The 57,671-nt window shown below is 41.8% G+C and carries 54 protein-coding genes, 2 pseudogenes and 1 CRISPR repeat array (2 of these 57 cut by a window edge); of the genes and pseudogenes, 29 read left to right on the plus strand and 27 right to left on the minus strand.

Going from position 1 to position 57,671, the window contains the following annotated elements; genetic code table 11:
• A protein-coding gene (locus V7K62_RS07290; protein ID WP_334863140.1) for a DUF1517 domain-containing protein crosses the window boundary here: on the minus strand, nt 1–206 show its beginning. 388 nt of this gene lie to the left of the window's left edge; the window shows 206 of its 594 coding nt (coding positions 1–206); its start codon is at nt 204–206; its stop codon lies beyond the left edge, outside the window.
• Nucleotides 207–260: 54 nt separating this feature from the next.
• A complete protein-coding gene (locus V7K62_RS07295) occupies nt 261–1,826 on the minus strand; it encodes a pentapeptide repeat-containing protein (protein ID WP_334863266.1) in 1,566 nt (521 codons plus the stop codon).
• Nucleotides 1,827–1,896: 70 nt separating this feature from the next.
• On the opposite strand from V7K62_RS07295, the gene V7K62_RS07300 reads away from it, so the two are divergent.
• Together V7K62_RS07300 and V7K62_RS07305 are read left to right on the plus strand one after the other, a co-directional pair.
• Complete coding sequence (locus tag V7K62_RS07300) at nt 1,897–2,736, plus strand: prephenate/arogenate dehydrogenase (protein ID WP_334863268.1); 840 nt, start codon at nt 1,897–1,899, stop codon at nt 2,734–2,736.
• Between the two features lie 205 nt (nt 2,737–2,941).
• Entirely contained in the window at nt 2,942–3,241 is a 300-nt protein-coding gene (locus V7K62_RS07305; protein WP_334863142.1) for a hypothetical protein, read from the plus strand.
• 2 nt (nt 3,242–3,243) lie between these two features.
• On the opposite strand, the gene V7K62_RS07310 is transcribed toward V7K62_RS07305, so the two are convergent.
• Nucleotides 3,244–3,453 carry a hypothetical protein gene (locus V7K62_RS07310; protein ID WP_334863144.1) on the minus strand — a complete coding sequence of 70 codons (210 nt, stop codon included), beginning with the start codon at nt 3,451–3,453 and terminating at the stop codon, nt 3,244–3,246.
• 154 nt (nt 3,454–3,607) lie between these two features.
• Nucleotides 3,608–5,652: a CRISPR direct-repeat array (repeat unit 37 nt; unit sequence ATTGCAATACATCAAAATCCCTATTAGGGATTGAAAC).
• A gap of 284 nt (nt 5,653–5,936) precedes the next feature.
• On the opposite strand from V7K62_RS07310, the gene V7K62_RS07315 reads away from it, so the two are divergent.
• From V7K62_RS07315 to V7K62_RS07325, 3 genes are all read left to right on the plus strand, one after another.
• Entirely contained in the window at nt 5,937–6,683 is a 747-nt protein-coding gene (locus V7K62_RS07315) for an SDR family oxidoreductase (RefSeq protein ID WP_334863146.1), read from the plus strand.
• A 6-nt stretch (nt 6,684–6,689) separates the two neighbouring features.
• Nucleotides 6,690–7,607 carry an SMP-30/gluconolactonase/LRE family protein gene (locus V7K62_RS07320; RefSeq protein ID WP_334863147.1) on the plus strand — a complete coding sequence of 306 codons (918 nt, stop codon included), beginning with the start codon at nt 6,690–6,692 and terminating at the stop codon, nt 7,605–7,607.
• Between the two features lie 195 nt (nt 7,608–7,802).
• Complete coding sequence (locus V7K62_RS07325; protein WP_334863149.1) at nt 7,803–8,363, plus strand: antibiotic biosynthesis monooxygenase; 561 nt, start codon at nt 7,803–7,805, stop codon at nt 8,361–8,363.
• Between the two features lie 458 nt (nt 8,364–8,821).
• On the opposite strand, the gene V7K62_RS07330 is transcribed toward V7K62_RS07325, so the two are convergent.
• From V7K62_RS07330 to V7K62_RS07380, 11 genes and pseudogenes are all read right to left on the minus strand, one after another.
• The gene (locus V7K62_RS07330; RefSeq protein ID WP_334863270.1) at nt 8,822–9,157 is read right to left on the minus strand and encodes a XisI protein; all 336 of its coding nucleotides are present in this window, start codon (nt 9,155–9,157) and stop codon (nt 8,822–8,824) included.
• Between the two features lie 33 nt (nt 9,158–9,190).
• A pseudogene (locus V7K62_RS07335) lies at nt 9,191–9,583 on the minus strand (XisH family protein); the annotation flags it as partial.
• Between the two features lie 334 nt (nt 9,584–9,917).
• A pseudogene (locus tag V7K62_RS07340) lies at nt 9,918–10,637 on the minus strand (Uma2 family endonuclease).
• A gap of 129 nt (nt 10,638–10,766) precedes the next feature.
• Nucleotides 10,767–12,380, minus strand: coding sequence for an NAD(P)H-quinone oxidoreductase subunit 4 (locus V7K62_RS07345; RefSeq protein WP_334863152.1), 1,614 nt, complete (start codon nt 12,378–12,380; stop codon nt 10,767–10,769).
• Nucleotides 12,381–12,947: 567 nt separating this feature from the next.
• On the minus strand, nt 12,948–15,740 hold the full coding sequence (locus V7K62_RS07350) for a tetratricopeptide repeat protein (RefSeq protein WP_334863155.1): 2,793 nt from the start codon (nt 15,738–15,740) through the stop codon (nt 12,948–12,950).
• A 44-nt stretch (nt 15,741–15,784) separates the two neighbouring features.
• On the minus strand, nt 15,785–17,125 hold the full coding sequence (locus V7K62_RS07355) for an ATP-binding protein (protein ID WP_334863157.1): 1,341 nt from the start codon (nt 17,123–17,125) through the stop codon (nt 15,785–15,787).
• A gap of 156 nt (nt 17,126–17,281) precedes the next feature.
• Complete coding sequence (locus tag V7K62_RS07360) at nt 17,282–17,791, minus strand: hypothetical protein (protein WP_334863160.1); 510 nt, start codon at nt 17,789–17,791, stop codon at nt 17,282–17,284.
• 42 nt (nt 17,792–17,833) lie between these two features.
• Nucleotides 17,834–18,748, minus strand: coding sequence for a homoserine kinase (gene thrB / locus V7K62_RS07365; protein ID WP_334863163.1), 915 nt, complete (start codon nt 18,746–18,748; stop codon nt 17,834–17,836).
• 176 nt (nt 18,749–18,924) lie between these two features.
• Nucleotides 18,925–20,553, minus strand: coding sequence for an outer membrane protein assembly factor BamB family protein (locus V7K62_RS07370; RefSeq protein WP_334863165.1), 1,629 nt, complete (start codon nt 20,551–20,553; stop codon nt 18,925–18,927).
• Nucleotides 20,554–21,603: 1,050 nt separating this feature from the next.
• Nucleotides 21,604–23,292 carry an NAD(P)H-quinone oxidoreductase subunit 4 gene (locus V7K62_RS07375; protein WP_334863167.1) on the minus strand — a complete coding sequence of 563 codons (1,689 nt, stop codon included), beginning with the start codon at nt 23,290–23,292 and terminating at the stop codon, nt 21,604–21,606.
• A gap of 108 nt (nt 23,293–23,400) precedes the next feature.
• Nucleotides 23,401–24,120, minus strand: coding sequence for a response regulator transcription factor (locus V7K62_RS07380; protein WP_334700199.1), 720 nt, complete (start codon nt 24,118–24,120; stop codon nt 23,401–23,403).
• Nucleotides 24,121–24,709: 589 nt separating this feature from the next.
• Here V7K62_RS07380 and V7K62_RS07385 point away from each other — a divergent pair.
• From V7K62_RS07385 to V7K62_RS07420, 8 genes are all read left to right on the plus strand, one after another.
• Entirely contained in the window at nt 24,710–25,804 is a 1,095-nt protein-coding gene (locus V7K62_RS07385) for a hybrid sensor histidine kinase/response regulator (protein WP_334863169.1), read from the plus strand.
• 391 nt (nt 25,805–26,195) lie between these two features.
• Complete coding sequence (locus V7K62_RS07390; protein ID WP_334863171.1) at nt 26,196–26,426, plus strand: hypothetical protein; 231 nt, start codon at nt 26,196–26,198, stop codon at nt 26,424–26,426.
• 476 nt (nt 26,427–26,902) lie between these two features.
• Nucleotides 26,903–28,633 (plus strand): tetratricopeptide repeat protein, encoded by a 1,731-nt coding sequence (locus V7K62_RS07395; protein WP_334863173.1) that lies wholly within the window; start codon nt 26,903–26,905, stop codon nt 28,631–28,633.
• Nucleotides 28,634–29,249: 616 nt separating this feature from the next.
• Nucleotides 29,250–29,576 (plus strand): RNA recognition motif domain-containing protein, encoded by a 327-nt coding sequence (locus V7K62_RS07400; protein WP_190732485.1) that lies wholly within the window; start codon nt 29,250–29,252, stop codon nt 29,574–29,576.
• 276 nt (nt 29,577–29,852) lie between these two features.
• Nucleotides 29,853–30,041 carry a 30S ribosomal protein S21 gene (gene rpsU, locus V7K62_RS07405; RefSeq protein ID WP_012407716.1) on the plus strand — a complete coding sequence of 63 codons (189 nt, stop codon included), beginning with the start codon at nt 29,853–29,855 and terminating at the stop codon, nt 30,039–30,041.
• Nucleotides 30,042–30,744: 703 nt separating this feature from the next.
• Complete coding sequence (locus tag V7K62_RS07410) at nt 30,745–32,496, plus strand: serine/threonine protein kinase (RefSeq protein ID WP_334863176.1); 1,752 nt, start codon at nt 30,745–30,747, stop codon at nt 32,494–32,496.
• Nucleotides 32,497–32,850: 354 nt separating this feature from the next.
• Nucleotides 32,851–33,414, plus strand: a complete 564-nt coding sequence (locus V7K62_RS07415) for a pentapeptide repeat-containing protein (RefSeq protein WP_334863178.1) — start codon at nt 32,851–32,853, stop codon at nt 33,412–33,414.
• Nucleotides 33,415–33,487: 73 nt separating this feature from the next.
• Nucleotides 33,488–33,700, plus strand: a complete 213-nt coding sequence (locus V7K62_RS07420; protein ID WP_334863179.1) for a hypothetical protein — start codon at nt 33,488–33,490, stop codon at nt 33,698–33,700.
• Here V7K62_RS07420 and V7K62_RS07425 read toward each other — a convergent pair.
• The gene (locus V7K62_RS07425; protein ID WP_334863181.1) at nt 33,657–34,760 is read right to left on the minus strand and encodes an aromatic ring-hydroxylating oxygenase subunit alpha; all 1,104 of its coding nucleotides are present in this window, start codon (nt 34,758–34,760) and stop codon (nt 33,657–33,659) included. The two genes, V7K62_RS07420 and V7K62_RS07425, sit on opposite strands and share 44 nt — an antisense overlap.
• Nucleotides 34,761–34,788: 28 nt before the next feature.
• Nucleotides 34,789–35,511: a DUF3865 domain-containing protein gene (locus V7K62_RS07430; RefSeq protein ID WP_334863184.1), complete on the minus strand. Its 723-nt coding sequence runs from the start codon at nt 35,509–35,511 to the stop codon at nt 34,789–34,791.
• 665 nt (nt 35,512–36,176) lie between these two features.
• Between V7K62_RS07430 and V7K62_RS07435 the strand changes: the two genes are divergently transcribed.
• From V7K62_RS07435 to V7K62_RS07445, 3 genes are all read left to right on the plus strand, one after another.
• Nucleotides 36,177–38,375 carry a sensor histidine kinase gene (locus V7K62_RS07435; protein WP_334863186.1) on the plus strand — a complete coding sequence of 733 codons (2,199 nt, stop codon included), beginning with the start codon at nt 36,177–36,179 and terminating at the stop codon, nt 38,373–38,375.
• A gap of 248 nt (nt 38,376–38,623) precedes the next feature.
• Nucleotides 38,624–39,811, plus strand: a complete 1,188-nt coding sequence (locus V7K62_RS07440) for an RNA-guided endonuclease InsQ/TnpB family protein (protein WP_334863188.1) — start codon at nt 38,624–38,626, stop codon at nt 39,809–39,811.
• Nucleotides 39,812–40,032: 221 nt separating this feature from the next.
• Entirely contained in the window at nt 40,033–41,217 is a 1,185-nt protein-coding gene (locus V7K62_RS07445; RefSeq protein WP_334863191.1) for a M20 family metallopeptidase, read from the plus strand.
• Nucleotides 41,218–41,298: 81 nt separating this feature from the next.
• Here V7K62_RS07445 and V7K62_RS07450 read toward each other — a convergent pair whose 3' ends face one another.
• The 3 genes from V7K62_RS07450 to V7K62_RS07460 form a co-directional block, all read right to left on the minus strand.
• Entirely contained in the window at nt 41,299–42,351 is a 1,053-nt protein-coding gene (locus tag V7K62_RS07450; protein ID WP_334863194.1) for a hemerythrin domain-containing protein, read from the minus strand.
• Between the two features lie 486 nt (nt 42,352–42,837).
• Nucleotides 42,838–43,215 carry a hypothetical protein gene (locus V7K62_RS07455; RefSeq protein WP_334863197.1) on the minus strand — a complete coding sequence of 126 codons (378 nt, stop codon included), beginning with the start codon at nt 43,213–43,215 and terminating at the stop codon, nt 42,838–42,840.
• Nucleotides 43,187–43,774: a Panacea domain-containing protein gene (locus V7K62_RS07460; RefSeq protein ID WP_334863200.1), complete on the minus strand. Its 588-nt coding sequence runs from the start codon at nt 43,772–43,774 to the stop codon at nt 43,187–43,189. The genes V7K62_RS07455 and V7K62_RS07460 overlap by 29 nt, the downstream gene beginning before the upstream one ends.
• 420 nt (nt 43,775–44,194) lie before the next feature.
• Here V7K62_RS07460 and typA point away from each other — a divergent pair, with 420 nt between their 5' ends.
• From typA to V7K62_RS07485, 5 genes are all read left to right on the plus strand, one after another.
• Complete coding sequence (gene typA, locus V7K62_RS07465; protein ID WP_334863202.1) at nt 44,195–45,985, plus strand: translational GTPase TypA; 1,791 nt, start codon at nt 44,195–44,197, stop codon at nt 45,983–45,985.
• A gap of 129 nt (nt 45,986–46,114) precedes the next feature.
• A complete protein-coding gene (locus V7K62_RS07470) occupies nt 46,115–46,888 on the plus strand; it encodes a DUF6585 family protein (RefSeq protein ID WP_334863204.1) in 774 nt (257 codons plus the stop codon).
• 99 nt (nt 46,889–46,987) lie between these two features.
• Nucleotides 46,988–47,284, plus strand: a complete 297-nt coding sequence (locus V7K62_RS07475) for a DUF4258 domain-containing protein (RefSeq protein ID WP_334863206.1) — start codon at nt 46,988–46,990, stop codon at nt 47,282–47,284.
• 4 nt (nt 47,285–47,288) lie between these two features.
• Entirely contained in the window at nt 47,289–47,531 is a 243-nt protein-coding gene (locus V7K62_RS07480; RefSeq protein WP_334863209.1) for a YgiT-type zinc finger protein, read from the plus strand.
• Between the two features lie 60 nt (nt 47,532–47,591).
• Entirely contained in the window at nt 47,592–47,801 is a 210-nt protein-coding gene (locus tag V7K62_RS07485) for a hypothetical protein (RefSeq protein ID WP_334863212.1), read from the plus strand.
• A 69-nt stretch (nt 47,802–47,870) separates the two neighbouring features.
• Here the strand turns inward: V7K62_RS07485 and V7K62_RS07490 are convergent, their stop codons facing one another.
• From V7K62_RS07490 to V7K62_RS07510, 5 genes are read right to left on the minus strand one after another with little or no spacing between them, the layout of a single operon-like run.
• Complete coding sequence (locus V7K62_RS07490; RefSeq protein ID WP_334863215.1) at nt 47,871–48,050, minus strand: hypothetical protein; 180 nt, start codon at nt 48,048–48,050, stop codon at nt 47,871–47,873.
• The gene (locus V7K62_RS07495) at nt 48,037–48,408 is read right to left on the minus strand and encodes a DUF5615 family PIN-like protein (RefSeq protein WP_334863216.1); all 372 of its coding nucleotides are present in this window, start codon (nt 48,406–48,408) and stop codon (nt 48,037–48,039) included. Before V7K62_RS07495 ends, V7K62_RS07490 begins: the two co-directional genes overlap by 14 nt.
• On the minus strand, nt 48,405–48,698 hold the full coding sequence (locus V7K62_RS07500) for a DUF433 domain-containing protein (RefSeq protein ID WP_334863218.1): 294 nt from the start codon (nt 48,696–48,698) through the stop codon (nt 48,405–48,407). Before V7K62_RS07500 ends, V7K62_RS07495 begins: the two co-directional genes overlap by 4 nt.
• Nucleotides 48,699–48,749: 51 nt before the next feature.
• Nucleotides 48,750–48,911 (minus strand): hypothetical protein, encoded by a 162-nt coding sequence (locus V7K62_RS07505; protein ID WP_334863221.1) that lies wholly within the window; start codon nt 48,909–48,911, stop codon nt 48,750–48,752.
• Nucleotides 48,912–48,962: 51 nt separating this feature from the next.
• Nucleotides 48,963–49,406: a DUF29 domain-containing protein gene (locus V7K62_RS07510; protein ID WP_334863223.1), complete on the minus strand. Its 444-nt coding sequence runs from the start codon at nt 49,404–49,406 to the stop codon at nt 48,963–48,965.
• On the opposite strand from V7K62_RS07510, the gene V7K62_RS07515 reads away from it, so the two are divergent.
• The 7 genes from V7K62_RS07515 (at nt 49,400) to V7K62_RS07545 (ending at nt 54,736) form a co-directional block, all read left to right on the plus strand.
• Nucleotides 49,400–49,684 carry a type II toxin-antitoxin system RelE/ParE family toxin gene (locus V7K62_RS07515; RefSeq protein WP_334863226.1) on the plus strand — a complete coding sequence of 95 codons (285 nt, stop codon included), beginning with the start codon at nt 49,400–49,402 and terminating at the stop codon, nt 49,682–49,684. The genes V7K62_RS07510 and V7K62_RS07515 overlap by 7 nt on opposite strands.
• Before the next feature lie 64 nt (nt 49,685–49,748).
• Nucleotides 49,749–50,909: a DUF58 domain-containing protein gene (locus V7K62_RS07520; protein ID WP_334863228.1), complete on the plus strand. Its 1,161-nt coding sequence runs from the start codon at nt 49,749–49,751 to the stop codon at nt 50,907–50,909.
• A gap of 206 nt (nt 50,910–51,115) precedes the next feature.
• On the plus strand, nt 51,116–51,481 hold the full coding sequence (locus V7K62_RS07525) for a ferredoxin thioredoxin reductase catalytic beta subunit (protein WP_334863272.1): 366 nt from the start codon (nt 51,116–51,118) through the stop codon (nt 51,479–51,481).
• Nucleotides 51,478–51,870: a DUF309 domain-containing protein gene (locus V7K62_RS07530; protein ID WP_334863230.1), complete on the plus strand. Its 393-nt coding sequence runs from the start codon at nt 51,478–51,480 to the stop codon at nt 51,868–51,870. Before V7K62_RS07525 ends, V7K62_RS07530 begins: the two co-directional genes overlap by 4 nt.
• A gap of 266 nt (nt 51,871–52,136) precedes the next feature.
• Nucleotides 52,137–52,634: an LptA/OstA family protein gene (locus V7K62_RS07535; RefSeq protein ID WP_334863232.1), complete on the plus strand. Its 498-nt coding sequence runs from the start codon at nt 52,137–52,139 to the stop codon at nt 52,632–52,634.
• Between the two features lie 30 nt (nt 52,635–52,664).
• Nucleotides 52,665–53,393 (plus strand): LPS export ABC transporter ATP-binding protein, encoded by a 729-nt coding sequence (gene lptB / locus V7K62_RS07540; RefSeq protein WP_334863233.1) that lies wholly within the window; start codon nt 52,665–52,667, stop codon nt 53,391–53,393.
• A gap of 227 nt (nt 53,394–53,620) precedes the next feature.
• Nucleotides 53,621–54,736 carry an LptF/LptG family permease gene (locus V7K62_RS07545; protein ID WP_334863235.1) on the plus strand — a complete coding sequence of 372 codons (1,116 nt, stop codon included), beginning with the start codon at nt 53,621–53,623 and terminating at the stop codon, nt 54,734–54,736.
• Between the two features lie 154 nt (nt 54,737–54,890).
• Here V7K62_RS07545 and V7K62_RS07550 read toward each other — a convergent pair whose 3' ends face one another.
• Nucleotides 54,891–55,511, minus strand: a complete 621-nt coding sequence (locus V7K62_RS07550) for a CP12 domain-containing protein (RefSeq protein WP_334863274.1) — start codon at nt 55,509–55,511, stop codon at nt 54,891–54,893.
• A gap of 448 nt (nt 55,512–55,959) precedes the next feature.
• On the opposite strand from V7K62_RS07550, the gene V7K62_RS07555 reads away from it, so the two are divergent.
• Nucleotides 55,960–56,097, plus strand: a complete 138-nt coding sequence (locus tag V7K62_RS07555) for a hypothetical protein (RefSeq protein WP_334863237.1) — start codon at nt 55,960–55,962, stop codon at nt 56,095–56,097.
• A gap of 188 nt (nt 56,098–56,285) precedes the next feature.
• On the opposite strand, the gene V7K62_RS07560 is transcribed toward V7K62_RS07555, so the two are convergent.
• The gene (locus V7K62_RS07560) at nt 56,286–56,882 is read right to left on the minus strand and encodes a CPBP family intramembrane glutamic endopeptidase (RefSeq protein WP_334863239.1); all 597 of its coding nucleotides are present in this window, start codon (nt 56,880–56,882) and stop codon (nt 56,286–56,288) included.
• 108 nt (nt 56,883–56,990) lie between these two features.
• Nucleotides 56,991–57,671: the 3' portion of a DUF3326 domain-containing protein gene (locus tag V7K62_RS07565; RefSeq protein ID WP_334863241.1), read on the minus strand. The gene runs 387 nt beyond the window's last position; the window shows 681 of its 1,068 coding nt (coding positions 388–1,068); the start codon falls outside the window, past its right edge — the gene reads right to left on this strand; the stop codon is at nt 56,991–56,993.

Consider the following 57,671-nt stretch of genomic DNA (forward strand, 5'->3'; position numbering starts at 1 on the left):
TATTCATCGTATTGCAGCAGGGTTTGGCTAATTTCTACCAATCCTTCTCCCAAAACTTCTAAGTCGCCCTCGGCATCGATCGCATCCCGTCCAGCACGATTTAATACTCCCAAAATTGGCGCTACTTCACCTCCCCCTAAGTGCAGAAATAGGCGAAAGACGACATAACGAGTTCGACCGATCATTTTATTAAATATATTGCTCATTTTCCCTCCAAAATTTTGTCATTTGTTATTAGTTCAATGCCCAATGCCCCATAACTAATGACTAATATAGTGAAATCCTTTGACAAAATCTATAACCATATCTAATGAAGGCAATAAATTTTTTGTTGACTCACTGGATATATCATCATAAGCTGAAGCATTGAAAGCAGAGCGATTAATAAATCTTTTTCCAAAGTTGGGATGGTCATAGACAATCAAAGTGTGGGCGCTGGAATTGGTTAAAACTATTTGGGTTGGGGCTTTACAAAAATTTAACTTTGCGGCTACTCCGATATTTTTTTTCATCTGTTTAATTGTTTTAGCCTGACTCATAGCTTGTTCTAAAAGAATATTTAATTGTTTCACTATATGGGGCGATTTTAAATCTTGGTTTGCAACAACTTCACTGTTAATCATTTCCACCATACTGAAAATATTCTTTTGGGTAGATGCTGCATCTAGAAAGGGAAGAATCACAATGTAAGCAGTGGGAAATAATACTTCGTCGCTATCTACATGAAAGGTGAAAATAGTTCGACGACGGCCACTTTCGATGCTTGGGGGTTGTTTCAGTCCCTGGTATTCCTGAGCAATTTGGTAGTAAGCCCCTGCGATCGCAAAATTGGCTTCGTGTTCTAGGGCTGCATCAACAATAATCCGAATTGTTGGCGGTGTTTCGTTAAAAAAATCTCGTGACTCTTCAGAATGGAAGTTTTGGATAATGGAGCGATCGCCATTTGGACTAAGATCAACCCATTCACAAATCATCCCTTCGGTTTTTAAACCAAACCTGGAGGTGGCATAAAGCTTTGCTCCTGTTAAAGTTGCTCCTGTTAAGTCAGCACCGATCCATTCCGCTCTAATTAATTTTGCCTGAGTTAAATTAGCGTGGATTAAACTTGTATTCGTTAAATTGGCATTGCTTAAATCTGCGCCAATTAAATCAGCCCCGCTCAATTTTGCGCCACTAAAATCAGCCCATCGGAGATTCGCGCCGCTCAAATCAGCCCACCGGAGATTCGCGCCGCTCAAATCAGCCCCGCTCAAGTTAGCATGGCTGAGATTGGCTTGTCTGAGTTCAGTATCTCGCAAATTTGCGCCGCTCAGATCAGAACGACTGAGGTCACTGGCGTTTAAGTTAGCCATCTCCAAGTTGGCCCCGTTCAAGGAAGCACCTTTCAAGACAGTCTCACTCAAGTTAGCGTGACGGAGATTCGCTTGGCGGAGTGTCGCCTCTCGCAAATCGGCACTGGTGAGGTCAGCCTCCGACAGGTCAGCACGACTGAGATCGGCGCGAATTAACTCAGCACGGATTAAGGAGGCTCCTCTAAGTTGAGCGCGACCCAAATCGGCTCGAATCAAATTAGCGACATTGAGACTGGCGTTGTTCAGGATGGCGCTGGATAGATTCGCCCCACTCAGTCTAGCGACATTCAGCTTGGCATTACTCAAGTTAGCTTCACTCAGATTCGCGCCACTTAGGTTGACTATACTCAAATTAGCATCGCTAAGATTCACGCCACTGAGTTTAACCCCACTCAGGTTAGCTTCCGCAAGGTCGATACCACTAAAGTTTAAGACTCCCGCTGCGTATTTTTCTAATAATTCCTCTACAGTCATCGATGCTACCCCTTGGATGCCAACTTTAATAGTTGGTAAAGTCATAAAAAACGGAATGTCAAAATCAAAAATGAATATTGGGATTTTAGGATTGGGACTGATTGGCGGATCTTTGGGTTTTGATTTGCGATCGCAAGGACATCATATCTTAGGAGTTAGTCGCCGTGAAACCACCTGTAAAAAGGCAGTTGCTCTCGGCAGTGTTGATCAAGCATCGGTTGATCTGAGCCTATTAGCAGCCGCAGAAGTTGTATTTATTTGTACACCTCTAGCACTTATTGTGCCCCAATTTGAACAGTTAATCGCTCATTTGCCTGTGACTACAGTCGTGACTGATGTGGGTTCGGCGAAAGCACAGATAGTTAAGGATATTTCTCCCCTTTGGGATAATTTTATCGGCGGTCATCCAATGGCGGGAAGAACAGACAGTGGGATAGAAGCTGCACAGCGGGATTTATTTGTCGATAAACCTTATGTTCTAACACCAACAACTACAACACCAACTAGTGCAATTACGGTTGTGGAAGAAATTGTGCGATCGCTGGGAGCGAATATCTACTATTGTCAACCAGAGCAACATGACCGCGCTGTGAGTTGGATTTCCCATTTACCTGTAATGGTCAGTTCCTCATTGATTGCTGCTTGTTTGAGTGAAACTGACCCCGATGTTTTGCAATTAGCCCAAAAGTTAGCTAGTTCAGGTTTTCGGGATACCAGTCGTGTGGGTGGCGGGAATCCAGAGTTGGGGGTGATGATGGCGCGGTATAATCGTCAAGCATTGCTGCGATCGCTGCAACAATATCGTCACAATCTCGATGAGTTGACTAACTTAATTGAGCAAGAAAATTGGGCAGTTTTAGAGGAAAAGTTTAAATCAAGGCAACAGGCACGACCTGATTTTGTTGAATAGTTGTCGGGTGCGTTCAGCTATCGATAACGCACCCATTTTTAGATTTAATCAGTTAATTGATAAAGTTTGTTGGCTGCTTTTTTGTCAAAACAACTCTCCAGAGCTACTCAGAAATTTCAACAATAAAATCTTTAAAAAATGCTACTCAACAGTTTGATAGTCACCAAACCGATGTACCATACAGATAAATTTACAAAAATAAACAATGGTAGAACGTCCAATCAAGAAATCGGAACGTCAGTCTCAAGAAAGTACTGACAACAATTCCGAAAATTCGGATTCTGTAACCCCTATTGAATCCAAGCCCAAAAGCTCAAAACCGAGCCGTAATCGCTCGTCTGACAAAGGGAAAAAAGCATCATTAGGAGATGAAAACAGACATCAGGGGAATCCGGCCCTAGCGCGTGGCCCAAAACCGGTTAAACCTCCAGTTGCCAAAGTCCAAACAGAAGAACTTGAAACCGAATCAGAATCAGAACCTATATCTGAGGAGTCTCAAGACTAATATTACCAGTGTTGCGTGTGATGTGGGAGGCTATAAGCTATATAAAGACTGGGATTGCTGGCATCGAAGGCAGCGATCGCGCCCCCCATCACCATTAGGTTATTCTTATCTAAAATGCGCGAAAGGGTAGGTGTACAAATTCCACAGCCCCAAAAAAGTGCTTCTATCTCAACACCAGCAAGCATTTCACCCATTAATCGCCAAATTGCCATCCGCGCAATCTCTGAAATGCTTACAAAAACTCGGTGTCAGCCTTCAACCTTTTCCGACACTCTTCCCAAAAAAATTCTCTAATGCTATGATTGCTTTAGAATCGCGCAACCGCACCTTGAAAACTAAATATAGCTTGGCTTTCAGGCTCCCGCCATTGCAATACATCAAAATCCCTATTAGGGATTGAAACTATTGAGTTCTGCCGATATTGCTTTATTTGATGTTATTGCAATACATCAAAATCCCTATTAGGGATTGAAACAGTATCAATACATTCAGACTATAACATCTGTAGAAATTGCAATACATCAAAATCCCTATTAGGGATTGAAACCCAGTAATCGCAACGTTTGCAGAATCAATTCCTGAAATTGCAATACATCAAAATCCCTATTAGGGATTGAAACAATAGATAAAATCACATCAGAAGTAACTTGAGAAATTGCAATACATCAAAATCCCTATTAGGGATTGAAACTTATCACGACAAACTTTTAAAGATTGCTTATGAATTGCAATACATCAAAATCCCTATTAGGGATTGAAACTCCAGTTGCCCTGTGCCCATGTCTATGTTATAGTTGTTGGTGATTGCAATACATCAAAATCCCTATTAGGGATTGAAACACAATGTGCCAAAGCGTAGATATGGACTAAAAGGATTGCAATACATCAAAATCCCTATTAGGGATTGAAACCGGATAAATAACTTTTGTGGCTGGATGCGATGCCCTATTGCAATACATCAAAATCCCTATTAGGGATTGAAACCGCGAAATCACTGTGTAAGCTGCGCCTAGGTAGGTACAAATTGCAATACATCAAAATCCCTATTAGGGATTGAAACGGATACATCTCGAAGTATATGTCTAAGGGAGGCGAATTGCAATACATCAAAATCCCTATTAGGGATTGAAACGGGAAATTAAGCGATCACCAACTTTGACTATTATTGCAATACATCAAAATCCCTATTAGGGATTGAAACTCTGTGCCTCTGGGTATGCCTTCACTAGGCTTGTCATTGCAATACATCAAAATCCCTATTAGGGATTGAAACGGGGTACTCCAGGGTACAGTGCATGGTATTGGTGATTGCAATACATCAAAATCCCTATTAGGGATTGAAACTAAAAAGATTGTGGAGCCTGATTATAGTTATATTGCAATACATCAAAATCCCTATTAGGGATTGAAACTGTGCAGCTTCCTTGACTGCACCCAAGCGTTCGGGATTGCAATACATCAAAATCCCTATTAGGGATTGAAACCCTTGACTGTAGGTACAAAATATCTTTTGTCGCATTGCAATACATCAAAATCCCTATTAGGGATTGAAACTTTTTTCTTCGGCTCGAACCTGGTCTTCACCAGTATTGCAATACATCAAAATCCCTATTAGGGATTGAAACGCGGTGGGAGACCCCGGCAGTAGTTGCCTTGTGCAATTGCAATACATCAAAATCCCTATTAGGGATTGAAACAGCTTGGCAACGATCAAAAGAATTACTGGTCACAATTGCAATACATCAAAATCCCTATTAGGGATTGAAACGTTACATATGAGTACCTCCAGCGTGGTTGGGAGTATGATTGCAATACATCAAAATCCCTATTAGGGATTGAAACATCAAAACTTTCATTTGCAATCTTTTTGAATAGAATTGCAATACATCAAAATCCCTATTAGGGATTGAAACTTGTCAACTGAGTGAGAAATCATCCCAATTTTTATTGCAATACATCAAAATCCCTATTAGGGATTGAAACCTGGGTCAATGGTGCGGATATAGTCGAAAAATTATTGCAATACATCAAAATCCCTATTAGGGATTGAAACTTTTCAGTTTTCTTGCAGTGTTTGTCATAATCTCATTGCAATACATCAAAATCCCTATTAGGGATTGAAACATAGAACTCTATCAACCCGGTAGGCTCAATAGTTTAATTGCAATACATCAAAATCCCTATTAGGGATTGAAACAGAATGCCAACCGATTGAATCTTGACCATTGCGAATTGCAATACATCAAAATCCCTATTAGGGATTGAAACTAAAACCCTCGTTAAAAAACTCCTTTGTAAAAAGATTGCAATACATCAAAATCCCTATTAGGGAATGAAACTTTTGTGGTTTTATAACCTATGTTAATAATCAGCAATTGGAATACATCAAAATCCCTATTGGGGATTGAAACAAGTCTAATGAATTAATAGACGCGCTAGCCCGTACTATTGCAAAAGTCCCATAACACTTTATATTCGTACTAAGTTAATTCCCCTTCTATCGCGCTAGCCCGTACTATTGCAAAAGTCCCATAACACCCCACCCCCAACCCCTCCCCGCAAGCGGGGAGGGGAGACTTTGACGTAAGTCAAAGGCGGGGTGGGGTTCTTTTTTTGATTTATGCAAGAAGTCTAATTTGCTTAATTTATCGCACCTCAGTACAGTAAAATCAAAAGCAGTTTCCAGATCATAAAAATGACGACTCAAAAAAGGATTGCTGTGGTAACAGGCAGTAATCGAGGGCTAGGATATGCTATTTCTCGTCAATTATCCCAAATTGGCAACCGCGTAATTCTGACGAGTCGTAATCAAATAGATGGTCTTGCTGCTAAACAGCAGCTTACCAATGAAGGGTTTGATGTTGACTATCACACGCTGGATGTCACCAATGATGGAAGTGTCGAGCAGTTTACTGAGTGGCTGCATGAAACTTACGGCAAAGTAGATATTCTGGTCAATAATGCCGGCATAAATCCCACAACTAAGCCGGAGGAGTCCAGCTTACTAACTGTGCAACTGGAAACGATGCGATCGACCTTTGAAACCAATGTTCTAGCGGTACTCAGAATTTCTCAAGCATTAATTCCGTTGATGAAGCTGCAAAACTACGGTCGTATTGTCAATATCTCAACGGAAATGGCATCTCTGGTATCAGTTCCTACTGATTACTACCCTTTAGCGCCCTCCTATCGCCTCTCGAAGGTGGGAGTAAATGGACTAACAGTTCTTCTGGCGAAAGAACTCCAAGGTACTAATATTCTCGTAAATGCCTATTCTCCAGGTTGGATGAAGACCGATATGGGGGGAGATAATGCCCCCTTCACGGCAGAAGAAGGAGCGCAAACCGCTATCTATTTGGCAACACTTCCCGATGGAGGAGCGCAAGGACAGTTTTTTGCAGAGATGCGAAAGTTTGGTGGCCCCATTCAATTACAGTGGTAGGTTAATATGGGAAATTCCGCAGGTTTACCGTCTATTTACGCAGATATACAGATTGAATTAGCACCTGCTAAAGTTATTGCCTCGTTTCCGGTTAATACTTTCCTGGAAAATTTAGCGATCGCACCAGATGGCACAATCTTTGTAAGCAATCATGAAGTCGGTAAGATTGTTCGCATTACCCCAGATGGAAATCAGCAAATTCATGCCACTGTTGAAGGCAAAGTAAGTGGTCTTGCTTTCACTGCTAACGGGGGTTTAGTCACAACAGGCTGGAATGCTGATTCTATACCCGTGGTTTCTCTAGTTACCAGTGATGGCACGGTGGAAACGTTGCTGACACTGCCAGATGCAATATTTCTCAATGGCATCACCCCACTTTCGGATACTCAATATTTGACAGCAGATTCTTATCGCGGTGCAATCTGGCTAATTGATGTTGCTCAACACAGTGGATCAATTTGGCTAGAACATCCTATGCTGGCTCGTAGCAGTTCGGAAAATGTCACTCCGGCGGCAAATGGTTTGAAGCGTTTTGGTGATTTCCTCTACGTCTCAAATACAGAAAAAATGTTGCTGTTACGGATTCCCCTTGGTATTGGAGATGAACCAGGTGAGCCGGAAATTTTTGTTGAGCAGACTAATATTGATGACTTTGCTTTTGATGTGGAAGGCAACCTTTACGGAGCGACGCACATATACAATAGTGTAGTGCGAATTGCCAGCGATCGCAGTACAACTATCATTGCTCAAGCCGAGGATGGTGTAATTGGTAGCACAGCCGTGGCTTTTGGTCAAGGGAAAGACGATCGCACAGCAATTTATGTTGTTACCAACGGTGGAATGTTTTTACCTCCGCCCACAGGGGTGGTTCCTGCCAATGTTGTTAGATTTGAGGTTGGTAAAGCTGGATATCCTTTAGCTTGAGAATGATGCAATTTTAAATTTTGGATTATGGATTAAAAATTCCAAATCCAAAATTTAAAAACGTTTGAGAACAAACGAATTTATACTCGTTTTGCAACAAGTAAGCTACGTGAAACAAATCCAAAATCCTCAAGCCCTGAATTTATTCATAGGATCAATCCAAAATCTAAAATCTAAAATCCAAAATTGATGGAGATGGAACAGAACGATCAATCTGTAACCGTAGTCATTACACAAGTTGTCAAACCAGGATGCGAAACCGCTTACGAAGCTTGGTTGAAAGATATTACCAGGGTTTCCAGAACATATCTAGGTCATTTGGGAACAAATGTGATTCGTCCCCAACTTGGGGTGCGAAATGAATATGTGATCATCTTCCGGTTTGACGATTATAAAAATTTAAAGGTGTGGATGACATCGCGCGATCGCGAATATTGGCTGAATCAAGGTAAACACTTGGTTGAATCTGACCCTAATGTTCAACAAAACTGTGGATTAGAAGCTTGGTTTTCTCTTCCCGGTCAACCACTGAAAACTCCACCACGCTATAAAATAGCATTGCTAACTTGGGGAGCTGTATATGTGTTGATTAATATTTTGAGTACGTTTCTAGTCCCTCTGCTTCGCGGTTTACCACATTTGATTATTTCGCTGATCGTTACCATTATTATGGTTGTACTTTTGACCTACGTTGTCATGCCCAGAGTCAGCCGTTTGTTTAGTTGGTGGCTATATCCTAAATCACGAAAAGTTTAGCAATTGAAATTAGTTTGACTCAACTCTGTTAAGGGACTTCCAAATAAAAAAATATCTAATATAATGTCCCCTTGATTACTTATAAAACCTCAAAAACCCCTCCCCGCCGGCGGGGTGGGGCTGGGGGTGGGGTGCAATGACTATGGGAATCACAACTAATTACCCGGACATGATACATTGGTGTCAACTTAAGCACAAACCCTTTTAAAACCTCGTTTCCAGCCTCTGGCTGGAAATGCAGCTCCTGGCGGCTCTGCCGCCAGCAAGGGAGGCGGAGCCTCACATAGGCATTCCCAGTCTCCGACTGGGAACGAGATAATCTATAAAAGCTGCTTCTAGACTGGCTTTTACGTTAAGTTGACACCAATAGCGAGACGCCCACCCCACAAGATAGAATAATTTATTTCTTGGAAATCCCTAATTAAGAGTGATTGGATTCTTTTCAACCCTCAGCCATATTAACCAACAGCGAACTCCGTAAATTGTCGTTTAAAGGGGGAATGAAAAGCTAAAACGATGTCTTGTTTGAGTATACCTCGACTAATAAGTTCATTGGCGATACCTCCTTCAGTACCATCATGTTGAATCCAAATTTTTTCGTTTTTAATATCTAGATGCAAAACGCAGCCATATACACGGCGCTTATTTGACCACCCCGCGTGAACAAGTTGGTAGCGGTCGCGTTCTCTATCAAAAATAATTTCTGCTTCGACTTCTTCGTTGCTGGCTTTGATTTCGCTGTAAGCTAGCAACAGTTCTTGAATCAGTTGACGGTACTGTTCTACTTTTGCCATTTTACGTTCACGAAGTGTGCCGGAGGCATTCGCCTCTTCTTCTGGGTCGAAAACAATCAGCCGAACTTGGTAGCGTTGGATTAATAAGCGTGGCAATTCTAAAATAAAAAAAGAACGATAGGTGTCTAAGGGAACTGCTAAATATAGAAGTCTCTCAGGTTGTTCTTCTTCAAGTGCTAATTGATATTTGAGATACTGTCCTAGAGCAGTACTAAATTCAGTTGTAGTAGATGGAGCAACAAAGCTTTTAACTTCAACGGCAATTTTTTCTTGATTTCGTTCAGCTACTAAAACTTTCTCTGCACCGAGGTCGATGTACATATCCAAACCACCAAAACGGAGGAAAAGCGGGTCATTAGTGATCAGCCAACCGTCTTTTTCCAAAGCCCGTCTTACTGGATCATGGAATATGTCTTTCGCCGCCATAGATTCCTAGCATTTTTATTTGGTCATGCTTTGAGTGTAACTGTTTTAGCTCTTTGTATAAACACTGATATTGTATCTATATCAGCCTTTTTCGGTACTATAAAACTAGCTTAGTGCCTACCAAACCTGACTTAAATCCAAAACAAACCCAGGTAGCAACGGTTCACCATAAAGCGTCTTAGAGGTTGTTTGAAAAGTGGTCGGCTGTGATAAGCTAAACCACATCTAGTTTGCATATCTAAAATTTATATAACTCTTGTGGGGTGGGCATCTTGCCCGCTCTAATTATGCAAGTTAAATGTGGAACAGCTTATCAGGCACTTATCGATCCCCCCTAGCCCCCCTTAAAAAGGGGGGAAACGGAATCAAAGTCCCCCAATTTATCGGGGGATTTAGGGGGATCTAAGAGTATTTGATACATCACTAAGGACTTTTCAAACATCCTCTTAGGGTTATTCAATACTTGAATCGCAATATTAGGACGATAAATAAAAACTTGGCGTTGTTTTCTATCAATTAACCAACCAAGTTGTGTTCCATTATCAATATACTCTTGCATCTTATCTTGTAAAACTTGCAAGCGATGCCTACGGCGGTAAACTACGCTCTCAGAGCGCAATTCAATCACAAACTCAGGACAAATCGGTGCAAATTTTTTTCGCAGTTCCGGTGATATGGCTTCCCAGCGATCGCGTTTTATCCAGGCTGCATCCGGTGATGTCTACGACGGGCTATTCGGCGTCGCACCGCACCATTGGGCAAATGTAAACCCACCACTGGAACCAAACCCTACAGCTGTACCATCTTGCTTTGTCCAAATACCCAACTGAACAATAACGTCAAAGTTATGTTGATCAGTTTCGGAACCGGTAGGGGGCATAATCACTAATTCTCCCACAGCATTGCGTTCGATACGAAAGTCGCGGTTTAGCTGACAAAATTCGTAAAACTGGTCTTCGGTTAGTGCGTAGGCGTAGCCCGTCGTAGACATCGCAGGTTGCAATTGCAAAACCATTGGTATAATTTCTGTAGCTACAGGTAAGTTGGTATTCATAATTGATTTTTGGGACTTCACCTCTCTTCAGGATATATCTTGGCAAAATTTTAGGGGTGGTTTCGTAACCACCCCTTTATTCCCCTAATAATTAGAATTTACTTGCAGCCCCGTTAATGGGAAGTTAATTTACTCAGAAATATTAATCGAACTTTCAACTTGAGAATTAGCCAATGTTGGTGCAGAGAAGATACGCGAGTACAGACTTGATGGTTGCTGATGAGCAACAACTGGTAGAACTTGGCGAGCATGGGCGGCTAATTCTACTGCCTTCACATCATAAGTCTGCGTTGCTAACTTTGGATAAAACCCAATACCGATGATTGGCAGCAACAAACAAGCGGTAATAAATATTTCGCGGGGTTTGACATCAGATATCACAGCATCCAAGTGCAACTCTTTACTTTGTTCACCGTAGAACACTTGACGCAGCATCGATAGTAAATAAATCGGTGTCAAAATCACGCCAACGGCTGATAGCAGCACGACTACAATTTTGAAGCTGGAACTGTAAACATCACTGGTGGCGATACCCAGAAACACCATCAACTCACCCACAAAACCACTCATTCCGGGTAAGGCCAGAGATGCCATTGAACCAATGGTAAATAGAGCAAAGGTTTTGGGCATTACCTTGGCCATACCGCCCATTTTATCCATCATCAAGGTGTGGGTGCGATCGTAAGTCACGCCAGAGAGGAAGAACAAGCTAGCAGCAATCAAGCCGTGGGAAACCATCTGTAGCATTGCACCGCTAATACCCAGTTCTGTGTAGGAGGCAATCCCAATCAACACAAACCCCATGTGGGCAATTGAAGAGTAAGCCAAGCGGCGTTTGAGATTGGTTTGGGCAAAGGCACAGCAAGCACCGTAGACAATGTTCACTACACCCAAAATCGCTAATACTGGCGCAAAAGTCACATGGGCATTAGGCAACATTTCCACATTGAAGCGGATGAGGGCATAACCACCCATTTTTAACAACACACCAGCCAAAATCATCGAACCGGGTGCTGATGCTTCACCGTGAGCATCAGGTAGCCAAGTGTGTAAAGGGAAAATCGGTAACTTCACACCGAAGGCAATTAAGAAACCTGCGTAAACCAACAATTCCAGGGTTTTGGGGTATTCTTTCATTCCCAGAGCCGCCATATCGAAGGTAACGGTATCTCCAGAGAATGCCATTGCAAAACCGGCAATCAAGATAAATATTGATGCAGCGGCGGTGTAAAGAATGAACTTGGTAGCCGCATAACGGCGGTTTTGTCCTCCCCAGATGGAAATCAGCAGGTAAACCGGCACTAACTCGATTTCCCACATCAGGAAGAACAGCAGCAAATCCTGGGCGACAAATACGCCAAGCTGGGCGCTGTACATCGCTAACATCAAACCATAAAATAATCGCGGCTTGGTGGTAACTTTCCAAGCCGCGAATATTGCGAGGGTATTTATTAAGCCTGTCAGAAGCAGTAAGGGCATCGATAATCCATCAACCCCCACCGCCCAATGCAAACCCAACTGCGGTATCCAAGGATAGTTTTCTACAAGTTGCAGTCTTGAACTCTGGAAGTCGTACTTATACCAAAAGGCATAAATCATCAGTGCAAAGTCGGCGATCGCAACTCCCAAACCATACCACCGGACAGTTCTACCTTCTTTGTCTGGGATTAGGGGGATGGCTAAGGCAGCCACCAAGGGTAAGAGGATTATGGCTGTTAGCCAGGGAAATTCAATAGCATTCATCACTTCTGACAATCAATTTGCTTTCTCGCTTTTAGTTACATTATATTAAGGAATTTTGACTTTTGTAACCTTTAGTGAAGTCTAAAAGATTAAATTTTTGCTTTCAACAGGAATATATACTCATCGAATGTCAATTTTTCAGGATAAATAAGAATAAATACTTATCGGATTTTGCCGCTTTCCATTTAAGATGTAAACTTTTGCAACGTCAACAAAAAACAGCAGCTAAAGCCACCGCTATAATATCGTTACATTTTATGGTTAAGCCTAATTCCTGTGATGTAGATAAAATTCCTACCTTCTTCAACGCCTCATTCTCACCAATTATTTAGGCAATGAGTGCATTTTTCCTGCGATCACAATTTTTATGACAGGAATAGACATATTTTAGGGGAACGACTCCAACTCAAATAACGTAAGCATCTTGGACTTAGAGTACATTTCTGTTCCATTGCTACTCGCAAGCACTTTAACCCAGAGAAAATTCACAACAATTTCAACGTTAAGCCGATTTATTTTGATACATTTATATAGGATGAGCAAATTAATTTTTTAGATTTTATTAAATTATTCAATCAACAACTGAAATTTTTTATTTTTCCGAAGACTATCAAAATCTGGGTCATTTTTGGCTGTATTTTTAATTTCTTCAAGATTTAACATAATTGCGCTTTTTAAATTTTTTATTGCTCGTATAGTATTACCTATTAGTGCATAAGCTCGAGCTTTATTATACAAAGCAATATGATTATCAGGTTGATTTTTCAAACCTTTATTTATGCTAATAATAGCTTCTTGATAACGCCTTAATTTTATAAGAATAAAGCTTTTATTAAAGCAAGCTATATAGTCATTAGGTTTAAATTCCAGAGCTTTGTTGCAACTAGCAAGCGCCTCTTCATAACAACCCAAGTAATACAATGTACAACCTTTATTTGCCCAACTTAGTTCAAAATCAGATTTCAATTCAAGCGCTTTATTGAAGTTGCTAAGAGCTTTTTCACAAAGTTTAAAGTCTTCTTCCGAAAAATGTTGATTATAAAAATTGGGTAAGCTCAGACCAATCTCTAAGGCTTTATCGTAAATAGCTACTCTTCCGTCATTAGAATATTTTTTAAGCAGTAAATAGCCTTTATTATTCCATGCAAAGTGGCTATCGGGTTTAATTTTCAGTACTTTATCAAAACACACTATAGCTTCTTCATAACATCCTAAGTTGTAAAGAACATTTCCCCGGTCATACCAAGCTTCATCGGAATCAGGTTTAAATTTCAATGCTTGGTCATAGGAGGCAAGGGCTTGTTCATACTGTTTTAAATTAAACAGTGCTTTGCCTCGACTGTTCCAAGCTTCGTATTTATCAGGTTGAATTTTTAGGGCTTGGTCAAAGGATGCGATCGCTTCTTCAAGGCGTCCTAAATTTCCTAGTGCATTGCCCCGATTGTTCCAAGCTTCGTAATTATCAGGTTGAATTTTTAGGGCTTGGTCAAAGGATGCGATCGCTTCTTCAAGGCGTCCTAAATTTCCTAGTGCATTGCCCCGATTGTTCCAAGCTTCGTAATTATCAGGTTGAATTTTTAGCGCTTGGTCAAAGGATGCAATCGCTTCTTCATTGCGTCCTAAATTTCCTAGTGCATTGCCTCGACTGTTCCAAGCTTCGTATTTATCAGGTTGAATTTTCAGGGCTTGGTCAAAGAATGCGATCGCTTCTTCAAGGCGTCCTAAATTTCCTAGCGCATTGCCCCGATTATTCCAAGCTTCGTATTTATCAGGTTGAATTTTCAGCGCTTGGTCATAGGAGGCAATCGCTTCTTCATACTGTCCTAAACTAAACAGCGCATTGCCCCGATTATTCCAAGGTTTGTAATTATCAGGTTGAATTTTTAGCGCTTGGTCAAAGGATGCGACCGCTTCTTCATACTGTTCTAAATTAAACAGTGCAATGCCCCGATTGTTCCAACCTTCGTATTTACCAGGTTGAATTGTCAGTACTTGATTATAGGAAGCAATTGCTTCTTTATACTGTTCTAAATTAAACAGTGCATTGCCCCGATTATTCCAAGCTTCGTAATTATCAGGTTGAATTTTCAGCGCTTGGTCAAAGGATGCGATCGCTTCTTCATATTGCCCTAAATTCAACAGTGCATTCCCACGATTGTTCAAAGCTTCATAATTATCAGGTTGAATTTTCAGTGCTTGGTCATAGGAGGCAACCGCTTCTTCATACTGTCCTAAATTCAACAGTGCATTGCCTCGATTGTTCCAACTTTTGTCGAAATCAGGTCGAATTTTCAGCGCTTGGTCATGGGAGGCAATCGCTTCTTCATACCGTCCTAAATTAAACAGTACAATACCCCTATTATTCAAAACTTCGTAATTATCAGGTTGAATTTTTAGCCCTTGGTCGTAGGAGGCAATCGCTTCTTCATGCTGTCCTAAAATTAATAACGCAGTACCACGATTATGCCAAGTCTCGTCCAAATAAAGTTGATTTTTTAGCGCTTGATCATAAGAGGTAATCGCTTCTTTATACTGTCCTAAAATTAATAATACAGTACCAAGATTATGCCAAGCTTCGCCAAAATCAGGTTGATTTTTTAGTGCTTCTTTATAAGCTAAAAATGCTCCTTTACTATCTTGTTCAATAAAAAGCAAATTCCCCAGTTCCAACAGTAATTTACTTTTCAACTCAACTGTTTGATGGTCTTCTGCAATTAGTTCTTGAATTGTTATTATTTCTTTATTCCTTTCTTCTGCTGTTAAAGTAGTATATTTTTCATAGTCTCCTGCCGGGAATATCCGTGATGATTCTTGTTTTAGAGTTTCTGCATCTATGGGAAATTCAAACATTCCAGAACGCCAATCAAAAAAATCAGGAGCGCGTTGGATAAAATACTTAATAGCAAATTGAGGTAGCAAGAAGACAAAACAAATATTAAAGTTATCTCGAAAACTTTCCCGCTGTTGGTTGAGGTTAATTAAAACAGGTGGCACACCCTTCCAACTATATGAATAAATATCCTTACTATTCCAACCAGTCAACATTTTACATTCTTCATATTCATAAAATGAAGAATGTAATCCTGTAATAAATAAAATATTTATGCTCTCTCTGTTATTTAATTTATCAATTATTTCGTATAAATTGCTAACCGATTTATCTAATCGTAAAACTTCTATACTTTTATCCTTAATATCTTCCTTGACTTTGGTAATTATCCGCTCACCTTCGGCTGGAGAACAACGGACAAATAATAAGCCAAAACCTTCTATAAAGTTAAAAGTACGGACTAATGCTTGGTATTCCTCGTCTCCCTTTACTGCAAAATCGTTATCCCAATTCGTCAGTTTTAATACCATAATCGTAGTCAGATAATACTAACTATTAGCGGGTGATAATACAGTTACTTATCTTCGGATGGGTACAAGAGATTGTAAATGTCTTTAAATTCTTTAATTCCTTTAATGAGAGGATGAATATCATACCAAACTTTGCTACTTCCCTGATCATCCAAATAACGATATTCTAAAATACAACGATTAAATAATAATCCGCGATACAGTGGTTCATTTTCTATCTGTTTAGAATGATATACTTTAGCCAGTGCCTCCCATTCATTAGCAAAGACGGTATTTCTATAAGTATTTCGCAACTCGCTAATTGACCGTTCTAAGGCTCTATTACTAATCGTGTTGGCGTTAGTATATTTAATTGCTTCCTTCATTAATAATAACAAATTCCGCACATGACCACCACTCATCAGGCATAGTTGCTCTAACGCCTCCCTCTGCTCAAACATATCCACAATAGATAAACTAGCATTTATAGAACTCAGCCGTTTTTGCAGGACTTCCATAACTTTATTTATTCCATTTTGGTAGCTTTGATTGTCAGGAGTTTGCACCATAATCATTGGCAATACCTGAGCATTTCCATAGATATTTGTTATATCTACTGCTCGATTAGAATAAAGTAAAGAAATAGGTACTGTGTAAACTAGATGGCAATCTAAAGCCTGGAGTTGTTCACTGCGGTCTAGAAAAATCTGCTCATGATTGCTACGTCCATCTTCTTGAGCAATAGGGACTATCCGATCTAAGTTGTCAGCAATTAATACTAGTTGAGAATATCCTGGAGGTAAGTTATTTTTTGCATCTTTAATAAAATCATTTAACGCTTCAATTAAAGTTATTGTATGGGGATTGACTCGCTCGCGAATTTTTTGACGTTGGCTAGGTTCGGCTCGTAAATTTGCTGTAATTTTGGCAAATAGGGAGATTTGCGCTTCTATGGTTAATTTATCTAGGGATACTTCAGTCAGTGCTAAATCTTTTAAATCTTGCCAGCGGTTGTTTAACCATTTCAACAAACTATCAGGAGAAGCATTATCTTTTAACGCTTCTAATAAGTGTCGTGTACAAGCTAAGAGAATATCTGTATATTGGGCATCTTCTGGCTGAATATCTGCTTCATCGGCAGCAAAATAAACCACAAAGCAGCCTTCCTCATCTAAATATTTTCGCAATCGCAGCAATTCTGTTGATTTTCCTGCACCGCGATGACCTGCATAAAGTTGACAAGTCATTCTATCTGACAACAAAATCTCTTTACCTATTTCTACTAGGATGTCGCTATCTCCCCGCACAGCCTGACAATCGACATATTTTGGATCGCCAGCAGGTAAGGGTCGAAATGGGTCGAAAACATTGTATATCCGCTTTAAAAGTGCAAAATCTTGCGTCATAGGTTAAAGTCTCTCGCTATGGACGATTTTAGCAAGAAAAGCAGAAAGCAGAAGCTAGCATTCCTTCTGCCTTCTTCACCAACTGTCTTGTGATGTCAAATGGTTATTGAAAAAATTAATGTTATGTAAAGTATTTCTAGTTTAGAAATGCTGGCATTAAACAATCCGGTTGACAATTGTCCACACTTCCCCATCAGAGCGAACATAGGGAACGGAGATTGTCTTGAACCCAGTAATGAAGGGCTTATAATAAATCTGCCAATACATTGGACTCAGTTCATTGGCACAAGCCTTCAGAAAACGGACTTCTGCGGCCAGTTCCCCAGCTAGTTCATTAATGCGTTGAGCATGAACTTGAGCGACTTCTTTAGCTGACTCTAGCTGCTGCTGTTGGATAAGTTGTTTTGATTCACCTTGCGATCGCACTAATTTACCTTGTTTTTGTTTTATCTGCCCTTCCAAGGCGGCGATCGCTGCATCTATGCCTTGAAGTTCAACTGATAATTGGGCATTTTCTCTGGCTTGACGACGGTACGCTTCCACCATCGCCTGGGGTGAATCATTCTCGCCAGAGATGACATTATTAATAATGAGTGCAGCGCGTTCTTCTAAAAGAATCTGAATTTGAGAGTTAAGCGCCGCCATTTCAGCCTGAATTTGCTCCATAAATCGAGTTTTAAGTGCTGAGTAAAATAGTAATCTGATTTTTTAAAAGCTTTTTGCGCCTTGGGTATCGAGAGAAAGCGATCGCACCTCGGCTGTAATTCCTTCTTCTTGCCAAGCAGCTAACACCGCCGCCTCCACAGCCTTTGAGTGTAACTTATCCGCCAAAGCTAACAGTGTCGGCCCCGCACCACTAATCACCATACCATAAGCACCAGCACTAACAGCTGCAATGTTGAGAGCATCATAACCAGGAATCAAAGCTTTGCGATAAGGCTGATGCAATTTATCTTGCAAAGCTGTCTTTAACCATTGTCCGTTACCAGTTTCCAAGCCGCGCAACAATAACCCCAAATGTGACGTATTGAAAATCGCATCGGCGCGACTCACCTCAGTTGGAAGAACGCCCCGCGCCTTTGAAGTAGAAAGTTCAAAATCAGGAATAGCCACAACTGGTACAATATCTTTATGCCAGGGAACATCACAAATTTCCCAACCTGCGCCACTGGTAGCAGCGAGACGACATCCTCCCAACAAAGCTGGAACTACATTATCAGGATGTCCTTCCATTGCGATCGCTAACTCCATCACCTGCGACTGAGACAGAGTTGCACCCTCAAGTTGATTAGCCGCAATCAACCCACCAACAATTGCTGTCGCCGAACTACCCAAACCTCTCGCCAACGGGACACCTAACTTAATCTCTATTTTCACAGTCGGCGGTGTCTGCTCTATATGTTGATAGAATTTGACAAAGGCTTGGTAGAGAAGATTACTCTCATCAGTTTGGACTCGTTCAGCTTCCGTACCAGTGGCATAAATAGTTAGCCCACCTTCTTCTAGGCGAGTGAACTTGAACTCGTTGTACAGCTTTAATGCTGCACCGATGCAATCAAAACCAGGCCCCAAATTCGCAGTTGTGGCGGGAACGGTAACAGTGATAGCAGAAACAACAGACATTGGTAAAACTCACTAATCATCAACCAGCATCCCATGTATTGGTAGCACTTTGGGGCTAGTTTTTGATGTTCTTTAATCCAGCACTATCGCTACCTAAAAAATTGTGTTTTTCGCCCCGTTTTCGAGAGAATTTTAAGCACTATTACTTATTGACAAATTGTTTATGATCTTAACTGTTATCGATGGTTTGAGACTGTGAATGCGTAAAACTTATTATTAGACTTAAACCCGCCTGGGATGCGGCTGTAGCCAGAACCCCAGTACACTGTACCATCAACTACTGCTGCACCTGCAACTACTGATCCCCCACTGTTAAAATTCCACAGAATCTTACCAGTCTTTGCATCTAATGCATACATGTTATTCTTATCGGCTCCTGATGCCATCGAGCCAGCATACACCACTCCATTCGCTACTGTCATTGGAGCCATATCTCTTTCACCTGTTGGATCTGCTGTCTGCCAGATAATTTTGCCAGTAGCTGCATCAAGCGCACTCCATGACCCACCCTTAATAATCTCACCTGAAGGATCTAATGTGTACTTCTCAAATCCGTAGTTTGAAATCGCTACATAGATTTGTTGATCATCCGTAGCCGAACCCCACATTATTCCACCAACAGGACCACCAGGACCAACAATTCGGCTCCAGACGACTTTTCCAGTATCCCGGTCAAGCGCCCAAAAGACACCACTCTTCTGACCAGCACCAAGTAGGTCGCGCGATTTTCCAGCATTTTTAACAGTGAAAAGCATCGGTGCCTGACCGAAATCATAATCTGGTCCTTTGGGGTCAGGGCAATTGGAGATAACGCCATAGTAGCAGGCAACAGTCCAGGTATCGTATCCCTGTAGTTTATTTGCCCACTTAATCTTGCCAGTGTCGAGATCAAGTGCGATGATTGCGTCAATATAATTCTTGGGATCGAGGCATTGCGACTCATCAGGAACTGTCTGTGAAGAGAGTTTTGCAATACAATTTCTTACCGTTCGAGGCACATTGTAGTTATTGCCTGTTCCTATATACACCAAATTTCGCTTTGGATCGATTGCTGGTGTGCTACCCCATACTGCTCCACCTGAGTAGCCATCGGATTTACCATAATTTTCCGGTACAGTGTAAGTTTTCCAAAGAAGCTTTCCAGTATTCAAATCTACCGCCGTCATGCTTCCACGGAATGTGCAGCATGGGTAGTTCGGCTGGTTTGCTGCTGTTTCCTCAGAAGAGGCAACTCCAACATACACACGATTGCCATAAATGGTCGGTGATTGGGTAATAATAGCATACGGGTGCTTGTCAAGTTTTGTTTTCCAGATTAGCTTCCCAGTATCTTTGTTAACTGCTATCAGGAAAGCACCTTCCTGGCTACCAATAATCACTTTATTCCCGTTAAGTGCTGGACTTGTGCGCGAGACAGCTTTTGGGATAGTTGGATCATTAATATAGCTGGCAATGCTATTTGCCCAAATCTGTGTACCCGTCTGTGCATCAATCTTAAAAAAATTACCGCCCCAGTCTGGCATATATACAGTTTTATCTACAACTGCTGGTGTTGCAGAGAGTTCACCACCTGCACTAAAAACCCATTTGGGAGACAAGTGTGTTACGTTCTTTGGATTGAGGTATTTCTCACCTGCTTGAGAGCGAGTATTGTTTAAGTTCTGACCACCCAATCTCCACTGATTATCCGATCTACACGGACTTTCTTTAGCACTACTGCTAATTGTTGGCATGACAAAGACTAATGCCACTGTAACAATTGCAAGCGATTGTTTACAGGATGAATAAGTTTTAATCAGAGTCACTTAAAATTCCTCCGCTACTACTAAAAAGAATTTGCTATTACTTGACCGCACTTTTAGTTAAAAATCTCAGCTTATTGAAGGTTTTCAGAAAGTAAGTAATTAGGCTTTAAACTAATGTCTCTCGTGAGCTTTAATCCACTTTTTACAAATTTGATGACTATAGGGTAAAATGGTAACAATGCGATCGCTACTATCGTTCCGATAAACGACAAAACATCAATATTTTATGTAAATAGGGGCTATCAATGACGCGCAATAGGCAATACTCCTAAAGAAAGCGAAGGTATTATTAATCAAAAGCAGGCGCTCACTTACAATCACGGTGAAAAACTTATGCGACTGTTTCATTAGTTTTTCAAAAGCTACCTATGAATTTTATTGAGTAATAATTTCCCGAAATATAGCAAAATAGCTTATTTAAATGGTTTTTTTGAGTACTTTATTTTGCTTAGTCAACACAGCTGTATATTTATCACTATTTCCAGTCCAAGTAAACTTCTTTACCCAATTTTTAAGATGTAAACTTATGTAAAATCTAATACATTTTCAAATGCTTATAAGCGAAATTTTATCCTTTGGACAAATGTATTTTGTTCGCTTATTTAAAAGTCGATATTTTATGAAATTTTGTTTTGTTCTTGATAAAAACGGAATTTCTTCTTGTAACAGAAATAATTTTGTGATATATGATTGTGCTGAAAAGTACATAAGTTAATTTTATATGTAAGCTGAAGACATTTATTGTCAAGCAATAATCAAGTTTATACAAGCTTTATATAATGCTGTTACCTGTGATAAATCTGACTTTTTCCGTTAAGTCTCAAAAAGCTTGCTCACAAAGGATTGAAGAGAAAGGTCAGTATATACGGTAAAGTAATTGAAATCGGGTGCTAGAGGTAACAAAGAACATTGGACTGGTGGGAGAAAAATTTTGGAATAATGAGCGCGAAGTTTTTCTCCCAAACAAGCCAAGCTGTTAACAGTTAGTTGGGCTATAGAAGCCTAGACAATAGACAATACCCTTTTCGACAAGTCTATTGGTGAAAAAGCTTATTTCAAAGTTCCCAAAACGGGCGCTACCTCAACCTCGGAAATTTGCGGAACCAAGAAACCCTTAGCATAAATCTGAGGATTTGTTTGCGAGACTATGGCATAAGACTGGCGAAGATTAGCATTGACTGCGACTGTCTTCACGTCGTACATCTGCATCGCCATCTTGGGATAGAAACCAATACCAATAATCATCAGCAGAAAACAGGCAGCGATAAACACCTCACGCGGTCTAGCATCGTCGTAGACTGCATCTTCTGGCACGAAGCAGTCTGTACCAAAACAAACTGTTCCATCATCTTCTTGATTTTCCAAGCCTCCATTATTAATATCGCAGATGAGGGCTGCACCGTCACCATAAAACACCTCTCGCAGCATAGAAAGTAGATAAATCGGTGTGAGGATGACTCCAACGGCGGCGAGAAAAACCGTGACGGTGCAGAAAGTCGAACTGTAAACGTCACTGCTTGTCATCCCAACAAATACCGAGAGTTCCCCAGCAAAGCCGCTCATGCCGGGAAGTGCTAGGGATGCCATTGCTGCGATTGTAAACAGGGCGAAGACTTTGGGCATGGCTTGACCAATACCGCCCATATCTTTCATTACCATTGTGTGGGTGCGATCGTAAGTAACACCTGCTAAAAAGAACAGCACCGATGCAATCAAACCATGTGAAATCATTTGCAACATCGCGCCGTTGATTCCCAAATCAGTGAACGACGCTATCCCAAGCAGTACAAACCCCATGTGAGAAATCGACGAATAAGCCAAACGCCGCTTCATATTCGTCTGTGCAAAGGAGTTCAATGCACCATAGATAATGTTGACAACACCCAGAATGGCTAGAACCGGCGCAAAGTAAATGTGTGCATCGGGAAGCAACTCAAGATTCAGGCGAATCAGTCCATATCCGCCCATCTTTAGCAACACACCAGCCAAAATCATCGACACAGGCGAGGATGCTTCGCCGTGGGCATCAGGCAACCAGGTATGCATGGGGAAAACAGCAAGCTTGACACCAAATGCAATCAACAACCCTGCATAAAGTAGCAATTGTAGACCAAGGGGATATTCCTTCTTGGCGAGGGCGGTGATGTCAAATGTCATATCACCGCCGCCGTATAACCCCATTGCCAGGGCTGCTACCAAAATAAATATAGAAGCGGCTGCGGTATACAACAAAAATTTCGTAGCCGCATAACGACGCCTTTGCCCACCCCAAATGCAGACTAGTAAGTAGACAGGAATCAGTTCTACTTCCCACATAATGAAAAATAGCAGCAAGTCTTTGGCAACGAACACCCCTACCTGTGCGGAATACAGCACCAGCATCAAAAAATAGAACAGGCGGGGTCGGTGATCAACTTGCCAAGCTGAAAATATCGAGAGTGTGGTGACAAATCCGGCTAAAAGCACAAGTGGCGCTGAAAGTCCATCGACTGATACCGCCCAGTTAAAACCTAACTGAGGCACCCAGGCATAATTTTCCACCATTTGAAAACTAGCACTGCTGGCATCGTAATGCTTCCAAAAGGCGTAGCACATCAAGGCAAAATCTGCAATACCTACACCCAGTGCATACCACCGCACGCGCTTACCATCTTTATCAGGCAACACAGGGATGAGCAGGGAAGCAACAAGTGGCAGTAAGACAATCGCGGTAAGCCAGGGAAATTGATCCGCTATCATGTATGTATATAAAAATACTTATTTAGTCAATTATGTCATTATACTAAACTTTGTAACAATTTCTTCATAAATATTTGTTCCAGTTAACCGCTGTTGGGGATTACTTGCTCACGGTACTAATCCAGCACGCAAAGCCCGGACAGCAGCCTGTGTACGGTCTGCAACACAGAGTTTATTCAGAATACCTCGAACATGAGTTTTGACAGTACCGACTGTTAGATAGAGCCTTTTAGCAATTTCTGCATTGTCACAGCCAGCGACAATCAACTCTAAAACATCCATCTCCCTGTGAGTTAAAGGATAGCTGACTATACTTTTCTCAGTATCTGGGTCAATACCTTCAATCAATACTCTTTTTCCAGAAGCACCTCTACTGCCATCGGGGAAATCTTGACGTATTTGTTGTAGTACAAGGTCTGCGATCGCTGGATCGATCCATGAGCTACCTGCATAAGTCGTTTGCACAGCCTCCACTAGTTTCTCAGTTTCGATATCCTTCATGCAATAAGAATCTGCACCTGCTGCAAATGCGGCTAAAACTGCTTGTTCGCTATTCTGCATTGTTAAAATTAGCAGTTTTGTTGTATAATCTTCATTCTCTGCTTGATATTGCCTAAACGTGCGTGTTAGCTCAATCCCATCCATGTCAGGCAAACCAATGTCAATAGTAGCAACATCCGGCTTGAGAGTTTTCAGAAGCTTAATGCCGTCGGCTGCATTGGCTGCTTCACCAACAATGTTGAACTCTGGCTGGGTTTGCAAGGCAGACCGCAAGCCGATTCTAGTCAGGTTGTGATCTTCAATCACAAGGATCTTGATTTCACTCATAGTTGCTTAACTTTACTGTTATTCATCTAAAGTACAGATTAAAATAATCTCGTTCTTCTATTCGGGATCTTATACAAAAAGCAATGCGTTTGGTATTATTCCCTGAACTTCATCTACCATTAGACATAGATAACCTTATCTTGTAAGCTTTTCTAAGGCAAGAGTTCCGATATGACAATATAATTCAATCAACAAATATTTTTATACATTAACCTGATGATCGATGTTTTATGGTAAACAATTTTTCATTAAAAATCTGGTAGTAAGGAAGAGTAGGTGACTATTAAATAGTTACCCTTGCTTTAACTAGGATTATGCACAGAAAAGGGACTAAAGTACCTCACGATATCACCCAGACACTGATATTAGTTGGATAATCAGACGGCTAAGATACTTGTAAAAAACTCATATTACTTAACTAAATAGCACATGTGATAAACAAAAATAAGTGTTTTTACTTATGAAAGCAGGTATTTAACTCAGGAAACTCTAAAAGAAAATGTGAATCCTTAATCATCTCAGCGCTGGTGAAGTAAGCTATTACTAGATTTGCTAGGGATAGCCAAGCACTTCTTTTTTTTATTTAGCCATGTCTTTAACTAAAACTGTCAAAAAAGATAAAATTCTCGTTGTCGATGATGTTTTTGACAATCTACTGGTCTTAGAAGCAGTCCTAGAAGATGAGGACTATGAAATTAGCTTGGTAGAAGATAGCAAGATTGCTCTGGCTATGGTTGAGGAGTCACCACCAGACATCATTCTCTTAGATGTGATGATGCCGGAGATCGATGGCTATGAATTTACTCGACGCATCCGAAAGAATCAGGCGTTGCCATTTATCCCGATTCTGCTGCTCACAGCTCACTATGAGTCTAGCGTTGTTGAAGGACTCGACGCTGGTGCAGATGACTTTATTCGTAAACCATTCGATCCTGATGAACTACATGCACGAGTGCGATCGCTTCTGCGCCTCAAGCATAGTATCGACGAACGAGATCAGATGGCTAACCTCCGGGCAGATTTTGTCTCGCGTTTTACTCACGATTTACGCATACCGCTAGTAGCCTCCAACCGTGTATTAAAATTATTGCTGTCAGGCAGATTTTGCGAAGTTTCGCCACAATTGCAAGAAATAATTGATACCATGATTGGCAGCAATCAAGACCTGCTGGAAATGGTAAATACCTTGTTAGAAGTTTATCGTCATGAAGCGGGCTGTAAAACCTTAAAAATTTCTCCCTGCAATATTCAGGAATTAGTTAGTGAAGTTACCCAAGAATTAACTCCCTTAGCTGAAGAGAAAGGATTGGCTGTAAACCTTGATAAAGGCGAAATTGCAAGCACCGTCATGGGTGATCGCATAGAACTGCGACGAGTTTTGACAAATATCATCGGCAATGCCATCAAATTTACAGACAAAGGTTCTGTAGATATTCACTGCTATCTGACTCCGGTAGCTGTGAATATTGATATCCAAGATACAGGGCCAGGAATTTCTAAACCAGATCAGGCAATATTATTCGAGCGATTTCGTCAAGGGAAACACCAACGTTCTGGTAGTGGTTTAGGACTATATCTATCTCGCTGCATTATCGAAGCACATCAAGGCACAATCGATGTCATATCTCAACCAGGACAGGGTAGTACATTCAGTATCCGTCTACCTGTAGCTGGCGAAAACTAAAAGTAGGTGGACAAAAAATTATTAATGATGACCGGATTTTAGACTAACAGATGACAAGTTGAAACTCTCAGGGCTGAGTTGACAAGCTACACCTTATTCAATACGGTTCGGTTAAGGTGCATAGGTTTTAAAGATCCCCCTTAGTCCCCCTTAAAAAGGGGGAAATAGAGCGATTTTTAGTCCCCCCTTTCTAAGGGGGGTTGGGGGGATCGTGTCTTATCCGAACCGTATTGACACCTTATTTGTAAGAGGACTAAATCTAAGTTAAGCGATCGCACAGATCCAAAGCTAAATCTAATATCTATGGGTTCATTGCTAAGACATCGGCGATCGCAATCCGTGTCAACTAGTGATATCATATCTGCGATTCTGACTTAATCCTAATTCCTCAATGCTCAAGCCAAAATCAAGCCAGATTCCGAAACCAACTCGCTACCAAAATGCAGCGATAGATTATTACATGGGACTCACAAATTCTTCCTATCTCCATTACGGGTATTGGGAGCCACTACCTACTCAAGATGAAGAATTAACTTTAACTCGCCTACGTAAGGCTCAGGAAGCTTATACAGACAAACTTTATTTTCTGAAAAGTCCTCTTGTCGGTATCAAAATATTTTAGATCCCCCTAAATCCCCCGATAAATTGGGGGACTTTGACTCCGGTTCCTCCCTTTTTAAGGGGGGTTAGGGGGGATCAAAGTGCCTAAAATCACAGCCAAATACTTTTCAAACATCCTCTAACTTCGGGTAGATAGCGATGATGATAAACCGCCGCTGGAAGTATTGGCTACTAAAAACCTATATAAATAAAGCTTTGGCGCGAATTTAGAAATATTTCATCACGATTGAATTAGTTGAGTTATATGTCTAAACACCAACTACCAACTCTCAATATGTAGACTCTCGGATACAATCTGATGCATCAGTTAACATTTTTATCGGATGTTATATCTTGATTACAATAATTATATTTACAGGTTTTAATATCTATAATAAACGCCGCGCTGCTATTCTCTGGAAATAAATTGCTTCCTGAGAGAAACTGTGGCATTTGGATATGAATAAAAAAAGAGCTTGAAGAAAAAGAATATAAACAATGAAGTACTTATTTATAGTTTGGGTGCTTATACTATCTTTAGTCGCTCCTAATCCAGCGATGTCTGACCACAAGCCGCTTTCCGTCTACGCTGAAACAAGACACCCCTACACCTTAATACCTGGACTTGGCACAATTCACCATCCAGTTTCTACTTCTAATCCCCAAGCGCAAGAGTTTTTCAATCAGGGATTAAATTTGATTTACGCTTTCAATCATGATGAGGCGGTGCGTTCTTTTCAATACGCTGCCAAACTCGATCCGCATTTAGCGATCGCATATTGGGGCATTGCTTTAGCCTTGGGGCCCAATATTAACTCAGAAATAGACCCCAACCGGGAATTAGCTGCTTACCAAGCGGTACAGCAAGCTTTGACACTTTCTACCCAAGCATCTACCCAAGAACGAGACTACATTACCGCCTTAGCAAAACGTTACTCTCAAGATGCCGATGCCGACTTGTCTCAACTAGCGCTTTACTACGCAGAAGGAATGGCAACCCTAGTTAAGCGCTATCCTGATGATTTGGATGCGGCGACACTTTACGCTGAAAGCTTGATGGATCTGCATCCTTGGCAGCACTGGACTAAAGATGGCAAGCCACAGCCAGATACAGAAAAAATTGTAACTATCTTAGAATCAGTTCTCAAACGTAACCCGAATCATACGGGAGCTAATCATTACTATATCCATGCAGTGGAAGCTTCACCTTCCCCAGAACGGGCCCTTGTGAGTGCCAAACGACTCGGAACTCTAGCGCCAGCAGCGGGACACTTGGTACATACGCCTTCTCATATTTATTTTCGTGTGGGAGATTATGAAGGGGCAATGCGGGCAAACAAGCAAGCGATCGCTCAAGATGATCTTTACATCAAAAAATATCAAGTCCAGGGCACTTACCCGATGATGTACTACAACCACAACATACATTTCCTCATGGTGGCCAGCAGTATGGCAGGAAAATATAAAGATGCTCTCCAAGCCGCAGAGACGTTAGTTGCGAATGCTACTGCCATTGACCCGTATGCAACAATGCTTGAGGGATTCCTGGGCAGCAAAATGCTGATTCAGACACGCTTTAGTGACTGGGATGTCATCTTAAAAACTCCTATCCCTGATGCTAAATTGCCCACTACCACAGCACTTTGGCATTTTGCTCGCGGTATGGCAATCGCTGCCACAGGCAAACTTAAAGATGCAGCAAGTGAAAGCCAGGCATTGCTGGCCGCCAAACAGGTAATTCCCATCGAGGCAACCATTGGATTCAGTCCCGCCAGTCACATTTTAGACATTGCCTCAAAAGTTCTAGACGCCAAAATTGCTAGAGAAAAGCATGATTATGAATCTGCCATTCAATTGCTAGAAAAAGCAATAGTAGTTGAAGATACTTTAAAATACGTGGAACCACCAGATTGGTACTTTCCGACGCGGGAAGCTTTGGGTGGTGTGCTTTTGGCTAAGGGTGACTATAGAGAGGCTGAGAAAGTCTTTCGTGCTGATCTAAAAAAGTATCCCCATAATGGGCGTTCTCTATTTGGTTTGCAGGCAAGTTTGCAGGCATTGGGCAAAGATGAGGCTGCTCAAGTTGTCAAAGCGGAATTGGAAACAGCTTGGAAAGGTGATGAGCAGCAACTTATACCGTTTTACTTTAATAATGATACAAATACGTTGGTAGGGGCACAACAATGCTGTGCCCTTACAAGAAATCTTTATGTATCAGGGTTTGTGTGAAATGGTATTAACATCGCAACTTAGGTTAATTATCCGAACTTGAGATTACGCCACTTGCTCCCATTTTCCTAAAAAAGAGGCTAGCGCCTTTCCTGATCCCTGATCTACGAGAATAGACGCGTCTCACAGATCAGGGAGAAGACTCGTGTAGCTTGCCACCGTAGGCATCGCAGTCGCTTTCATCGCGGGTTATCCAAAAAAATACAAGTCAGCATAGCTTTATATTTGTTGCCTGAGTTTGCCTTTCGTATTAAAATTTTGGAGTAATGCTTAATGGTTAATGCAGTCAAACGTTCAATTCGGATATTAAAGATGCCCCCCTGCATGTCTGATTTTCTATATCACCCTACAGAATTTATTTTCTTCCATTTCCAACCCCTTTTTGCGGTGGACTGTATTTAGGGTATGTGGGGGCGGGCGATCGCATCTAAGCGATCGTGTCACTGGTTAACTATCTACTAGATGCAGAGAGTTGACTCGTATGTCATCCTATGATTAGGAGAGTTAATTCAGTGATGTCTTTGGTTTTAGTATTGAAAGGCTTTTTCCTTTTAGTATTTACAGACTTCTCAGAGAAATTAAAATCTCTACACAGTGATGATTTTGGAGATAATCGATGTCAATTTATGTAGGTAACCTCTCTTATGACGTTACACAAGAAGATTTAAGTGGTATTTTTGCAGAATATGGTACTGTAAAGCGCGTTCAAGTACCTACTGACCGTGAAACAGGTCGTCCGCGAGGCTTTGCTTTTGTGGAAATGGGAACTGAAGCTGAAGAAACCGCTGCCATTGAAGCTCTCGACGGTGCTGAGTGGATGGGTCGTGACCTGAAAGTGAATAAGGCTAAACCCAAGGAAGACAGAGGTGATAGAGGTTCCTTTGGTGGTGGTAACAGAGGAGGATACGGCGGCGGCGGCGGTGGACGCGGCGGACGCTACTAACCTGGGAAACAAAAAAATTTACCTAGAGTCTTAAGGTCAGACAAGGAGTCTGTCTTTTTTTTGTAATGTTACCAAAGCAGTGCTGAGTGCCCAGGAATAAGTGCTTGTCCTTATTTCAATACTTCTCTACGAACGCGAACAGCGTGTCGCAGACAGAGGCTGCGCCAACGACAAGCTCTGTAACCATCCCCTAGACTTATCTATGGGCTTACTCAGCACTTAGCACTCCTGAATGCCTGCATAGCCATTGATGAAGCCAACTTAGTAGGAGAAATAATGACCCAAGTAATTGTAGGTGACAATGAACACATTGAGTCAGCCTTACGACGATTTAAGCGAGAAGTTTCCAAGGCTGGAATTTTTCCAGACATGAGAAAGCATCGACATTTTGAAACTCCCCTAGAAAAACGCAAGCGCAAAGAAGTCGCCAAGCACAGACAGAGTAAGAGAAGTTTCCGTAATTAAAGACTGACATAGATATAAAGGAAAACCCTCATAAAATTTATGAGGGTTTTCCTTTTGCCGATTTTAAAATCAGGAAACCTCAAGAAACGCTAAAATCAAGTCAGCCTTTGTATTGTAGCGGTTGTGTCCCACATCACTTAGAGTGCGGCTCAAACTGCAAAATCTTGATTTTCTAGTATAATGCCTGCAATTCAGTTGATTATCGACTGAACATCCACAAATGAGCATTATCTGAGCATCCAATGAATGGTAAACAGCAATAAACCCGCTACTAGCAAGACTTCTAAAGGCAAAGTATCCATATACGTAGAAAAAGGCAGGATCAAGGCTAGACTCCCTAGACAGTACTTCGGAGGTGAACAGCCAAGAATAGCGCTAGGGATGGACGCAGAAGCTTTTTTAATGCTCATTTTCTCACTCGCCTTTACCCTGCCTAAAACGGGTTTTCAATTTTTTGGCTATTTTCCTTAAAAAATCGAGTTGTTTTTCAGTTCTGACTCTCATATTCCTAGTTGTTTAACAATTTATTTAACAACTAAAAACATAAGAGATAGAGTGAAGTATGACTGTTAGAAACGAGCATTCAATGAGCATCAACTTCGAGCATCAATTTATACCAAAAACGGTACTTTTATCATTTAAAGTTGAGCTTTTGAGCATTTGTTGAGCATTTTACTACAAAAAATGCCTAAAAATACTGATTATGCCTTCTCTCTCGGTTCACTGTATAAATCCTGATTGTCAACGTCCTTATCCTCAGCCTTGGGGAAACAAATTTTGTAACAGCTGTGGCGCACCGCTAGAGTTGTTAGACCGCTATGTTCCACTTCAGCCGTTGGGATCGGGAGGATTTGCTCAAATCTACACGGTTTGGGATGAAAAAACTCAAACCGAGAAAGTTTTGAAAGTGTTGGTAGAAGATTCGCCAAAGGCACTGGAATTATTTACCCAAGAGGCGGCAGTTTTATCTGGCTTGCGGCATCCGGGCGTCCCCACAGTCGATGCCAATGGATATTTTCACGTAAACCTATTTAATCCCAAACCCCACCAACTACCTTGTTTGGTAATGGAAAAAATCAATGGGCGGACTTTAGAGGAGATATTAAAAAAGTTTCCCCAAGGGTGTCCAGAGGATTTGGTTTTAAACTGGTTTGCCCAATCTCTACAGATTTTACAAGAATTACACAAACGTCAGATTATTCACCGGGATATCAAACCTTCTAATTTAATGCTGGGCACATCTTCACCATCTTCAAGCCAGTCTCAAGGGCAAACAGAGGGCGATCGCCTGGTATTAATTGATTTTGGGGGAGCGAAACAATTTAGTGCCTCTAAGCTGCGTTCTCAGTCTAGTTCCACGCGATTATTCTCTTCTGGCTACAGTCCACCAGAACAAGTAACTGGAAGTATTGTCGGCCCAAGTGCCGATTTTTATGCCCTTGGTCGAACGATGATTGAACTACTAACAGGCAAATACCCGCTAGAGTTAGAAGATCAGCAAACAGGGAAATTGCGCTGGCGAACTACGGTGAATGTCAACCCGCAACTAGCAGATTTGCTAGATGAGATGGTGCAGGAGGATGTGCGATCGCGTCCGGCAAATGCAGCTATAATTCAAAAACGTTTGGCGAAGATTTCTCAACCATTACCGCCACTAGGGTTATTTGCCCAACTGCGAGACAAGATTAAACAAGCCTTAACGCAAGCATCCCAGAGATTTACACTGCTAACACAAGCTATTGAACAAATTTTAGCTAACTTTAGCCAAGCTGTAACTAAAACCGTTATTTTTATCGCTCAGGCGATCATCAAAATTTTCCAAGCTTGTTTGGCGACGATTTGGGCGATGATCCTGAGTAGTATCGGCGCTTGTTTTGGTGCGATCGCTGGTTTTATTTTGGCCTATCGTACCAGCTTGGGGCATCAGGTTGTGGAATTTATTGGGAGTCAGCTAAACCAATTAGTGCCAAATACTCAACCAGTCTTCGGGGCAGATATTTTGGTGTTCGTCGCAGCAGGCTGGGGAACCGCATGGGGACTGACAGTCTCCGGGTGTTTTGGTCAACGGCGGCGGTTTTTAGTGGCCTCCCTGATGGGGATGATTAGCTATGGCTTTGGCTGGTTGATTTTGCAATTAATCACACCAAAAGATAGCGGCGAGGGCTTAATGGGAGTGATTTTAATGGCAGTTTGCCTACTCACCTTGAGCTTAGGACTTCGCAGCCATCATATAGTTTACGCTGTGTTCGCTGCCTTTGGGAGTGCGATCGCCTATGCAGTTTTGATTCTTTTGAAGTTAGCACCTCCGATCTTCCAATTTACTAGTCAACCAGCCTGGTCAGAGTTACAGTTTCCTCTGATTTTTTTTGGTTCTGTGGGCTTGTTTATTAGCTTCTGGTTAGGAGTGAGTTATTACCTAATTGTCCCTGGATTGCGCCTTTTAGGATGGCGATGAAGAAGGTAGGGAGCAAGAATTTTAGATTTTAGATTGAATTTAATCCAAAATCCTTAATCAAAAATTGAATTGCCCATGCCCAATACCTAAAAACAAGATCCCCCTAGTCGCATTTTTCATCGAGCTAGGGGGATCACATATTTGGTAGTCTATAATTGGTTCGGTATACTTCCTTACAACTCGATTCTATAGCCTAGATTTTAGTTTGAGTAGTCTTACCATTAGAATTTATCGTATTTTTACAGCTTCTTAATCAATGCTTCATCCCTGTTCTTCCTTAGAGAAGCGGTATATGTAAGTATGACAATACGCGATGTGCGTAATTTGTCATTTTTGTAGATATCTGTAAAAAAAATGAAACTTAAGATTGTTGCTACCGTCGCCCTATTAGCTTGTTTCGGGTTTGCAGAGCAAGCCGTTGCATTAAATCAGCTAGACTTGGATCAATTAAAGGCAACAAGTGCCTGTCCTCGGTGTAATTTGAGTGGTGCTGACCTAACTAAGCTGAATCTAACTGGAGCAAATTTGCGAGGGGCTGACTTGAGTGGCGCTACATTATCTCAAGCTAATCTCACGAATGCCGATCTCACCGGTGCAAATTTAGAAGGTGCGGTTCTAAATTCGGTCAATCTCAGTGGTGCTTCTTTAACAGGAGCAAATTTAAAATCAGCATCCCTGGAAAATGCCGATTTATCTTATGCCGGTTTTATCAGTGCCAATTTAGAAGCAACAAACTTAAAAGATGCCAAATTACAGTTTACTAATTTTCGGGGGGCTAACTTCCGACTAACAACTCTGGCTAATGGTGTCGTCACCTCCGACAAACCTTATGGCTGGTCGTTAGAGCGTCAAAATTCCAGAGAATGTAACGAGTTTAAACCCGAAAATACGCGAGGCACAACCTGTTATTCAAAATAAGTAGTACTGCAAGGCGGAATTCAAAATTTAAAATTCAAACAGGTATACAGCGTAAGCTTTTCATTGATTTGGAATGGGTGGTTTATTGACGCCGTATTGTACTAGCTTTGAGTCGGTAATTGACCTCAAAGACTCGTTAATGGAGGGTGGTGGTATAGACAGTAGTGATTTTCTGTTTACTAGCTCTTATGAAGCAAGGCTTTCAGGCTTGGCGATCGCTACATATTTACCACTACCCTATATTAAGATTGGTAGTATTCTGACAACACTTGATGGAAGTGAGTAATTCCATATTCAATGTCTGCAAGCTGAACTACACCATAAGCTTTGGAATGAACACTCGCTTGTAGTGAGCGCACCACCCTAAAGTCTTCATTTAGCACCCGATCAAATTCAGTCCGAAAGTCATCGTGATTGTAAGGAAATGCTTCAATCTGTGCTTTTGTTTGATAAATAAAAACCTCAAACTTAGTTTTTGTCGGAGATAAGGGAGTCAGTCGAAAAACTGAAACTTTATCTCTTGCAGTATTAACCATCATATTGGGAAAGATGAAGCCCTGGTAAGATTGTCCCCTTGGTTCTCCTGAAAAAGCGGGGTGATCTTTCACAAATTCCTCATCTGTGAAGGGAACAAATATCTGGTAGTGTCGCCCAGTTGGAGTATAGGTAATATTTTTTGGATCAAAACACTTTAAACTTTGAGCATGAACAACGGACAGATGATAGCACTCCAGATAATTCTCGATCGGAAACTTCCAGTTGGCTGGTTCTTCATAAAACCAGCGATCAACCTCTTCAAGTTCCTCCCAAGGGTGCTGATATTGTTCTAGGTAGACTGGGAATCCTGCCAAATGACTTACTAACGATTCCCCTTCTAGTTCTGGGTGAACAAAGATAAAGCCGCCCCATGTCTCTACCCGTCCCGTGAGTAGATTAACAGCCGATTTATCTAAATTGGGAAAACATTCAGCGCGAGGTAGACCTTTGAGATTGCCTTCCCAATTGAAGTTCCAACCATGATAGGGACAACGCACCCGTTGGCAATGTCCCTGCCCCTCCAAGATACGTGCTCCCCGATGTGGACAAACATTGTGCATCGCTCGTAATTCGCCGTTGTTAGTACGAATCACGAACATGGGCTGATCGCCAACTTGGCAAGTTAGATAATCACCGGGAGCAGGTATAACAGATTCACGTCCTACAAACTGCCAGGTATTATTCCAGATCGTTTGCTGCTCATGAGCAAAAATTTGGTCACTAAAGTAGTAGTAACCAGGTAATCCAAAGTTCGGTTTATTAGTATTAGAAGTTTCATCTATAAATGAAGGATTGGTTAAGATATTCATGGTGTTAACTTCTGTTTAACTAGTGCTTTTAGGCGATCGCTATGCCCAGAGTAACCTTGGATGAGATTGCCTCTTGCGCTAATTCTTGCCACCATATTTCCATCGCATCCATAATTGCCAGAAATCCTGCTTCAAACTCTCTAAATTGTTCGGGTTGTATATATGCTGCGATAGTCGTCCTTAAACCTTCTTCATGTTCAAGTTCCCACTCATTTAAATGCTTGTTGAAGAAATATTGTAAATCTTTAGGCATTGCTCCTTCCAGCAACCAATTTATAAGTTGCACGATCAGACTTAACTCAGGAATTGAGGTTGCCTCAATCGCATAGGTTGCCCCAAGTACATAAGCTGGTTGTTGATTAAATACTGATTGCACAGTTCTAAGCAGTTTGGATGTAGTGATTGACGGCGTTGTATTTTTAACAGGAACACCTAGTGCCTCTTCAAGCCCTTGGGCTAAAAGCATGTAATGAGATACTCCTTGTGTACTGAGGCCCATCTCCTCAGCAATGTTTTCTTGGAGTTCCTGGGCAACACCGTTCCATTGGACTTCAAGCGCTTTCTGTCTTGCTAACTCTGTGAAAAACACCAGCTCTTTTGGAAAAATGGAATATTGCTGCATGACATAAGCGATCTGAGCAAAGCTTGTCTGACTTAGTATTTGGACAACAGGATTTTCCGTACTGCTAAATGCTACGTAATCCTGAGTGAGCAGTTGATTAAGCCGCTTAGTTAGGTGATTAAATGCCATCAAAATTTTAGTCCTTTCTATAGTTGAGATAGTTTTGTTCGGTTTGTCTCAAAAGTTGGGGCAAATATAGCGAAGGTGACACTAGTAGTTTGCCAAGCCTTGCATTTCTGGGTTTCGACTCTGTAAAAGCAAGGGATTAAAAATATGCAGCGCTTTTTCCTTGACCCTTTACAGAGCCAAGTTCACCCAAGCAAACTACTAGGGCAAACATCAGTAACCGAGCCAAATTGATGCAGATTTAGGTTGGTTTATTACCAAGAGCTTCTGAATGCTGATCTAACTTTTAAGCTTGCAAGCAATTAAATGTATTTAGTGCTTGGCATCTTTGATATTGCTATAGGACTTCTATTTGATTTTTGAACAAATAAGCTGCCTAGAAGCTTGACATACAGAGCTTTACTTCTCAGTATACTGAGCAAGATTTAAGTAGGATTCCTATAGAGTAGCTTCAGTATATTCAAACGACTTCAGTATAAATACTCAATAAGTATTGATTAAATAAATTCATTAAAAATAGTATTTATTACTAAAAAATTTAATTAAGTAGCACTACTTAAGGAATTTTGGTTATTTTTTTATTTGTCAGTCCCTTATTTGGTGACACGAAGTTTCTAATGGGTAATCTAGCTTAAGCAAAGACCTGATCGAACCAAGGTTTACAACTTATGAAGACACATCCATCTAGCAAAATCCGCGCATTTCCATTACAGCTTGTTCTAATCGTTCCTTTCGTGTTGCAAGTCTTTGGGATCGTGGGGCTGGTTGGATATCTATCGTTTAAAAATGGCGAGAAAGCGGTTCACAATTTAGCAGATCAATTGATGAAGCGAACCAGCAGTGAGGTAAATCAACATTTGGATGCCTACCTGTCGATTCCGCATAAAGTCATCCAGCTAAACGCGGATGCAATTCGTATGGGATTGCTGAATGTGCGCGATCGCCGAACTGTTGGCAAGTACTTCTGGCACGAAATGCAAGCCTATGATCTGAGCTTTATCAGCTTGAACCTTGCAACCGGGGAAGGAACTGGAGCTGGCCGTTACGATGGCAAGACAGTCACAATCGATGATAATGCAATCAAAACGCCAAGCCTGCCGAAAAATACGATAACTTACTTGACGGACAACGATGGCAACCCGACCAAAATTATGGCGACTAGCACGTGGGATACCGTCAATGAACTTGCGTACACTGAACCCGTCAAAGCAGGGAAACCTATCTGGGTTCGCATTTACAGCTATTATGATCCCGCCTATCCCCCCTATATTGTGGCATCGGCAGGCCGTCCAATTTATGATGCCAGCAAAAAGCTTATTGGTGTTGTCGGGGCTGAAATACATCTGTTGAAACTAAGCGAATTTTTGCAAAAATTAGATGTTAGCCGTTTCGGACAAGTGTTCATTATCGAGCGCAATGGGATGTTGGTTGCCAATTCCGGTCAGGAGAAGCCTTTTACCGTAGTAAATAACGAAATTAAGCGCTTGAAAGCAATCGATAGCCCCAATCCGGCTGTGCAAGGCATTGCCAAGCAGATTCAGCAGCACATTCCAGACTTCCAGTCGATCACCAATACGCAAAAACTGAACGTTAATTTTCAAGGAGAAAATTACAATGTGCATATTGTGCCTTGGCGTGACCAATATGGTTTGGACTGGTTGGTTGTTACCAGTATCCCAAACAGAACCTTTATGGCGCAAATCAATGCCAACACCCAAATTAGCATCCTGCTTTGTTTTGTAGCGCTGGTAGTAGCAACGGCGATCGGCATATTTACCTCAGACAGGATTGTGCGTCCCATCCTGCGCTTGAATCAGGCAAGTCAGGCGATCGCATTCGGTGACTTACAACAGACAGTCAAAGACGGCAACATCCAGGAACTCAATACCCTTGCCAACTCTTTTAACCACATGGCAGAGCAATTGCGCGAATCTTTCATCGCCTTAGAAAATAGCAATGCAGAACTCGAAGAGCGAGTGGAAGAACGCACCGCCAAACTCAAAACTACCTTGAGTGAATTGCACCACACTCAAGCACAAGTGATTCAAAGTGAAAAAATGTCTAGTCTGGGTGAACTGGTGGCAGGTGTGGCACATGAAATCAACAACCCAGTGAACTTTATTCACGGCAATATTACCCACCTAAACGAATACACTCAAGATTTGCTGCGGATGATTCAGCTTTACCAACAACGTCATCCCCGCAATGATCCAGAGGTGCAAGCGCTAGCTGAGGAAATCGATCTGGAGTTTCTGATGGAGGATTTACAGAAGATCCTAGCTTCGATGAAAATGGGGACTGACCGGATTTGTAGCATTGTGCTATCACTGCGGAACTTTTCTCGTCTAGATGAAGCAGAATTCAAAGCAGTTGACCTTCATGAAGGAATTGAAAGTACGCTGTTGATTTTGCAACACCGTCTGAAAGACAAACCAGAACGTCCAGCAATTGTAGTGATTCGGGATTATGGCAAGTTGCCCAAAGTAGAATGCTATCCCGGACAACTCAATCAAGTCTTGATGAATGTTCTGGTAAATGCGATCGATGCCTTAGACGAAGCAAACGCCAATCGCACTTATCAGGAAATAGAGGCAAATCCTAGCCAGATTATCATCCGCACCTCACTCAGCAATTCGCAGTCGGTGGAAATTGCGATCGCTGATAATGCCGGGGGAATGCCAGAACAGGTTAAAAATAGTATCTTCAATCCTTTTTTCACCACCAAACCTGTAGGTAAAGGAACAGGTATGGGTCTGGCAATCAGCTATCAAATTATCACCGAAAAACATGGTGGCAAATTGGAATGTTTTTCTACTCTTGGTAAGGGAAGTCAGATTATAATTCAATTGCCTATCTCACTTTCTTGACATACTCCCCCGGCTGAAGCGCGGGGGATTCTAAGCTCAAACAGCAATTGCAGGCAAAGCCTGTCTAACATCACCTAACTTAACGGGTAAAAAGACTTATAAAACCTCACCCTAACCCTCTTCTTGGTAAGGAAAGGGAGCAAGAAGAGGGTTTATCATCAAGTCCTCTGGGTCTGAAACCCCGTCCTTGTAGGACGGCTTTATATTGAGGGTTGTGCGTCTCACAAAGAGAATGGTACAATGTGAGGATGACACAAAAATCTTTCAAGTACCGCTTTTTTCCGACCCCTGAGCAAGAAACTTTGCTTCGGAGAACGTTGGGCTGTACTAGATTGATATACAATCGCGCCCTCGCTGCAAGGACTCAAGCATGGTATGAAAGGCAAGAGCGAGTGGGTTATGCTCAAACTTCTAGTCTCCTGACAGACTGGAAAAAGCAAGATGAACTTGATTTTCTTAACGATGTCAGTTGTGTACCATTGCAGCAAGGATTGAGGCATCTGCAAACAGCTTTCACTAACTTCTTTGCAGGAAGGGCGAAATATCCAAACTTTAAAAAGAAGCGCAATGGAGGTAGTGCGGAGTTTACCAAGTCTGCTTTTAAATGGCGCGATGGTCAATTGTTTTTGGCTAAAAGTTCGGAGCCTCTGGACATCCGATGGAGTCGAGCTATTCCCGATAATGCCGAACCCTCCACCGTCAACGTGAAGCTCTCGCCTTCTGGACGTTGGAGCGTTTCTCTGTTGGTGGATATCGTAATTGTTCCATTGCCGGAATCTCCTAACTCTGTTGGGATTGATTTGGGTATCACGAGCTTGATTGCTCTCTCGACGGGTGAGAAAGTTGCAAATCCCAAGGGTTTCAAGGCGAAACGCGCCAAGTTGCGTATTGCTCAGAAGTCTTTGAGTCGTAAGCAAAAAGGATCTAACAATCGCCATAAATCCCGTCTTAAAGTCGCTAAGATCCATACCCAAATTAGTGACGCTCGAAATGATTTCCTTCACAAGTTAACAACTCGGTTGGTGAGAGAGAACCAAACCATCGCCGTAGAAGACTTGGCTGTGAAGAATATTATGAAGAATCGGAAACTCGCTCTTGCTATCAGTGATGCTAGTTGGGGTGAACTGGTGAGACAACTTGAATACAAATGCGATTGGTATGGTCGCACTCTGGTGCTTATTGACCGATGGTTTCCGAGTTCTAAACGATGTGGTAATTGTGGACATATCGTTGAAAAATTGCCGTTGAATGTACGAGAGTGGAATTGCCCTAAATGTGGCGCACACCACGACCGGGACATCAACGCAAGTAAGAATATTTTGGCGGCAGGGCTTGCCGTTTCAGTCTGTGGAGCGAACATAAGACCCGATAGAGATTCCTCTAAAGGGCAGTTGCGAAAAACCAGCAATGGAAAGAAACAGAAACCTAAGTCGTGAGTCTTAGGAATCCCCGCCGTTCACGGTGGGGAGGATGTCAACTGGTATATTTGCTTTCACTGAGATGCTGCCGATGGAAAGGTTCGTCGAACTCACGTTAAAATATTATCCCCTCTGTCCCTGCCCCTCTGCTTGTTCTTAACTATCCTTGTATAGCAAAAGCATTTTGTTTGTTAACAGTTCTTTATCATGGGAAAAAAGTCTATAGATTTATTAAATCCATGCTTACCCGTATAAAAGACTTAGCAGCAAAACTAGCGCCCCGCTTAATTGAAATTCGCCGCCACATCCACTCTCACCCAGAACTCAGCGGTCAGGAGTACCAAACAGCAGCCTTCGTAGCTGGTGTTTTGTCTTCCAGTGGGCTGCACGTACAAGAAGGAATTGGTAAAACCGGCGTGATTGGAGAACTCCAAGGCACTAGCCAAAATGACCGTTTATTGGCAATTCGCACTGATATGGATGCCTTGCCAATTCAAGAGGGCACCAATTTAGAATATGCCTCTCGCGCAGATGGTATTATGCACGCGTGCGGTCATGATGTCCACACCACTGTCGGGTTAGGAACGGCAATGGTGCTGTCCCAAGTGGCTGAGGAGTTGGGTGGGAAAGTACGGTTTTTATTTCAGCCAGCCGAAGAAATTGCTCAAGGCGCAAGCTGGATGGTGAAAGATGGGGCGATGGAAAACGTCTCGGCTTTATTAGGGGTTCATGTTTTCCCTTCTATACCCGCAGGATCTATTGGCGTGCGTTACGGGGCATTGACAGCCGCCGCTGATGATTTAGAAATTCTGATTATGGGAGAATCTGGGCACGGGGCGCGTCCCCATGAGGCGATTGATGCAATTTGGATTGCTTGTCAAGTGATTACTGCAATGCAACAAGCGATCAGCCGGACGCAGAATCCCTTGCGTCCTGTAGTGTTGAGCATCGGGAAGATTAATGGTGGCAGAGCGCCGAACATAATTGCTGATAAAGTGCAATTATTGGGAACCGTGCGATCGCTCCATCCCGAAACTCGTGCCCATCTCCCAAACTGGATTGAAAACATTGTATCTAATGTTTGCCATACTTACGGAGCAAAATATCAAATTAATTATCGCCAAGGAGTACCCAGCGTCCAAAATGATTACGCCCTGACGCAATTATTACAATCAGCCGCAGAAGAAGCTTGGAGTAGCGATCGCGTTCAAGTCTTACCCGAACCCTCCCTTGGTGCCGAAGATTTTTCGATGTATTTGGAACACGTCCCCGGTTCGATGTTTCGCTTGGGTGTGGGCTACAAAGAAAGAATCATTAACCATCCATTACACCATCCCCAATTTGAAGTCGATGAATCTGCAATTATCACCGGAGTTGTAACTATGGCCTATACCGCTTATAAATACTGTCAGCAAAATATCTAAACAAAAACTCCCAGCACATAAATGCTGGGAGTTTTTATTTAACTAAGCTTTTTTAGCGGATATAGAAAGCCCGAAAGCATCCTACACATTTGATTCGGTAACAACACCGAGTTTTTGTTGAATTCGGGTCTTAGCAGCTTTGAACTCAGTAGCAAGTTGTTCACTTTGCTCAGTAGTCAAGTTGTTGCGAATGGCAGCGAACAGTGTGGTTTCTTCTTGACGAATATGATCGCCGAGGGCATCCAATAGCTGTTTGATTTTCTCTTTGAATTGGGGTGAAGATGGGCTAATAGCCTTAATTTCTTCTAATGCCTGCTTTGCATGAGCTTGTTCATCAAACAATTCTTGGGTGTTATCTTGACCGTAGAAAGGACGTACTCTTGGATAGACTACTTCCTCTTCAGCTTCAGAGTGGGCAGTTAAATCCTTGTAAATTTGACCGAAGTACTCTTGAATCTTTTGTGGGTTGTCGCTTTGTAGTAGTTCAGTAAATAAGGTATTTACCTTGCCGTGATCGAGACGGATGACATCTTGGATATTCAGATCCTTTTTGTCACTGTTTTGGGTTACAGCACTACCTACTACACCACTGACTGCCGCCATAGCATCCTGGACTCGCGCCCAAATTCCTTGATCTGCATCTTGTCCAGTGAGTTCGCGGACACCCAGAATTTCCAAAATACCTTTGAGTTGCTCTTGGTGAGCGCGGTTTTCAAAGTTAATGGTATTCAAAGGTGCGATCGCTAGCAACACATCAGCACCAACTTTTTGAGCAGCCTTGTGAACTATCAAGCCACTCATTACTAGTTGATGTTTCAGCAATTCATGCTGAGATACTTTTTCATACAGGCTCAACTCAGAACCTTTGAACAATTCGCCAGCTTTTTCAATGAATTGTGTAACAGTTTTTTTGGGTTCAGCCTGAATGCCATACTGACCAATGACAGTTTCTAGAATGCCAAGATTTTTTTGATCATCATTGAGGAAATCCCGAATGCGATCGGCAATTTCGGTATCAAGTCCTTCTTTCAAAAGCGATTGTTCATTTTCGATGACTAACTGTTGCAGTGCTTTAATGCTTGCCAATTTTACGGCAATAGCATTGCGCTTCGTATCATCTAAAGTAGCTACCATCCGTGTTCTCCCCGGCAAAGTGTTCACAATTCTTAACTAATATAAGCTTGACATAGGGGTTAGGTATATTGCCTCTTTCTTTTGAGCGATCGCGTTCACAACTCTGGGTAGAGAAACATAAATTTTCGTTACAATTTATGTTCTTATACTTTTAGATAGATAATATAGCGTTTCCTAATCATACAAGGTACGTCATAGCCCCCTCTCGAAGAGCGGTGAGGGGGTTGGGTGTGGGGTTCTTGTATCTCACTCAACTGAGAACCGCTATATTTAAATCTGTATTCTGTCCCCAGGTGGATAAAACTTTCATGCTAGTTTTATAGGGTGATATATTTTGATAAGTAGGTAGGTAAAATTAAACATAAAATAAAATCCTAGTTCGTAGTGAGCGATTCATCGCTCAAAACAACAATTATCAGGACTAAAGTCCTTACTACAAACTTTAATTTATTTACGCCTAGCTACTTAAATCTAGAAACTAAAATATTAACAATCTAAAATTTCCTTAAGAACACTCTTTAAATCCACCTCAGTCGGGCGTTTTGCAAATTGCTCGTGGTTATAAATCCACACAAGCTTGATTACACAATCAGTTGTATTGACTAAATACATTAATCTAATTTGTCCCGAAGCGCCTTTAGATACCTTCAACTCTAGCTTGTGAAATGACCATCCTTGAGGTAATTCAATCTTTCTAGGTAAAGGTTCTTTACGAGAATTGATCGGATATTGATCTTCAATTAAATCTTCCAAAACTTCTGCGACACACTCAACAAAATCTGATTTGTAAGCTTTTGCGAGTTTTTTGAAAGAACGGTTGAAATTATCGGATTTTTCAATCGAGAAGGGAGTTGAGCCAGTCACGCACTTCTCCTTTCCGAATACGAGTTGATGATTCCGAAGTACAAGCGTCCTCTAAAATTTCCTGCATTACGAATTGATAGGCAGGATGGTCGCGCTCTATTTGCTCTAGTTTCAGATGTCCCAATGCTTTCAAGTCTTCAAGAAGAATTGGGTTGGTTGAGCTAGCTTCCGGTAGCAAACCTTTACGCGCCTTTTTCCAAGGAAACTCCAAGTGTGTCATACCACTAAGTTGATAAGCATGGTAGCCACCGAAATTTTCCCATACTTCTTCTAGAAGCCGTCTCTTATCCTCAGGCATCTCTAACAGTAATTCTTGACTAGGAATAGGTAATTGTTTAGCTTCAAATTCACTGTAAAACCTGTAAGCCGGAGGACAAACAGGGCCATAGCGCCATGCTTGTATTTCTTCTTCAAACAATGACTCATCATACATCGCCAAATGTAAACTTTGCGCGTAATACAGAAGCTTTTGAAGCTTCATATTGGTCATTTCTGCTTCTATACTGTCTTGGTAAGCTCTGACGATGAAGTAGCGAGCCACATTTAGACAATCAATCATAATCAGACTCGCAAATTAAGACTGGTTAACTATTGTAGCTATTTTTAACGGTCACTTACAATTACTATTGTAGTTTAAATATCTTAATTTAGTACATTTTTACTATTAAAAATCAATCTATTACAGCACAACGTAAATCCAGCTACCATCTCAATTAACTAGACAAGTTGCTCTGAGCAACTGGTTAAAGGTAGGCAAACTTCCGCATCAAGTATCAATATTTCCGAACCCTTTTTACGGTGACGTGTACTCAGGCGCTCGCAATGCAGCCTTGACAAACCTCACCGCAATTGTGACGATTACGCTAGAATTATTAAAGGTTCTTTACAGAGTTTTGCTAATCATACCTAATTCTGTTAAAAAAGCCTAGCATTCAAATGTAAATATCAAAACCCCCTCTAGAGTTCACCAAAAGTTTCTATGACGCTCCCAATTCGCAACGTCGCCATTATCGCCCACGTTGACCACGGCAAAACCACCCTGGTTGACGCACTCCTCAAACAATCCGGCATTTTCCGCGAAGGCGAAGACGTTCCGGATTGCGTTATGGACTCCAACGCCCTAGAACGGGAACGGGGTATTACTATCCTGTCCAAAAATACGGCGGTTCGCTACAAAGAAACACTAATTAATATTGTTGATACTCCTGGACACGCTGACTTTGGCGGCGAAGTTGAACGCGTACTCGGCATGGTAGACGGATGTCTTCTGATTGTCGATGCCAACGAAGGACCCATGCCCCAAACACGCTTTGTCCTCAAAAAAGCTTTAGAAAAAGGGCTGCGCCCCATCGTTATTATCAACAAAATTGATCGTGGTAAAGTTGACCCCCACATTGCTGTTGATAAAGTTTTGGATCTGTTCTTGGAATTAGGGGCAGATGAAGACCAGTGTGATTTTACATATCTGTTTGCCTCCGGTATGGCAGGTTTTGCTAAAGACAGCTTGGAAGCAGAATCGGTAGATATGCAACCCCTGTTTAATGCGATTCTGAAACACGTTCCATCACCAGTGGGCGACAGCACTAAGCCTCTGCAATTACAAGTTACAACCCTAGATTATTCAGAATATCTGGGACGGATTGTGATTGGCAGAATTCACAACGGTACGATCCGCTCAGGACAACAAGCAGCTTTAATTACAGAAGATGGCACCATTGTCAAGGGTAAAATTACCAAATTGATGGGCTTTGAAGGACTAAAGCGGATAGACATGGAAGAAGCCACCGCAGGTTATATTGTGGCGGTGGCTGGTTTCGCTGATGCTTATATTGGGGAAACGATTACTGATCCCAATGAACCGCAAGCTTTACCACTAATTAAAGTGGATGAACCAACCTTGCAAATGGCCTTCTGGGTGAATGATTCGCCCTTTGCTGGTCAAGAAGGTAAGTTGGTGACTTCCCGTCAAATACGCGATCGCTTATTCCGCGAACTTGAAACCAACGTGGCTTTGCGTGTTGAAGAAACCGATTCACCCGATAAATTCCTAGTTTCCGGTCGTGGGGAACTGCACTTAGGTATCTTAATTGAAACCATGCGTCGGGAAGGCTTCGAGTTTCAGGTATCTCAGCCACAGGTAATTTACCGCGAAGTCAACGGTCAACCTTGCGAACCCTTTGAACTTTTGGTGTTAGACGTTCCTGCTGATGGTGTGGGTAGCTGTATCGAACGCCTGGGACAACGCAAAGGCGAAATGCAAGATATGCAACCAGGTAGTGGCGATCGCACCCAACTAGAGTTTGTCATACCGGCCCGTGGTTTGATTGGTTTCCGGGGTGAATTCATGCGGATGACTCGTGGCGAAGGCATCATGAATCACAGCTTCTTAGATTACCGTCAACTGAGTGGCGACATTGAAGCCCGTAACAAAGGCGTTTTAATCTCTTTTGAAGAAGGCGTTTCTACGTTCTACGCCATGAGAAATGCCGAAGATAGAGGAGCATTTTTTATTGTTCCCGGTACAAAGGTTTACAGAGGCATGATCGTGGGCGAACACACTCGTTCCCAAGATTTGGAACTAAATATCTGTAAGACCAAGCAGTTAACCAATCACCGCGCAGCGGGTGGCGATGAATTAGTGCAACTGCAAGCACCGATAGACATGAGCTTAGAGCGTGCTTTGGAATACATCGCGGCTGATGAATTGGTGGAAGTTACACCCCAATCGATTCGTCTGCGGAAGATGTCGAAGAAGTTGGCGAAACGGTAAGTAAAGTTATCTAATTGATTTAAAAAGCCCGCATAAGCGGGCTTTTTTGTTTGCTAGGTGTGTAACAATCATTTTTAAAATGGGTATAACAATCAATAGAAGTCTAATAATATTTGATGTATATTAAAGATGAACCAGAGTAAGCAGCACTTAAATCATCCTATATTAGGAAAGTTGGTCAAAGAATTTAGGCCAAAATTTTCTAGAAAACTGAGTACGACTATTAATAGTACCTTAGTTTTTATTTGCTTTGGTTTTGTATTCGGTGTCTTTCCATTATTTATAGTTGGGTTGCCGCAAGGAAGTTTCCACCTAATTATAGGATTAGGATGTCTTCTAGTTTCTGGTGTTTTGGTATACGTAATTATAAATATATTAAATGGCCGTTTATTTGTATATGACAAAGGATTAGTGTATCAGTACCATAATAAAACAAGAGTTATAAATTTTAGTGATATTGTCGCACTATGGCAGTACAGTGCTAGATATTATCTATACTTTATAATTCCTAATGGTAGAACAACTTATGAATACACCATTCAAACTAAAGATGGTAATAGAATAATTATTGATGAAATAATTGCTAATGAGGAATTAGGTAAGTATTTAAATTATGAACTTTTTAAACACCTTATGCCTAGCCTCAAGTTTAATTATGCTGTAGGACAAGAGGTTACTTTTGGAGAAATAACAATCAGTAAACATGGAATAAAAGTTAAAAACGCAACACTACCTTGGTTAGAAGTTGAACGTATAGATGTTTCCGCAGGAAAACTTTACATCAGGAAAAGAAATAGTAGTTGGCTAGACAAGAATTGGTATGTTACGGAAGTATCGACAATCTACAATTTATATATTTTTATAGAAATGACTAATACAATCCTTAACAGTGCAATACCTTAATCTTTATTATCAAATTGATTTAGTTTATCTCTTAACCAAGGTATAATTTTTTGTACTTAAGACTTGGTATGATTAGCTGAATGTTATCTGAACAAACAAGTGCCTCGCAGCGATATTGACCGTATCAGAGAAAAGATTAGACTCCGCCAATACGATATGTCAGCCCATGCAATGGAAGAAATGGCTGAGGATATGTTGACGATTTTAGATGTGGAAGAGGCGGTTCTGAAAGGTCAAGTGATTCGAGTTGAAAAAGATGACCCAAGAGGAACAAAATATATAGTAGTAGGAACTGCATTAGATCAACAAACGCCTGTTGGGATTGTTGGGCGTTTCGCAAGCAACGGACGTTATTTGATTATCACTGTTTATGAAGTCACTGAAGCTCAAGGCTAGCCGTATGTATGGATATAGATGTGAGTATTGCGAAGGAACTGTTCAACCTCGAATTGTAAAGCGCGAGGCATTTAAACATAGAGATGGATTTGTCATCCTCGAAGATGTGACAATTGGTGTTTGTGATATCTGTGGCAATCGGTACTATTCTGCCGATATTGTTCATGCTGTTCATGCTGTTGCAACTGGAGCCAAACCGCCTGAAAGAACCGAACAAATTCCGGTCACTCATCTAGAATCAGCATAATCAACGCCGCGTAACGTTAGATCCTCAAGTTATCAGTAAAGACAGGAAGTTGAAAACGAAATGGAAGATGAATTACGTCCTGAGTACGACTTCGCTCAAATGGGAAGCGGGGTTAGAGGTAAATATGTTGAACGGTATAGTACAAAAACTAACCTAGTGCTTTTAGCTCCCGATGTTGCCCAAGCTTTTCCCAACGATGAAGCAGTGAATGAGGCATTAAGGTTGTTAATCCAGGTCGCCCAGCGCCAGCAGCCTAACACAACGACCTGATCTGGATTCAGAGAGCAAATTTATGAAGGGGCAATCGTTGAGACAGCAGGCAGGTAATCTGATAGAGAATTATTCAGATGGTAAACTAGCAGAATAAAAATTTTTGCAGAAGTAATTGTGATGGCTATTCGTGAAACTGCGATCGCCAAACCCTAGCATAGATTTACAGTGCGACGCCGAATAGCCCGTCGTAGACATCGCTCCTTTGCATATTTTCACACAAAGCGATCGCAGGTTAAAAATTTTCAATATATTTTCTTAGAAACACTAATTGATTTGCCATATCCTCGGCTTCTACACTTTCTGCTAATTTTAACAAGCCTCGCAACTGTTCTCCAATTGCATAGCTCTGTTTCGCAGCAAGTACAATACCTGAATGCTTTTGTTGCTGTTGGAGATAAGCTTTATGCAATCGACAAAAATCACCAACATTGAAACTATAAATAACTCGTCTCTGTTCCGTTGCCCAGATTAATTGGCTATCATCAGATGATCCTAATCTATCTGCTTCAGCCGTTGTCATTACATCAATCCCTGCATTGCGTAAGCCATTAGCTAAAGATTTCTTGCCAGCATCTTCATCTAAATAGAAGCGAATTTGACTCATGCAAAATTACCTGACATCCACTTCGTTTCCAGCGCATTACATTCTGCTTGATATAAAGCAATTTCTCTATCCATTGCCTCCTGATTAGCATAGTAATAGGCAAGCGCCGCATAAACTTGCGCTAGAGATAAATGTGGATATTCTGTCACAATATCTTGAGGAGATAAGCCTGCTTGAGAATCCATCACAAGGTTTTGAACAGTCATGCGCGTACCAGCAATGCAAGGGCGACCTCCAGCAACTTGAGGTGTCCTCACAATTAGGGTTCCAATATCAACTATTGCTACCATGTTTTTTCTACTCTAACTGAATCAATGAATCTTCCACGTCTATTCCATAGTTTAATAATACATTAGCAGTTCTGGCTCTAACAAAGTTACAGATGCAACCAGACCAACCTGCTTAAGCGACCTGACTGAATCCCTTCCAGCAGACATTCTTACAGAAAGCGATCGCCAAACCATAGATTCATAGTGCGACGCCGAATAGCCCGTCGTAGACATCGCCTCTCGCTACTGCTTTCATTTCACCAAAATCAGATAAGACTGATATATTTAAGGTAAATAATTTTCATCTAATAATTGAACAAGAGTGTAAGGACACTTTTCTATAAAAATAGTTAAATCGGTTTTAATTTTCACATAATCAACCGCACTTTGATAAATATTTTCTAAATCATTCTGTAACTTGTTTATTAAATTCGTCGTTAAATGATTATTTAAGTCATATCTAAAGGTTTTAACTTCTCCAATCCAATGACGATAGTTTCTTTCATATTCTACCTGCCAATATTGGAGTAATAATATATGAATAATAATTTGCCTTAAAAGACTTTTGGCTTTAGCTAAATCTCTTTTCACCAAACTGATTAATTCCTCAATTAAGTTTTCTAAATCAAGTTGGTTAAACTGTTTTTGTTTTAATAATTCAATAGTTTCTTCTAACCATAAATTCTCATCGGTTTCATAGAGTTGCTTTAAGTTGGTAGTAATTGTCATATTTTCACCTTCTACCTACATTCCATAATTTAATCATATACAATTATAAATTTCCTGAAGCAGGAGAGCGATTTTTCAGTGAATTCAACCGCAAGTGTCAACAAATTGTTGCCTTTCCAAACAGTGGTAAAAGTTACGCAAAAATTCGTCCAGACCTCCGAGGTGTATCCTTGCAAGGCTATATTGTTTTCTACAAAGTGCTAGATGATGGTATCGAAATTCTGCGGGTTGTCAGTGGTCGTCGTAACTTTCCCTCTCTTTTTGAGGAATCCAGCTAAAAGCTTTTTTGGCAAACCCCTGAGACACTGTGAATTTGGGGTGGTCTTGGGTTAAAAAAGAAACATGAAAATCATCAAACCCATCACCAATTGGTTAGAAACCCGCGCTTGTGCCCCTACTTATGGCGGTTGGGTACTAGCAGCAACGGCTATTTGTTTTTTTGGCGCAGGTATCAATACGATGGCTGGTTGGCTGTACGCCATTAGCGGCATCAGTTTTGCCCTTTTGGGTGTAGCAGCCATCTTACCGCCGCGATCGCTCACAGGTCTATCTATCACCCGTCGTCCCATGCAACCAGTGTCAGCAGGCGACGATCTAACGGTGGAATTAGAAATCTGCAATCAGACACAGCAGCCTGTAAGCTTATTGCAAGTTGAAGATATACTGCCCTTCGTCTTAGGGAAACCAGTACAAAAGGCAATCGAAACAATTCCTAGCCAAGGTAGTTACCGTTGGGTATATTACCACCCGACTGTGCGCCGGGGCGTTTATCGCTGGCACACAGTCGAACTGGGTTCGGGTGCGCCTTTGGGATTGTTCTGGTGTCGCCGTCAGCGTGATTGTGCTGCTACAGCGATCGTCTATCCCACAGTGTTACCCTTGGCTACCTGCCCCCTAGTGGATGAAATGGGGCAAGAAGAGAGCAAAAGGGGCGATCCTCGTGGTAGACCCTTGCAGACAGCGACAACGGGGCTGGTGCGATCGCTCCGTCCTTATCGTATCGGAGATCCCACCCGTCTGATTCACTGGCGAACTAGCGCCCGCTATGGCGAATTAAGGGTGCGGGAGTTGGAAATGGTTACAGGTGGACAAGAAATAGTTATTGCCCTTGACAGTGCTAGCAATTGGCAAGAAGAAAACTTTGAACAAGCAGTAATTGCCGCAGCATCGCTGTACTTTTATGCACATCAACAGCAATTACAGGTGCAACTCTGGACAGCATCAACAAGTTTAATTAAAGGCGAACGTTTTGTTCTAGAAACCTTAGCAGCAACCACAGCCGTAGAAGATGCCAGTTCAGTAGTTCCTAAAAGCTATCCCTTGATTTGGCTGACTCAAAACCCCCTAAGCCTTGCTACTCTTCCTCAAGGTAGTCGCTGGGTTTTGTGGCCAAATACTTCCTCAGCAGCAGAACCAGAGGTAATTAATCGGGAACACCCTGGTATAGTTTTACAAAGCGACGGCCCACTGCAACCCCAACTACAAAAAACATTACATTCATAAATCAATTCAAATTTTATAATTTCAAAGGCTGCTAACAAGTTAACCCTCTGCGATTTCTGGGATTTTCTCTGATCCCAGCACACCGGATATATCAGTCTTTGAGCGAAGGTAAGACAATTTGAGCAGGTAAGATTGGGGAAATACACCCAGTAATCCCCTAATGAGGCTGAGGTACAATGCAAAGAAATATTTAAATTATGAGCGACATGATCACATCAGAACATAACACAAAATCCAGCGATAAAAGCCTAGAGGCAATGCGGCATTTTTCCGAACAATACGCCAAGCGTACTGGAACATACTTCTGTTCTGAACCTTCTGTCACTGCGGTTGTGATTGAAGGACTAGCCAAACATAAAGACGATCTAGGTGCGCCTTTATGTCCTTGTCGCCATTACGAAGATAAAGAAGCTGAGATTCACGCCACATATTGGAACTGTCCTTGTGTGCCAATGAGAGAACGCAAAGAGTGCCATTGCATGTTATTCCTCACCTCTGACAACGAGTTTGCTGGAGAAAAACAAGAAATCTCTCTCGAAACAATCAAAGAAGTACGAGACACTATGGGATGAGCGAAACCATCCCCCAAGAGTTTTGGCAAGGCATAGAACAGTTCAATTCGGGCCAGTTCTATGCCTGTCATGACACTTTAGAGGCTTTGTGGATTGAAGCTGGCGAACCGGAAAAAACCTTTTATCAAGGAATTCTCCAAATTGCTGTGGCACTGTATCATTTGGAGAATCGGAACTGGCGAGGTGCTGTAATTCTACTTGGAGAAGGCAGCAATCGCCTACGCCGTTACCCATCTAGTTACGGCGGTGTTGATGTCGATGAGCTATTGAGTCAGAGCGCAGTGTTGTTGACGACATTACAACAAATAGGGCCAGACTTGATTACATCTGGTGATTTGGGTGAAAATCAAGTCTTATCTTTGCCTAGAATTGTGCTAACTACTGATTAGACATCTCCAAAAATAAATTATGCGTTGCCGGAAATCCCTAGTAGGCAAAATTTATGAATTGTGCTTACGTCATTTTCACCATACTTAGCACTCAGAACTCAGCACTCTTCATTCAGATGCCAATTCCCTGAAACCTTGAGGTTGGGAGTAGCGTCACTATTTCAGCCAGTAGTTATCGTAAATCACTCCAGATTGTATATTTCATATCTGGATAAAGTACTTGAGATAATTAGAATGCAAGCTGAAATCCTAAATCCCCAATTGCTATGATGCCCTGCTATCAATTGCCCAGATCACAAATGCGTCGCTTTGGATTAGCTTTAATGCTGCCAGTTGCACTCTTGGGCGCTTTTGCCTTCCCTACCCAACTGCAAACCGCGACTGCACAAACATCTGAGGCAAATCGCCCCCTGACTATCCGCGCTGATGTGCAAGAATATGACGCTAAAAATCAAGTAGTCACCGCTCGTGGTAATGTGCAAATGTTGTATCCGGCTCGCCAGATTCAGGCAACATCTGCCCAAGCACAGTACTTTAGTAAAGAACGCCGAATTGATTTCAGTGGCAACGTCTATATTTTGCAACAGGGCGGTAACAGTATTCGGGCGGAGAAAGTAACCTATTTAATTGACGAAGGGCGATTTGTTGCTTTACCCCAATCCAACCGTCAGGTAGAGTCGATCTACATGGTGCAGGAATCAAATAATAATGGGCAAACTGCGACACCTGCCCCAAAGACACCAGTATTCAAGCCTTCTAATTAGCATCTACCATCAAGAAAGGGTGCCTCCAGCGTGAAAATTGTTTTAGAGAATATTCACAAATCTTACGGCAAGCGAGTAATTGTCAATCGTGTCAATCTTTCTGTTGCTCAAGGCGAAGTCGTTGGTTTACTAGGCCCCAATGGGGCTGGTAAAACGACGACCTTTTACATTGCCACAGGTTTAGAAAAACCCAATCAAGGAAAAGTTTGGCTGGGTAATTTGGATGTGACGGGAATGCCAATGCATAAAAGGGCACGACTGGGTATTGGCTATCTAGCACAAGAAGCAAGTGTTTTTCGCCAACTGTCAGTAGAGGATAATATTCTCTTGGTGCTAGAGCAAACTCATGTGCCACGATGGGAGTGGTCAAGACGACTCACAACTTTACTGCGGGAGTTTCGATTGGAAAAATTAGCTAGGAGTAAAGGAATTCAACTTTCTGGTGGTGAACGACGGCGGACGGAATTAGCAAGGTCTTTAGCTGCTGGACGAGAAGGGCCAAAATTTTTACTTTTGGATGAACCATTTGCGGGAGTAGATCCGATCGCAGTCTCAGAAATTCAGCAAATCGTAGCACAACTGCGCGATCGCGGCATGGGAATCTTAATTACAGATCATAATGTCCGCGAAACCCTCGCGATCACCGATCGCGCCTACATCATGCGTGAGGGACAAATCCTCGCTTTTGGCGCTGCTGACGAACTCTACAGCAACCCTCTCGTGCGGCAATATTATTTAGGGGATAATTTTCAAGTCTAAATTAACAATTATTTAGTTAATAATTTCAAAGGACATTTTGATTTTTTATTCTTCAGCATAAATTTATTAGTTAATTTTCAGCCATCAAGAATTTAATTTTGATACTAAACACAGTAGAGATGCTTGGCTTTGCCAGGGTTGCCAATATTTAAATTTTAAAGTTGCTTATGATCTCAAAGAAGCTGACGTATTTCAACAGTCTCTATTCGCTGCTGCCTTTTACGATCATGGATCGCTACCTTGCCAGCGAATTGTTAGCGCCGTTTTTCTTTGGTGTCGGAGCTTTTTCATCACTTGGTGTCACCATTGATGCTGTATTTGATCTGATCAGAAAAATCGTAGAATCTGGGCTACCCATAGACATTGCTATTCAAGTTTTTTTGTTAAAATTTCCCAACTTTATCGTTTTAGCCTTTCCCATGTCTACGCTGCTGGCTACTTTGATGACCTACAGTCGTCTTTCTAGCGAGAGCGAACTAATTGCCCTGCGTGGTTGTGGCGTAAGTGTCTATCGTATGGTGCTAACTGCTGTGATGTTAAGTCTTGTGGTTACAGGATTGACATTTGTGTTTAACGAAGAAATTGCACCAGCAGCAAATTATCAAGCGGCGATGACTTTGGATAAAGCGCTTAAATCAGACAAGCCAATTTTAAAACAGCAAAATATTTTCTATCCTGAATACCAAGATGTTGTCCAGGGGGATGGCTCTAAGAATCGGATATTGACACGCTTGTTTTACGCCGACCAATTTGATGGTAAGCGGATGACAGGTTTGACGATTATAGATCGCTCAACAAAAAATCTGAATCAAATTGTGGTATCAGAATCTGCTCAGTGGAATCCTTCTGAAAATGTCTGGGATTTTTACAACGGTACAATCTATTTTGTTGCTGCCGATCGCTCTTATCGCAACATCGTCAAATTTGAACACCAACAACTGCAACTACCGCGCACCCCATTAAGTCTGGTAGAAAAAAGCCGAGACTATGGTGAGATGAATATTTCTGAAGCATTACAGCAACTAGAAGTAGAACTTCTCGGTGGCGATCGCCAAAAAATTCGTAAACTGGAAGTGCGGATTCAACAAAAAATATCCTTGCCCTTTGTATGCGTGGTTTTTGGCTTAGTAGGCGCAGCGATGGGAAGCATACCCCAGCGAACTGGGAGGGGTACCAGCTTTGGGATTAGTGTCGTAGTGATATTTTCCTACTACTTAATTTTCTTTATTAGTGGGGCGATCGCACAAGCAGGTGTCCTCTCTCCCTTTATGGGGGCTTGGTTGCCCAACTTTCTTTTTTTGGGAATAGGTCTATTCTTATTAATGCGAGTTGCCAGACGGTAAATTCAAGGGGATGAGGAAGCACACAAACAATTATTAAACATCTGGTGTAATTAAATATGCGTTATCCATAACCCTTGTAGAGATGTAGCACTGCTACGTCTCTACATTCTTTTTCATCAGATGTCTATTATTCTTCCTCATCTCCCCAGTTCAATTACGGGTGATAATTTCGACATTCTGGTGCATCAGGGTTTTCCTTACAGTATTCTTCAAAAGAGACTTTGGCTGATACCATACCCTCAGATTTCTGATGAGCTGCTTCTGCCTGAAGTTCTTCTACCTCATCCCAGGCAGCTGCACAGGGTTTAGAATAAGCACCTTGTTCAGTGCAAATAGCACGAGCCTGCTGAATTGATTTTTGAATTCTCTCCTCCAACTGTAACGCTTTTGGCGCTTCCACAAAGTCGCTTTTGGTCAAAATGTCGGTAATCGAGATGATGCCCAACAGCTTGCCTTGAATCACAGGTGCGCGATGAATACCAGTGTTAGCAAATAACCGCGCTACATATTCCACACCCAAATCAGGATTGACCACAATGCAGGGCTTGCTCATAATTTCGTAAACCCGGACTTGCTTTGGATCTTTACCGTAGGCTGTTATCTTATACACAATATCAGTTTCTGTGACAATGCCATAAGCATCATTGTCATAGCGACGATCCACAACCAACGCCCGTAATCCTTTATCCTTCATCAGCCCCACCGCTTCAGCAACAGTTGCCGAACCGCGAATGGTAACTACATCTTTGGTCATAATATCTTCAGCTTTCATCATTGCTGTAGTCTCCTGGTTAATAGTCCGGTGCAGCACTGCGCCCTCATGGACGTATCGAAGTATTGCAGCGCACAGTTGGCTAACTAGAAAGTAAAAAAAGTTGAACTTTTGCCCAGCTACAACAATAAATTAGACCAGTTGTCAACTTCTGATGTTATCCAATGTAACCAATGCCTAAAAACTAAGCATAAATTGCGATCGCATTCTGCTAATCAACAAATGATCAATGGGAATAGACCGAGAAGGGGACGCGATAACAAGGAAAATTATCTTAGCAATATCTTTAGTATGGCTTTTTATCAATTGGTTAAAATACTCAAAATATTCTGAATAATAATGATACAGCGTATTTCAGGTAAATCAAGTACACGGGTAGGGGCACAACATGTTCATTGGTGTCAACGTAAGGTGAAAGCCAGCCTATAACCAGCTTTTAGAGATTGTCTCGTTGTCTCGTTCCCAGTCTCCGACTGGGAATGCTGTTCTAGAGGCTCCGCCTCCCTTGCTGGCGGCAGAGCCGCCAGGAGCAGCATTTCCAGCCCAGAGGCTGGAAACGAGATTTGAAAAGGCTTTCAGCTTAAGTTGACACGCATGAACATGTTGTGCCCCTACGATTATCTGTACTTAACCTTGGCGTAGCCTCTCGTAGATAAGTTGCAATCTGCTGTAATTGTGCGGAGTACCTAAATATATTTACTTCGTAGTACCTTAAAAAGCTTGTATCGAATTAACTTTTTCGTAGATTGATTTAGCATATTCAGTATTGAAGATCCTTTATTTTTTAATTGCCGCCAATTGCCCGATTTTCCAGAAATAGCTAGAAATCCAATTAGTAATAATATGAGCAACAATTGGCACTAATAAGTTGCCCGTGAGCAGGGCGCTATATGCCAATATCATCCCGACAATTGTTGCCCAAATCACATAAGGCCATTGTTGAGAACCGCTAAAATGCAAGATGCCAAAGCAAAGACTGGATACAATTACAGCTGTCAGATCAGAGCCTAAAGCTGGCAGCATTACACCTCTAAATAATAATTCTTCACTCAACCCTGGTAGTAACCCCAGCCAAATTAAATCTGGTAAAGCTAAAGGCTTCAATACCACTTCTAGGTAATAATCTGCACTTTTACGGTAGGCAGCCCATAAACGATAAGTTAAGCCACTTAAGGCAGTGATAACGAACCCCAACCCTACACCTTGCAGCAACTCTCTTTGGTTCAAGTCCCAAGAAAATAGCGAAAAGTTGCCAAAGTATAACGAAAGTTTGGCGACTATCAACAAAATGATTGCAGTCGCTCCCATCGCCCCAAGTACTTGGATGCGCGTCAGGTATGGAATTTCTGGCTCTTGCTTTTGTTGTTCAATCACGGGTTTTTTTGGGGGAGTGGGGGGAGCAGGGGAGAATAATTTTTAGCTGTAATTCAGGGAATTAGTATGAATTTTAACTTTTAACTCCTGCCTCCTGCGTCCTGCCTTTTAACTACTAACTACCGACTGCAAAGGTAATAAATTAGGACGGAGAGCCGAGGGATTGATACCTGCTTTGTGTGCTACCAATACACCTACTGCTTCTAAATAAGAGTTTACCTGTATAGATTTTATCCCCAAGGGTTGGGGAGGAACTTTTATAATAGTTTTATTCTCTTCTACTGTAATTATTTGGCATTGTCTTTGGCTTAAACTCAGTAAAGCACTGCTACCACAGGTAGTTGCAGGTACGATCGCAGCATCCACTTCATCTGCCCAAATATCTTCTTTCTCTGATGCAATCAGTCTTTTCTCTATTATAAATTGTGGGGCACGACTTAATCCGACAAGGACGCACGGCAAAAAGGTATAGCCCAATTCTTCGGCGGCGGAACGGGGAGATAAATCAGGTTGTGGCGGTTCGCTCAAAAGGGCGGGAGAATGGGCGCAAGGAATTTGAAAGGTTCGCACTAGCAAATGGCTAATTACGGCTTCTGCACCCGCTAAAGAATCGACACCTTCACCTTGGCGATATTTTTGTACTGCCTCCTGATCCATATCATCGGGGAAACGGGCAACAACTGCGATCGCTTCTGCCCCCGCTTTGTTAATTAATATCTCAGCTGCTCTTAACAAGCTATCCGGGTTGCCAATTGTTCCCCAACTAGCTCCCGATCCTGTAGTACGTAA

Source organism: Nostoc sp., from assembly GCF_036917935.1.
Classification (GTDB): Bacteria; Cyanobacteriota; Cyanobacteriia; order Cyanobacteriales; family Nostocaceae; genus Nostoc.

Bases quoted from the DNA above. Each gene is read 5' to 3' on its own strand.
- V7K62_RS07295 (WP_334863266.1), bottom strand. From the start codon at position 1,826: ATGACTGTAGAGGAATTATTAGAAAAATACGCAGCGGGAGTCTTAAAC.
- V7K62_RS07300 (WP_334863268.1), top strand. From the start codon at position 1,897: ATGAATATTGGGATTTTAGGATTGGGACTGATTGGCGGATCTTTGGGT.
- V7K62_RS07305 (WP_334863142.1), top strand. From the start codon at position 2,942: ATGGTAGAACGTCCAATCAAGAAATCGGAACGTCAGTCTCAAGAAAGT.
- V7K62_RS07310 (WP_334863144.1), bottom strand. From the start codon at position 3,453: ATGGCAATTTGGCGATTAATGGGTGAAATGCTTGCTGGTGTTGAGATA.
- V7K62_RS07315 (WP_334863146.1), top strand. From the start codon at position 5,937: ATGACGACTCAAAAAAGGATTGCTGTGGTAACAGGCAGTAATCGAGGG.
- V7K62_RS07320 (WP_334863147.1), top strand. From the start codon at position 6,690: ATGGGAAATTCCGCAGGTTTACCGTCTATTTACGCAGATATACAGATT.
- V7K62_RS07325 (WP_334863149.1), top strand. From the start codon at position 7,803: ATGGAACAGAACGATCAATCTGTAACCGTAGTCATTACACAAGTTGTC.
- V7K62_RS07330 (WP_334863270.1), bottom strand. From the start codon at position 9,157: ATGGCAAAAGTAGAACAGTACCGTCAACTGATTCAAGAACTGTTGCTA.
- V7K62_RS07345 (WP_334863152.1), bottom strand. From the start codon at position 12,380: ATGAATGCTATTGAATTTCCCTGGCTAACAGCCATAATCCTCTTACCC.
- V7K62_RS07350 (WP_334863155.1), bottom strand. From the start codon at position 15,740: ATGGTATTAAAACTGACGAATTGGGATAACGATTTTGCAGTAAAGGGA.
- V7K62_RS07355 (WP_334863157.1), bottom strand. From the start codon at position 17,125: ATGACGCAAGATTTTGCACTTTTAAAGCGGATATACAATGTTTTCGAC.
- V7K62_RS07360 (WP_334863160.1), bottom strand. From the start codon at position 17,791: ATGGAGCAAATTCAGGCTGAAATGGCGGCGCTTAACTCTCAAATTCAG.
- thrB (WP_334863163.1), bottom strand. From the start codon at position 18,748: ATGTCTGTTGTTTCTGCTATCACTGTTACCGTTCCCGCCACAACTGCG.
- V7K62_RS07375 (WP_334863167.1), bottom strand. From the start codon at position 23,292: ATGATAGCGGATCAATTTCCCTGGCTTACCGCGATTGTCTTACTGCCA.
- V7K62_RS07380 (WP_334700199.1), bottom strand. From the start codon at position 24,120: ATGAGTGAAATCAAGATCCTTGTGATTGAAGATCACAACCTGACTAGA.
- V7K62_RS07385 (WP_334863169.1), top strand. From the start codon at position 24,710: ATGTCTTTAACTAAAACTGTCAAAAAAGATAAAATTCTCGTTGTCGAT.
- V7K62_RS07390 (WP_334863171.1), top strand. From the start codon at position 26,196: ATGCTCAAGCCAAAATCAAGCCAGATTCCGAAACCAACTCGCTACCAA.
- V7K62_RS07395 (WP_334863173.1), top strand. From the start codon at position 26,903: ATGAAGTACTTATTTATAGTTTGGGTGCTTATACTATCTTTAGTCGCT.
- V7K62_RS07400 (WP_190732485.1), top strand. From the start codon at position 29,250: ATGTCAATTTATGTAGGTAACCTCTCTTATGACGTTACACAAGAAGAT.
- rpsU (WP_012407716.1), top strand. From the start codon at position 29,853: ATGACCCAAGTAATTGTAGGTGACAATGAACACATTGAGTCAGCCTTA.
- V7K62_RS07410 (WP_334863176.1), top strand. From the start codon at position 30,745: ATGCCTTCTCTCTCGGTTCACTGTATAAATCCTGATTGTCAACGTCCT.
- V7K62_RS07415 (WP_334863178.1), top strand. From the start codon at position 32,851: ATGAAACTTAAGATTGTTGCTACCGTCGCCCTATTAGCTTGTTTCGGG.
- V7K62_RS07420 (WP_334863179.1), top strand. From the start codon at position 33,488: ATGGGTGGTTTATTGACGCCGTATTGTACTAGCTTTGAGTCGGTAATT.
- V7K62_RS07425 (WP_334863181.1), bottom strand. From the start codon at position 34,760: ATGAATATCTTAACCAATCCTTCATTTATAGATGAAACTTCTAATACT.
- V7K62_RS07430 (WP_334863184.1), bottom strand. From the start codon at position 35,511: ATGGCATTTAATCACCTAACTAAGCGGCTTAATCAACTGCTCACTCAG.
- V7K62_RS07435 (WP_334863186.1), top strand. From the start codon at position 36,177: ATGAAGACACATCCATCTAGCAAAATCCGCGCATTTCCATTACAGCTT.
- V7K62_RS07440 (WP_334863188.1), top strand. From the start codon at position 38,624: ATGACACAAAAATCTTTCAAGTACCGCTTTTTTCCGACCCCTGAGCAA.
- V7K62_RS07445 (WP_334863191.1), top strand. From the start codon at position 40,033: ATGCTTACCCGTATAAAAGACTTAGCAGCAAAACTAGCGCCCCGCTTA.
- V7K62_RS07450 (WP_334863194.1), bottom strand. From the start codon at position 42,351: ATGGTAGCTACTTTAGATGATACGAAGCGCAATGCTATTGCCGTAAAA.
- V7K62_RS07460 (WP_334863200.1), bottom strand. From the start codon at position 43,774: ATGATTGATTGTCTAAATGTGGCTCGCTACTTCATCGTCAGAGCTTAC.
- typA (WP_334863202.1), top strand. From the start codon at position 44,195: ATGACGCTCCCAATTCGCAACGTCGCCATTATCGCCCACGTTGACCAC.
- V7K62_RS07470 (WP_334863204.1), top strand. From the start codon at position 46,115: ATGAACCAGAGTAAGCAGCACTTAAATCATCCTATATTAGGAAAGTTG.
- V7K62_RS07480 (WP_334863209.1), top strand. From the start codon at position 47,289: ATGTATGGATATAGATGTGAGTATTGCGAAGGAACTGTTCAACCTCGA.
- V7K62_RS07485 (WP_334863212.1), top strand. From the start codon at position 47,592: ATGGAAGATGAATTACGTCCTGAGTACGACTTCGCTCAAATGGGAAGC.
- V7K62_RS07495 (WP_334863216.1), bottom strand. From the start codon at position 48,408: ATGAGTCAAATTCGCTTCTATTTAGATGAAGATGCTGGCAAGAAATCT.
- V7K62_RS07500 (WP_334863218.1), bottom strand. From the start codon at position 48,698: ATGGTAGCAATAGTTGATATTGGAACCCTAATTGTGAGGACACCTCAA.
- V7K62_RS07505 (WP_334863221.1), bottom strand. From the start codon at position 48,911: ATGTCTACGACGGGCTATTCGGCGTCGCACTATGAATCTATGGTTTGG.
- V7K62_RS07510 (WP_334863223.1), bottom strand. From the start codon at position 49,406: ATGACAATTACTACCAACTTAAAGCAACTCTATGAAACCGATGAGAAT.
- V7K62_RS07520 (WP_334863228.1), top strand. From the start codon at position 49,749: ATGAAAATCATCAAACCCATCACCAATTGGTTAGAAACCCGCGCTTGT.
- V7K62_RS07525 (WP_334863272.1), top strand. From the start codon at position 51,116: ATGATCACATCAGAACATAACACAAAATCCAGCGATAAAAGCCTAGAG.
- V7K62_RS07530 (WP_334863230.1), top strand. From the start codon at position 51,478: ATGAGCGAAACCATCCCCCAAGAGTTTTGGCAAGGCATAGAACAGTTC.
- V7K62_RS07535 (WP_334863232.1), top strand. From the start codon at position 52,137: ATGATGCCCTGCTATCAATTGCCCAGATCACAAATGCGTCGCTTTGGA.
- V7K62_RS07545 (WP_334863235.1), top strand. From the start codon at position 53,621: ATGGATCGCTACCTTGCCAGCGAATTGTTAGCGCCGTTTTTCTTTGGT.
- V7K62_RS07550 (WP_334863274.1), bottom strand. From the start codon at position 55,511: ATGATGAAAGCTGAAGATATTATGACCAAAGATGTAGTTACCATTCGC.